The sequence below is a fragment of the Alloprevotella sp. Lung230 genome (assembly GCF_014385435.1).
Lineage (GTDB): Bacteria > Bacteroidota > Bacteroidia > Bacteroidales > Bacteroidaceae > Alloprevotella.
In genome coordinates, this window is record NZ_JACSUD010000001.1 from 230,686 (window position 1) to 288,356 (window position 57,671).

Consider the following 57,671-nt stretch of genomic DNA (forward strand, 5'->3'; position numbering starts at 1 on the left):
TATAATCAGGCACATACTTTCCCTTCCAGACAGAGGTACCATCCTCCTTTTTTATTTCGAAGTCTGTGTCTAGGAATTTTGCAATCTCACTCCCATCAGGCTTAAATTCAATCGCATAATCAGGGATACATTGATTCATTTTCACCAAAGAACGAACGGATAGGTCAAAAGTTTTCCCTGTCAGAGGAATCCTGACGGGGTTATACCTATTATCTGAAATCGAAACCAACCCATTACACTCCAAGATGAATCGTGCTGCATAACTCGTATAGGAATCATCAGCAGGAATATCATTAAAAACGACTTCACCACTCCACCCCACTGGCATAGATTGGCTGGCCAATGTAATTCCATCGGGTGAAATGATTTCTACAGTGCCCGCAAGCCGAAGAGGAAGACCCTGGGCATTAGTGACATTCACTTTTAGTTTTCCTCCCTCTCCCGTGCAGACCCCGGTAGCATAAGCAAGAGCTCCCAAGATGACTCGGGGAGGATATGCATAAGCTTCAAATTCATAACTTCGTTTGGTGCCCCCACAGAAGTCAGCCTCTACAACATACTTTTCTTGAAACTTCAGTGTCAGATTTGAAAAGCGGCATTGGGGTTCCGACTCACTGTACTGCCAAGTTTTTGTTGCCACGACCTCACCAGAAGCAACGTGGATCAGGCGGAAAGTATGAGAATCGTTAGGGTAGGGATTATTAGTTTCACAGGTAATAGTAACCTTCCCACATGGGTTTTGATTTAATGGAGAGGCATCGTATCTTACGCTGAGCTGCAACTCTACATTTTTCACGGAGAAATCTTTCAACATCACGACATTACAGTTGTCAGCAGTGAGACGAAGTGTATAGTCGCCTATCGGTAGGTCCTTAAAACCTATCTTAAAATCCTTGCTGGCATCAGTCGTTGTGGTTTTGAGCACTGTAGTTCCTCCTTTGGGCAAAACCTCAGCAGTCATACTCGTAACTCCGGATAGTCCTGAAAGTTGGCAATTGTAGGAAGAACCACAATTTCCTATGGCCCCGCTGATTTCTTCTTTATTGACTTGAAAAGGAGTAATCTCTACGTCCTTAGTCAGCACTATGACATCGCCATCCCACGTGGCACCCGGAGTAGTCAAAGAGGGGTGCAACGTGACACAAGCAGGTGTAGCCCGCGCTTCAACACGATATTTTCCGGTGGAGAGGTTGCTGAAGGACTCGGGCATATTCGGTGTCGTAGAAGTGAGCGTATTGATTAGTGCAGCACCTTGATAGAGACGCCATTCCACCTTAGAAAACCCAGACATCGTAAGTCCCATCGTGATTTTTCCCTTTGTCCCATCACAACCACTCGCAGGTTCTGTGGTTATGAACATATCTGCATCCGTGATGGATTTCTCTGTGTATGTGTATTGCCCGCCTGGGCTTTCATCCCACGGTTGTTCGAAATTCTTTACAATGTCAACGGTTTCTGTATGTTCTCCTCCTGTACCAAAACCAGTCACTTTAATTGCAATCTGTTGTCCATTGAACCAATCTGCAAGTTCAATATAAGTAGGTACATCTGAGGGAACATCTTGAGTTACGTACCCCTTATTATTAGAATATTTCACTTGCAGTTCGTAGCGCAGAGTTTGAATGCCGGGTACTGCATTACGATAGTTAAGAATTACACCTCCATACGTATTGCAATTTGTATTTCCAGAAACAATCGTCACAGAAAAGTCTCTGGGATTAAGTGCCGGCATCCCCTGCGCCTGCACCAAAATGGGGCAGAGGAGGGCGAAGAGCAGGAAGAGGGCGCTTCGCACGAAGTGGTTTTGTAAGGTTTTCATGATGCTTGTTTGTATTGTTTTCTTTGTTTATTGAGCATTGACGGAATCGGGGCATATACCAAGAAATATACATTCACCGAATTCTACTTTTGGCAAAGCTATAAAGAAAATGCAAATAGACAATATGAAACTTCAAAAATCGAAAGAAAAATTTTACCCCCCCCATTTTTGAAAACTGAAGTTTGCAGAAACGCGCGATAAATGAAACTTTGTTTTCAGAAAGTACAATGCACTCTCCGCCGAGTTTGCATATTTTTCAATCTCTTTGTAAATGCATTTTTTGCAGACACGTTTGTCGTTGAGGAGAGTTCATTGCCTGATGTCGTTTTTAAGTTTCTTTTCACGGCCAGAAGGGGGATTTTTCATACTGATAGCGAGGAATGGAACTCTATGCCTTAGTCGTTGATTTTCTAAATCACTGCCTTACAAGTTCTTCTGTCGCCACGAAAACGCCATGGAGTGGCGACGCGTCGCCAAGGTGTTGGCGTTTCAACGCCAAAGGCGTGGCGATGAAACGCCAACAGCATGGAGTTTTTTGGAAAACGGAGATGCGCGTCACGAGAAGGGACAAAAAGAGGCTGAGTCCCGAGAAAGGAACTCAGCCTATGGAAATGAAGAAGTGCAGATTATCGCAAGATAGCACTCATCTTGAAATGGACAGTGTCAATCTTGAAACAAACAATGCTAATCTCGAAAGAGGCAGCGCTAATCTTGGAACAGGCGGCGGGCGCCGGCAAAGATTTCGTTTTTACGGTCGATAGTTTTCACGCGAAATTTGCGGCCGCCCACTTTGGTGAGTCGTCCGTTGCGCTTCAACGCTTCGCGGTCGGTAATCCAATCTTCGGCAGGGAAGAAAGTTTCTTCACCGTTGCGGTCAAAGGGTTCGTAGGCGTAGCGGATGTTGCGCATCATGATATCGAAAGCCCCCTCTTTGGCCAACACCACCAACTGGTAGCGCACCGTGGCGCGATCCCAAACGAGGGAGTTGCGTTTGAACCAAAAATGCCGAAACTCGCATCTTCCTCTATTTCGATTGGAATCAAGATGGGCTTTTTGAGCAAACCTACGAACTGGCCGGCGCGCGCGACATCACACATGCGCTCCTCATTCCACAGGGTCATCAGGAAGGCTTCTGTCGCTTCCGCCTGCGCATCACCGACAACGACCTCACCATGGCCGACGATGATGTGGAAGGAGAAATCGTAGACGGCACCTTCTCTTACACGCCCACCCCGACGCGCATTCTCCCTCCTCAGACTTCCGCACAAGGGCAGCACATCTATGACCTCCGAGGCATTCGTCACTCTGAGGCTCCTGAGGGCATTTTCATCGTCGATGGCACACTGCGTCTGCACCTCGGTAAGCCCTCGTTTTGAACACCTACTTATTTAATACCTCTCTCCATGAAAAAGCACTTTCTCCTCCCCACCGCGCTGTTGGCACTCGCGGCACAAGCTCAACAGCGCCCTAACATCATCTATATCATGTGCGACGACATGGGCTATGGCGACCTCGGCTGCTATGGTCAAAAGCTCATCTAGTGTCAGCCACCATCAGTTTGCTTTCTATGATCTCCTCCCCACTTTCTGCGAAGTTGCCGGCATCCACGACTTCCCGACAGCCTACCAAAGTAACGAAAACGACCGCTTCGATGGCATCTCCTTCTACCCCACCCTTCGTGGACGCGAAGAAACGCAGACCAAGCACGATTTTCTCTACTGGGAATTTCACGAGACGAACATGATCGGCGTGCGCCAAGGGGATTGGAAAATGGTGGTGGAACGGGGCAAACCTCGTCTTTACAACCTGAGCACCGACCTCCACGAGGACCACGACATCGCGGCACAACATCCCGAAGTGGTGCGCAGTCTCATTGACATCATCTATCAAGAGCATACCGACAGCAAACTCTTCCCCATCACCCTGCCTCAACGTCCATAAAGTCGCATCCCCGCCTTTTGCTCCCTCAGCTCAACACTCTCCGGGAGCGATGGCGCACAATTCATCCTATCCGCAGCACCGCTCACCAGGTGTTGCGGATATTTTTTCGGAAAGGCATAAGCCTACCTTTTCCACAAAAGCCGAAAGAGGCCATGGCAACCACCCGTGTTGATGCCTCTCACACATTTTTTTATTATAATCGCTTCTCACACGATTGCATCAAACGGGGGCGCCATGGCCGAAGAAAAGCAGTGGGTCAGCACCGCTTAGGAGGAGTTTCTGCCCATCTTATCGCCGACGGAAGACGATGTTCATAAACGTCTTGTCCGTCACATCGGGCGAGGCGGGATTGACAAGTTGATAACTCAGTTTTCCATCATTGGTAAGCTGAACCGCAGTGAAGACCGCATTATCAAAGTAGGTAATAAAGTAGTCCAAATCGGTTTTGGCCACGATGGGCAGATTAGTTGTCGCACCAGGACTCTTTGCTGTAGTGGCAGGTGTGGTGACGTTGAATTGATCAAGATACCGCTGATAGAGATCTATCTCGAAGTTCGTTCCATTGTAAGCGGGGTCCGAGGTTTCGGTGGGCAACACAATGCAGGGCATATAGAAGAAGAGCGGCCATGCACCATTCATCGCCCCTACCACACCATTATTGTTGGTCACAAGCACTCGGTCGGGAGCATAGGTAGTGCCCTTCCCAGCGTCATAATTACCAGCGGCATCTGTAGTGATTCCTTCGCCCGTTTTGGGAAGTGTTTGAATGCGCAGGCTGCCTTTTACATCCATCTCTTCAGTTGGGGTGCGGGTATTCACACCCACGCGTTCGGTTTGCGCCAAAGCGGTCAGAGAGAGGAAGCAACCGGCAAAGAGGATAAAGAGTTTGAGTTTCATCTTGAGTATAGGAATTTGGGTGAAACATATTGTTTGAAAACAACATCGTCTGAGCAAGCAGGCCGACGGCCGAAAAAGGCATCGGCACTGCTCCTCATTCGATTGGATTATTCAGATTTAACGCGCGTTCTAATGTGGGGATTAACATAGGCCGTACGCATCTTCTTGAAGTTGACCGTAATGGTCGGCGTAGTGTGTACACAAGTGCCGACGGTCGGAGTGACGGTGCGGCGATAGTAGACTTTCTCCAACTTAAACTTCTGCGTTTCTTTGTAGTTGGCGGTCGTGCCTACTGTTGTCCACGTGCTACCGTCCGTGCTACGTTCCCACTTGTAGGAAGCGATGGTCGTGCCGTTGGTTTGCAACGATCCCCCCGTCAAAGTATATCCGGTAGATCCCTTGCGCACCGTACGCTCCAATTCTGCAGGTGAAAGCGTCTGAATAGGGCCGGGTGTCACCACAACTTTTGCTTCATCGCTGGTGTGTTCACACCCATTGTAAGTCGTCACGCGACGGAAGGTATAAGTGCCGGGGTAGTCAGCTTGGAATGCATAATCGGCTAAGGTTGCTCCTGCAATATCACTGAAGTTCGTACCATTGGAATCTTGCTTCTGCCATTGGTATTTGGGTGTCCCCGGCGTGTTGTCGGTGTAGGACAGTGCTGCACCGGGAGAGAGGGTTGCTGTAGTACCTTGACATACAGTTTGTGCAGACGGCGTCCAAGTAGGAGCACCGATGTCATCCACCACTACAGTAATGGTAGCATTGATGGTACTATTGCAATCTGGGGGAGTAATTGCCACATGGTAACTACCTGCCATAGCTCTAGTGGCGGGCCCAAGATCGAGAATCCGAGTATTGCGGTGGGTGCCATCCGGAAGCGTCCAGTCATAGGCAGATCCAGGGAAAGACTGCGTGGTGAGTTGGAGGTTGTCGCCAGCACAAAGTTTTTGTGTTCTACTCAAATTATATCCCAAATCTATCGTAGAGACGACAGAGGTGATGTAATGAATTCGCAAACTTCCGCAGGCATCGAACACGTGAACACGATATTTTTTACCCACATCGCCATATTTAAATACTACAGATCCACTACTAGTTTTGGTTTCCACCTCTGGAGAGCTTTCACTTTCTCCATTCAATAATACGTACTTATAAGGGGGGACACCATCCTTTGCACCAACATAAATACGCCCCATATTATCATCTGAACAATAATAGGATGCAGATTCAAGTTGGTTAACTTCGTGAGGTTTGTAAATTTGTTTAGGTATACTCACATCAATATCACACATATCATCTCCACGAAGATAGATTGTCATACCGTTGCTTGCCTTAGGCATTGCAAAAGGAACGTTGACGTCTTTCCATTGACTTCTGTTTAGACTATATTCTTTGTAAGTGACAATATGCCGATTATTATCCACACCGACATAAGAAACCTGCCCTCCTGGTACAATATCCCATCCGGTACAAGTCTGTACTTTTGTCATGTTCTCAAGACCGCTATTATAGAACTGAAGCTCTTTTCTTTCTGCCTTGCCGGTAACCGGTACGGACAGTCCGCATTCGGGAACGCTGAGAGTTCCATTGATAGTTTCTCCCCAATCATAGATTGGGCCTAAAGAAGGATAAGTTGTTCCATTCCGTTCAACAACCCAATCCAACTTAGTGTAAAAGGTAGCGGGACTAACACCTATGCTTATGTTGAGATAAAAATTGGCTTTATATTTGACTCCATCTTTAATCACCGTCAACACACCATTATGGCCACCATAGTAAGCGTTGGGAGGAGTCAGAGCGGGAGCCTGACGCCAATATATATATTTCAGACGATAGAACATCTTTCTCACCATCTTGCCATTCTGAGTAAAAGATGTTACAGCAGTATTGGTATAATTACTATTACAGGTATTTCCAAAGAAGAATGTTGCTGGTAGTGAGACGTTAATAAAAGGAGGGGTATGAACCGCTTTACGATCTAAAAGTGTACCATCTGCAGAATAAAGCTCAAACTCATAATTCGTGTTTGGGGAATAGTTCCACGGGAATTCTCTATAATACACATCAGTGTTAAGGTATTGCAAAAGTTCCTCTCTGACAAGAGTACGCGTACCATCAGTTGTATAAGTTTTTAGAACATAAGGCGCATAACAAGGAATCACGTCTTCTGAAAATCGTGCTTCTATTTTAGAGGCCACACAATTTGTAGAAGATGAACTAGAGAGGAACATAGTTACATTGGGAGCACCTATAGGAGTAATCTTTATTTGATAAAAAAGGATATTGTCTGCAGTATAGAGACGCGCCAAGAAAGTCTTTCTGCTGTTTCCTAAAGAGTAAGTGGTATTGGGGTTCTCCTGGCGCAACACTTCAGTTCCTATTGAAGTTCCCACCATCTCGTTGACAACAAGAGTGAACTTCTCTGGTAGATTAATCTTATTAAGCAGAATATTCACATTGATGTTGGGTAACCCACAATAAGTTCTGGTTTCTTCACAGACACTTGCTCCTCCCGTTAATACTTTTGTAGGAATATTCGCACAATTGAACTTAAAGGTGACTTTATCCATAGCCCAAGGGCGGATGGTGAGTTCTCTTTCTTCCCCATCGTAAGGAATATTTTTCATTTCGCTACCCAAGCGATCATGATAATCTATGGTTAAAAGATCATCCCATAGAAACTGTTTAGCGTTATATATTTGAAGCATTTCGAGTGGGTTGTATAATGGAGATGAGGTAAAATAGTACTTACCATTCTTAGTATAAATGTTCAGCCCGAGATGATTAGAATAATAAAGATAGTTGTTATTAAGAGGACAAAAAGATAAAGTAGTCGCATTAATCACCATATTTTGGGGGGCGATATTGCAAGTAAGCATCAGTGTTTTACAGCTATTTTCCACCTTCACTTTATAGGTTCCTGCAGGAAGATTTCGGAAAGGTGTGATAGCCACAAATCCGGGGTAAAGAGTCGCAAAATGAGAAAGTTTAAAAGTCAAAGGAGTTGTTACACCTGCCGGAGCCTCGGTAATGGTGAACTGGTAATCATCGCTGAAAGTTCTACTGATACCCCCATAAGAGTTATTGTCACTTTGGAACCGAAAAGCTAAATATCCAGTCGGGCAGTTATTGTATGCGGGACGAGAAAGACCTGCATCCTGAATGATGTTCATGTCGGGCGATGCCGTCTTCAGAGCAATTGTAGCATTAGCAGGATAGAGTTTCAAACCATCCGAAGTCATTCTTTCCGCAGTGGCCGTGAGTTTATAATTTCCTTCAGGCAAACCATTAAAGATTACCTCCTGCGTTGCATCATTTTTAGAAATCACTTGATCCCTTGGTACGCCCTCTTGGATGTATTCAATCTTATAAGTAATTTTTGAAAAGGCCGTTGCATCATCCAGCACTTTCACCTTTATTTGGCAATCACTGAGACACTTTCCATCAACTCCCGTAGCTTGTATGTGCAATCCGGGAGCTACGATTTGGAAGTTTGCATTATAATTCGTAGCCATTTTTCCACATCCTGCACTTTCTTTGGTGCAGGTTAAACTATATTGTCCGGGAGGTAGATTGTCAAAAACGACGGGAGAAAAGAAGTCGGCCTTTTTTTCAATACTAACAACCCCATCATTGCTTCGACAAGTCCAAGTCAGCTCATCAAGAAGACTTCCGGGTGAAGGAAGTATGGGAGACGAGCTCTCATTAGGGTCGTAGGGATACTGTTTTTTTAACTTCACAGTGACCGATCCCACACCTTGTGCAAAGGTTGCATCAGTCTTTTGCACTTCCATTACAGAACTACCATCTACATAGTTCAGAGCACAATCAAGTGTTGAGTAAACTTCCTTACCATTGGTTTCAATGGTATATTTGTAGGGCATATATAGTTTCTGACCATACCTATTAGTATAAGCAGGTGCGGTACTTCCTGTATATTCCGTGACATCAACCATTGCGGTGAGTTGCCCGGGTGTTCCTGTGACACTATTTGCAATGACGTAGTTCGATGCTGCATCGTCCCATACATAGGCTTTGAAAGTATAGACAGTCGTAGCAAGAGACGGATGGTTGCCAGCTACCCGGAAAGAAACATGAGGCGCGCGTTTCTTACAACGAGGAGAAAGGTGAGCCGACGCACTCCAAGCATCGCTTTGTATGGTCTCAATTTTTACTTCCTGTTCTGGAATACAACTATTGCCGTCAATGGTTGCACTTACCCGATAAGTGCCTGGAGGGAGGTTCTCAAATTTTACATTTTTTCCAAGACCATAGGCTGTCAGCGTTTTGCTAAAACTACTATTGACAGAACGTAGAGTAATGAGGATGGGAAAAGCGCTAGTAGCCACGTTATAGTTCAGTTCATAACGTAGTTTATATACCCCTGCTGTAACACTACCGACACTACTTAAATAAGGAGTATGTGTCACCTTGATTGGAATAATGGCATTATTGTCCTTCTGTGGTTCTGAAGCCAAGAAAAGAGTATTGCCGATATTATTGGGTACCGTAAAGTTATAAGTATAAGCAGGAAACCCTCCCCCACAAAGAAAAGTTTCGGGTTTAAACTCCAAACGATAATTGCCACTTGGGAGATTTGTGCGGAGGTAATATAACCAATCGTTAGAACTATAATCCCCTCTTGTTAAATTCTTTTCCTCAACAAGCGTTTCTGTATCGGAATTGTAGATCTTATAAGAATAATTGATGCGTTGTCCCTTCAATATAGAAACACTAATATAGGTAGTCCCCAATACTTTGGAACCACATGAGCCGTACGTTTCAAATCGAGAAACTTCGAGCCCTGATATCATTTCAAAAGTCCGTTCTATCTTGATGGTTGGATCACACTCTAAGTGGGCTGTAATTTTATAATGCCCCACTGGTAGTCCGGTAACTGGATAGCCAAACTTTCCTGTAAGATAAGGCGCACCATCTTTTTCTATTTCCCAAACTCCGGGATAGGCTGCAGGTGCGATGGAAGAGAGGTCGACTTCTCCAATACCATGGCAGGGATAGGATTTTTTTGAGATTATCACTTCACCTGCATTCTTAAAAGCATCTTCTTTTTTTATCTCTCCAATATCTACCCCTCTACTTTTTGCCACAGATGTACCACAAGAAGGTCGAACCATTACAGCATATTGCCCTGCTGAAGGTAGAGTTACCCGCATGAACCCACCGTTGTCAAAGTCTGGAACATAAACACCTTGCCAAACAATAGTACCATCACTCTTTTGCACTTTAAATGTCGCAGTCAGTATTTTCTCAATTTCTGTACCATCCGGTTTAAAATCGAGTGCATACTTGGCGACACACTGATCCACCCAAGCAATAGGTTTTACTTCAATGGATAAGGACGCCGCATTCATATACATAGAGCCGAAATTGTACTCTGAGGAGGTACCATTACAATCAAGGGTGAAGCGGACTTTATAGTACTCATTGGCACCACCATATAGATAACTCGGACTAGGCGGAATGTCATCAAACACAGCTTCACCATTCCATCCATCAGGCATGGACTGGCTCATGATGGACTCTCCATTTGCATTTATGAGTTCGAGCGTTCCAGCCAATGCCATGGGGCGGGCTTGTGCATCACGAACCATTACCTTGGCCTTGCCACCTTGTCCGGTACAAATTCCAGTGGCATTAGATAGTACACTCCATTGAAGATTAGCACCATATAGATAAACTTTGAATACCTGACTTCTTTTAGTAATCCCACAAAAGTCAGCTTCCACTACATAATCTTCTTGATTTTTTAGTGTAAGATCTGTAATACGACATTCAGGATCTGCTTCCGAATATTGCCAGGTTTTCGTGCCCACAATATCACCAGAGGCAACATGAATGAGTCGATAGGTTTGAGGACGTTCCGGATAAGGTATGTTTGTACTACAAAATACGGTATGCTTTGCACACATATTTTTTAGAACAGCATTAAAATCAAATCTAGCTTGAACATTTGGTTCTGTATTCTTTATAGAAAAGTCTTTTTGCATCACGGCACTACAGTTAGCAGCTGTAAGACGAAGCGTATAGTCACCGATAGGGAGTTCTTCAAAACTAATTTTGAAGTCCTTACTAGCATCAGTCGTCGTGGTTTTCAGTACAGTCGCCCCTCCTTTGGGCAAAACCTCTGCCGTGATGCTCGTCACACCAAATACCCCTGAGAGTTGGGCACGATAAGTGGAGTTACAATTACCTATCACCCCACTTATCTCTTCTTGATTGATTTGAAAAGCACCTATAGAAATATCCCTCGTGAACACGAGTGTATTTCCGTCCCAAGAAGCTCCTGGGGCAGTCAGGGCAGGATGCGAATTCGCACAAATCGGGGTGGCACGTGCTTCAAGACGATAGACCCCCGCAGAAAGATTCTCAAATGAAGCAGGTAGATTGGGGGTAGTAGAATTAATCGTATTGAGCAGTGTCGCACCACGATAGAGTTTCCATTCTACGTTGGTGAATCCCGACATAATAAGCGCCATTGTAATTCGCCCCCTAGTACCATCACATCCGTCCGCAGGATCTGTGGACGTGAAGATGTCTGCATCTGCTATGGTACTTTCGGTATATCGATACTGGCTTTGTGGTCCTTCTTCTGATTCTGAATCAGCTATTTGCTTGGTAATCGTAACTGTATTTGTTTGTTCATTCCCGGCACCAAGTCCTGTCACTCTCGGCCTAATGATATCCATATCCCAATCCGGGAGCGCTTGGTAAATCGCGACATTAGGAGCCACCTCTTGTGTAAACATGGGTTCACCCCCCCAGCCTTTGGGAAACTCGTAACGTAGTTTTTGTATGCCTGCAACAGCATTGCGATAAGTGATAATTACCCCACCGGGAGTATTACAGGTGGTATTTCCAGATACCACAGTCAACGTAAAATCTTTTCGGTTAAGTTTCGGCATACCTTGTCCCCACCCCAAAAGCGGAAAGAGGAGGGCGAAGAGCAGAAAGAGGGCGCTTCGCACGAAGTGGTTTTGTAAGGTTTTCATGATGCTTGTTTGTATTGTTTTCTTTGTTGATTGAGCATTGACGGAATCGGGGCGTATACCAAGAAATATACATTCACCGAATTCTACTTTTGGCAAAGCTATAAAGAAAATGCAAATAGACAATATGAAACTTCAAAAATCGAAAGAAAAATTTTACCCCCCCCCATTTTTGAAAACCCGAGTTTGCAGAAACACACAATAAATGAAACTTTGTTTTCAGAAAGTATAATGCACTCTCCGCCGGGTTTGCATATTTTTCAATCTCTTTGGAAAGGCATTTTTTTTGCAGACACGTTTGTCGTTGAGGAGAGTTCATTGCCTGATGCCGTTTTTAAGTTTCTTTCCACGGCCAAAAGGAGATTTTTCATACTGATGGTGAGGAAAGGAAGTTCTATGCCTTAGTCGTTGATTTTCTAAATCACTGTCTTACAAAGTTCTTCTGTCGCCACGAAAACGCCATGGAGTGGCGACGCGTCGCCATGCTGTTGGCGTTTCAACGCCAAAGGCGTGGCGATGAAACGCCAACAGCATGGAGATTTTTGGAAAACGGAGATGCGCGTCACGAGAAGGGACAAAAAGAGGCTGAGTCCCGAGAAAGGAACTCAGCCTATGGAAATGAAGAAGTGCAGATTATCGCAAGATAGCACTCATCTTGAAATGGACAGTGTCAATCTTGAAACAGACAATGCTAATCTCGAAAGAGGCAGCGCTAATCTTGGAACAGGCGGCGCTAATCTTGGAACAAACGGCGCGCGCCGGCAAAAATTTCGTTTTTACGGTCGATGGTTTTCACGCGAAATTTGCGGCCGCCCACTTTGGTGAGTCGTCCGTTGCGCTTCAAGGCTTCGCGGTCGGTGATCCACTCTTCGGCGGGGAAGAAGGTCTCTTCGCCGTTGCGGTCAAAGGGCTCGTAGGCGTAGCGGATGTTGCGCATCATGATGTCGAAAGCTCCCTCTTTGGCCAACACCACCAACTGGTAGCGCACCGTGGCGCGATCCCAAACGAGGGAGTTGCGTTTGAACCAAAGGTACTCCTCGACCGATGCCGCCACAACACCACTGTCGGGGGACACCTCCGTCAAGCGCGAAGTAGGAAGCTTTTCGGGCACTTCTACAAGGCTGCGCACATATTGTTCCAGCCGCGCCACCAGTTCTGCACGACTCTTGCCGGGGAGGTCGTAATGTTCGGCAAAAACAATCATTCCGTTCTGCTCGGGCACAGCCCCTGCCAGATAGGGCGTTTCGTCAAGCGTTTTTTTCTGTGCGGTAGTGGTGAGCAGCGGAAGGGCGAAGAAGAGGAGGAGCAAAAGGTGTTTCATATACTGAGTTTTTGTGAGGTGAGCAGATGTTGGAGAGAAAACACATTGCAGGTCATACAGAGATGACCCGCAATGTGTCTTTGAGAGGGTCGTTTAGGCTTTGCGGTAGAAGTCGAGGTCTTCCAATTGCAAGTCCATAATATACTGATGGTGCTTGGCCACTTCGGCATCTACAAAGCGGGCGTAAACCTGCGCCGACTTCTCGAAAAGTTCGGGGGCTTTCGAAGCATTGTAGATGAGCAGGTGGAGCATGATGCCATCGGCCGCGATTTCGACCAGATGGCGGGCGCAGAGGTCTTGGAACTCCTGATTGCCCACTTCCTTCACACGCTCAACGGCTGCTTCAAGACGATCGGCGATGGTCTTGGCACGCTCTTGCAGCGGACGCATAGAGGCGCTGACTTCCTGCTGTTCATATTCGCGCATCTGAGCGAGATAGGAACCATTCGTAACGAAGCGAATGGCCGCCACCACTTGAAGTTGCGTCGTGCCTTCGTAGATCGATGTGATGCGGGCATCGCGGGCAATACGCTGGATGGGATAGTCCATCATGAAGCCCGAACCGCCATGAATCTGCAAGGCATCATAAGCATTTTGGTTGCAGTATTCCGAGTTCATACCTTTGGCGAGGGGCGTGAGCGAATCGGCTAATTTGTTGTAGAGTTTCATCTCTGCGCGCTCTTCGGGGGTGAGTTTTCGTTCGCGCGAAATGTCCTCGAGTGCCTTGTAGATGTCCACGCAGCGTGCCGTCTGATAGAGCAAAGCACGACCGGCATCCAATTTGGCCTTCATCGTGGCCAGCATGTCGTAGACCGCGGGGAAGTGAATGATGGCCTTACCGAATTGTTCACGGTCGCGAGCGTAAGCCAAGCCTTCGTTGTAGGCAGCCTGCGAGAGGCCGACCGACTGGGCGGCTATGCCGAGACGAGCACCATTCATCAAGGCCATGACATATTTGATCAGCCCCATGCGCGTGGAACCGCAGAGTTCGGCTTTGGCATTCTTGTAGACGAGTTCACAGGTGGGACTGCCGTGGATACCGAGTTTATGCTCAATACGGCGCACGTTCACGCCGCCATCGCGCTTGTCATAGATAAACATCGACAGACCGCGGCCATCGGTCGTTCCCTCTTCCGAACGTGCCAGCACAAGGTGGATGTCGGCATCGCCGTTGGTGATGAAACGTTTCACGCCGTTCAAGCGCCAGCAGTTATTTTCCTCGTCATAAGAAGCCTTGAGCATCACGCTCTGAAGGTCGGAACCGGCATCGGGTTCTGTGAGGTCCATCGACATGGTTTCACCGTGGGCAATGCGGGGAATGAAGCGAGCGTGCTGGTCTTCGTTTCCAAATTCGTAGAGGGTTTCGATGCAGTCTTGGAGCGACCAAATGTTGCCGAAGCCGGCATCGCTCGCTGCCACGAGTTCGGCACACATGGTGTAGGGCATGATGGGAAAATTCAAGCCTTCGTAGCGGCGAGGCATGGTCATGCCGTTCATGCCGGCGCTGACCATAGCGTCCAAGTTACGCTGTGTGCCGGAAGCATAACGCACGCGGTCGCCTTCGTGGTGCGGCCCTTCGAGGTCTACGCCTTCCGCATTTTCAGCAATCGTGGTACCGGCAATTTCGCCCACGATGTCCAGCACGCGGTCGTAATTGTCCATCGCATCAGCATGGTCAAGAGGGGCGGTGTCGAACTCGTCTTTGTCGCGGAAGTTGCGCTCTTTGAGTTCGACGATACGTTGCATAAGGGGGTGGTTGAGCTCGAAACGAAGTTCGGGGTGCTCAGTATAGTGATTTGCCATTGTAGTAGAATGAAAAGGTTATTTGCTGTTTTGCTTGTAGTACTTGATCATCTTGGGCACCACCTCTTCGACAGAACCCGTGATGACGTAGTCGGCCAGTGCATTGATGGGGGCATTGGGGTCGGTGTTGATGGAAATCACAATGCCGCTTTCCTTCATTCCGGCCACGTGCTGGATGGCGCCCGAGATGCCACAAGCGATGTAGACTTTGGGGCGGATGGTCACGCCCGTCTGCCCGATTTGCAGGTCGTGCTCGCAGAAACCGGCATCGACCGCAGCGCGGCTCGCCCCGACCTCTCCGTGGAGTTCTTCGGCAAGTTTGCGCAGCAAGTCGAAGTTTTCCTTCGAGCCCACACCGTAACCGCCGGCCACCACGATGGGAGCACCCTTGAGGTTGTTCTTGGCCTTTTCCACTTGGCGTTCGATGACCTTGACCACATAATCTTCGGGCGCAACAAAGTCGGCCACGTTTTCATACACGACTTCGCCCTTGTAGTGCTCGTCCACGATTTCCGCCTTCATCACGCCGGAGCGAACGGTGGCCATCTGCGGGCGGTTGTCGGGGTTGATGATGGTGGCGACGATGTTACCGCCAAAGGCAGGGCGAATCTGATAGAGGAGATGGTCGTAGTGCTTACCGGCTTTCTTGTCGTCGTAGTCGCCGATTTCGAGCGCGGTGCAGTCGGCCGTCAATCCGCTGGTGAGAGCGGAGCTGACGCGCGGGCCGAGGTCACGACCGATGACGGTGGCGCCCATCAAGCAGATTTGCGGCTGTTCGCGCCGGAAGAGGCCGATGAGGATGGAGGCGTGGGGGCGCGTGGTGTAAGGCGACAGCCCGGGGGCGTCGAACACGTGGAGCACGTCTACACCGTAGGGCATAATTGCCTTTTCGACCAGCCCTTTGATGCCCTCGCCGGCTACAACAGCTTCGAGTTTCACACCCAGTTCGTTGGCTAGTTTGCGGCCTTTGGTGAGCAGTTCGAAGCTCACTTCTTCAATTTGCGTTCCTTCGATTTCGCAATATACATATACACTATTCATGGCTTATCCGATGGTGTGGCTTTCGAGGAGTTCAACAATCAAATTTTCTACTTCGGCATCCGAACTGCCCAGTCGTTGGCTTTCTTTGGCCTTGAAAACGATGTTTTGCACCGTTTTCACCTTGGTGGGCGAACCGGAGAGGCCGCATTGTGCGAGGTCGGCCTCGATGTCGGCCACGCCCCACTGCGTGAGGTTGAGGTAGGGTTTCTTGTCGTATTCCTCAGCGTGTGGGAGTTCTGCGGGCTTTTCGGCAGGTGCCAGTGCGCGCTTGTATTTCATAAGGAGTTTGGCGTTGCGGGGGCGGCAGGGGGCGGCAGAACCGGTGACGGTGAGCAGCAGGGGCAGAGGCGCTTCGACCTTCTCTACCCCGCCGTCGATGCGACGCGTGGCGGTGAGTGTGTTGTCGCAAAGTCCATTGACCTCCTCAACGTAGGTGATTTGGTTGATGCCCAGTTTTTCGGCCACTTGCGGCCCGACTTGTGCGGTGTCGCCGTCGATGGCTTGACGACCGCAAACGATGACATCGGGCACACCGATTTTGCGAATGGCTTGCGAGAGCACGTAGGACGTGGCGAGGGAATCGGCGCCGCCCATAGCGCGGTCGGTGAGGAGGACGCCGGCATCCGTGCCGCGGTAAAGTCCCTCACGGAGCACTTCGGCCGCCTTGGGCAGGCCCATGGTGAGCATCGTGATGGTCGAGCCGGGATGGGCTTCTTTCAGACGAAGCGCCAGTTCGAGCGCATTGAGGTCGTCGGGATTGACGATGGCAGGCAGTGCTGCGCGATTGACGGTACCTTGCGGCGTCATCGCATCTTTGCCCACATTGCGGGTGTCGGGTACTTGCTTGGCAAGTACAACAATTTTCAGACTCATGTTGTGGTGATAGTCGATTAAGAAAGAGAAAAAGGAAAAGAAAAATCCCCCACTCCCACCTTTGCAGAAAGGGGGAGAGGGGGAGGAATAAGAGACTTAAAGGTCGTTGCGCTTGACGTTGCCGTTTTGCATCACAAACTTGATTTCGATGTCCTTGTCGAACATGATGATGTCGGCATCGTGGCCTTTCTTGATGTAGCCCTTGCGGTCGTCAATCTTCATGATGCGAGCGGGCACTTCGGCAATCATGCGACAGGCGTCTTCCATGGGGATGTCGGCTTCCTTGACGGCGGTGCGCACAAGGCGGTCCATCGTGGAGATGGAGCCGGCCAAAGCACTGCGGTCGGCCAGTTTGCACACGCCGTCTTCGATGATGACGCGGGGATCGAAGTTGTAGGTCGACTTCGAAGCACTGCACGCCAGCGAGTCGGTCACGAAGCACATGTTCTTCACGCCCTTGGCATTGTAGATTTGGCGCATCAGCACGGGAGGCACGTGAATACCGTCGGAAATCACCTCTACCGTGAAGTCGTCGATGGCAAAGACGCTCTCTACCACACCCACTTTCTTGAACTCGCGGGCTTTGGTGAGGCTGCTCATCGCGTTGGTGAAGTGAGTAGCGTGGTTGGCGCCAGCTTTATAGGCCATGAGCACATCGTCCCAGCCGCCGTCGGTGTGGGCCACCGAGGGTTTGCAACCGTGCTCCACGCAGCATTCATAGAACTCCTTCGCACCGGGCAGTTCGGGAGCAGCATCCCAACGCTTCACGCAGTCGGTGCTTTCGAGGATTTCTTTGTATTCCTTGGGGTCGGGGTTGCGGATGATGTCGGGCATCTGTGCACCGGCCTTCTTCAAGTTGAAATAAGGCCCTTCCAAGTGCAAACCCATGATGGGGCTGCCGGGCTCTTTCATCAGGCGTTCGCACGTTTTGATGGCGGCGTCAATCATTTCGCGGGTGCTCGACGAGAGGGTGGGATAAATGGCGGTTGTGCCGTATTGCATGTGGGCGTCTACGGCCGTGCGGAAAGCCTCTTCTGTACCTTCCATAAAGTCGCGGCCACCACCACCGTGGATGTGAAGTTCGATGCCACCGGGCACGATGTCACAGCCTTTGGCATCGATGATTTCAGCGCCTACGATGGGGCGTTCGTTGTTGGCAACTTCGACGATTTTGCCGTCTTCGACAAGCACACTACCGCCTTCGAGCCAACCTTCGGGCGTGAGAATGCGACCATTGGTGAGTTGTTTAAGCATGGATTATGATTGAGTTTTAGTGAAACAAAAAAACCGGCTCGAGCGCTCTTGTTCGGTTGAGGAAAAGGCGCAGAGCTTTATCTTATAGAAAATTCTACACCATTGCACCACCCTGCTTCGGGTGCGCAATAGTGCAGCAAATTTACTACTTATTTTGCTAATTGCACCTTCCACAGACAATAATTTGCAAAAAAAAGAGTTGCTTATGAAGATAGATGTTCAAAATTAAGCAGACTTCTTTCCTTAGGCAATTCTACTTGGCTTCTCATCTTTGCCAATCTTTGCCGGCATCCGACGGCCGGCTATCCTTTGTAAAGCCTGCCCTTTTCCATCATCCCATCGACTGAACGACACGCAACAGCTCCATTTCCGACGACCTTTCGTCAGAAACTCCTCCCTTATCATATGAGACCACAATTACTCCCCCTTACCCTCCTCTTAACGCTTCTCCTCCTACTGACCGCCTGCACCACCGCCGAACGAAGTGCACGCCGTGCCGAACGTGCCATGGCCATCGGCGAATATGCCGAAGCGGCCGCGCTCTATCAGAAAGCCTATCGCCTCACCTCCATCAAAGAGAAGGAGCAACGCGGACGGCTGGCCTTCCTTATGGGCGAAGCCTACCGCCGCTACGGCTACTCCTCGCGTGCCCTCGGCGCCTACCGCACGGCGGAGCGCTACAAATATGTCGACACGCTCACCTATCTGCGCATCGGCCAGATGTCGCTCCTCAAAGGCGACTACAAAGGGGCGGAAAAGGCATTTCGGCAACACATCTTCCACCAACCCGACAACGCGGCAGCGGCCATCGGACTGCAAAGCGCGGAGCACGCGGTCGCCACACGCAATGCCGGTTCGCTCTACACCGTGCGCCTCGCCGGCAACTTCAACAGCAACCGTGCCGACTACTCTCCGGCCCTCCTCGGCACGGACAAGGAACAACAACTCTACTTCACCTCCAATCGCAGCGCAGCGGCCGGCAACACGCTTTCGGGCATTACGGGACAGAAGCCCGGTGACCTCTTCGTGGTGCGCCAAGACGAGAAAGGTCGATGGAAAGCGCCCGAACTCATAGAATCCCTCAGTTCGGACAATGACGAAGGCACACCGGCCTTTTCGCCCGATGGGAAGACGATGTACCTCACCGTCTGCACCACCCATCCCGAATATCCACGCATGGCCGAAATTTGGACTTCGGCACGTACCGACGCTTCGTGGGGCAAACCACAGGCGCTCAAACTCAGTGCCGACACCCTCTCCAACTACGCCCATCCCGCTCCCTCGCCCGATGGACGATGGCTCTACTTCGTCTCCGATATGCCCGGCGGCGAAGGAGGTCTCGACCTCTGGCGCGCTCGCATCGAAGGCAACAATGGCGTATCTGGCATCGAAAACTTAGGTCCGTCCATCAACACGCCCGGCAATGAGGAGTTCCCCACCTTCCGTCTCGACGGCACGCTCTTCTTTTCTTCCGATGGTCGCGAAGGCTTGGGTGGACTCGACCTCTACAGCGCTGTGCTCGACAGTCTTTCGGGCGTTTGGAACGTGGAACATCTGCCTGCGCCGCTCAACTCCAACGGTGACGACTTCGGGATGACCTTCGACGGCACGCATCCGCGCGGTTTCTTCACCTCCACGCGCTCCACCGGTGGCCGAGGCTGGGACAAACTCTATGAATTCTCCCACCCCGAAGTGCTGCTCAGTGTCAAAGGTTGGGTCTACGAGCAAGACGGCTACGAACTCCCGGCCGCGCTCGTTCACATCATCGGCAGCGACGGCACCAACCTGAAAGTACCGGTCAAGAGCGATGGCTCATTTGAGCAACCCATCTCTCCCGGCGTCGACTACCTCTTCCTTGCCACTTGCCCCGGCTATCTCAACCTGCCTCAACACCTGCGCGTCGACACCCTCGCCGCCGAGCAGCGCGTGCTCCAATTCCCGCTGCCCTCGCTGAGTATTCCGGTGCTCGTGCGCAATGTCTTCTACGAGTTCGACAAGGCCGACATCACACCGGCTTCCTCGGAAGCGCTCGACCGACTGACGCGACTGCTCAACGACAACCCACACATCACCATCGAACTGGCCGCACACACCGACACCCGCGGCAGCGAAGCCTACAACCTCGCCCTCTCCCAGCGCCGTGCAGAGAGCGTGGTGCGCTACCTCACCGCCCACGGCATCGCTCCCGACCGCCTCACGCCCAAAGGCTATGGCGAAGCGCAGCCGAAAGTCGTCAACCGCAAACTCCTCGAGACGCACCCCTTCCTCCACGAAGGCGACACGCTCACCGACTCCCTCATTGCCCGCCTCCCCCTCGCGCAGCAGGACTCCTGCCACGCCCTCAACCGTCGCACGGAATTTCGCGTTCTCCGCACCACCTACGGCCTTTTTGACAAACAGGGCAATCTGCGTCCCGATGCACTGAAAACCGCTCCCTCTTCTAAGTCGACCAAGAAGGACGAGGAGGACGAAGAGGTTTGAGAATGACGCTCCATCGGTGGTCTTCCGCTATCCTTGACCACATCACCGCCTTTTACTGCCCGTGATGGCATTACCTTTCAGTCGAAAAAAGAGCAACGAGCGCGATGCTCCGCCTTTCTACAACCTCCACGAACGGTTTCATTACCCCAAAATCAGACAAAATCACGCTCTTCAAAGTGTGGAAATCACCCCTCTTGAAAACTTTCACAACACGATTAGTATACCCATTTTGATATGCCAGAATAGCAAAAGCCGTCAATTTTCTTCAAAAACGTGAGAAAAAGAGATTTTTTCTTGCGGGTTTCTTTTTTTTCTCTCTAACTTTGCATCGTCAAACGGAAGGAAACAACTCCTTCTGTCGACAACACAAGAACTCAAATTACAGTAACACTTTTAATAACACAAAACAATGAAAAAGTTTTTACTCGCTCTCGCCATCGCAGCCGGCTCGTTTGCTGCTGCCGATGCACAAGTATTCTTGGGTGGCCGTCTGGGTCTTTGGCACAACTCTAAGGCTGAAACTACCAATGTCTCATTTGCTCCTGAAGTGGGTTATGCCCTCAACAACAAGTGGACCTTGGCTGCTGAACTCAACTACGATTTGCAAGAAAAGGCCTTGTATGGCAAAGACCTCAACACGTTCTCCTTCAATCCCTATGCTCGTTACACAGCAGCTTCTTGGGGTCCTGTGAACCTCATCTTCGATGGTACTGTGAACCTTGGCTGGGAAAAGGTAAAGGGTGCTGATGCTCAGTTTGCTTGGGGGGTAGGTGTTCGTCCCGGTCTCGCTGTAAACATCTCTCCTCGTGTAAGCTTTGTGACTAGCCTTGGTTTCGTAGGATTCCGTGACAGCGATCTCAGCGGTCAACAATTCGGTTACAATCTTTCTAGCAAAAACGTTAGCTTCGGCGTTTACTATAACTTCTAATTCTTCCGATTAGATTTTTCATAAGGCAAGTCGGCCACCCTCTCTTCGTGAAAGGGTGGCCGACTTCTTGGTTGGGCATCAATCGCATGGAGTGCCTTAGGCGTGCACGTAGGTACCGATGTCTTCGCCCGAAAGCACGCGTTTCAAGTTGCCCACGATGTCCATGTTGAAGACGTAGATGGGCAGATTGTTTTCCTTGCACATGGCGGTGGCGGTGATGTCCATCACGCGCAGGCCGCGTTGCAGCACCTCATCATAGGAGATGTCGGAAAATTTCGTGGCGGTGGGTTCTTTTTCAGGGTCGGCAGTGTAGACGCCGTCCACCCGCGTGCCTTTGAGCATAACGTCGGCTTCGATTTCGATGCCGCGGAGCGACGAACCGGTGTCAGTGGTAAAATAGGGATTGCCGGTACCGGCACTCATGATGACCACTTCGCCGCGCTCCAAAGCTTCGATGGCTTTCCACTTGGAGTAGAACTCACCGATGGGTTCCATGCGGATGGCAGTGAGTACACGGCTCTTCACGCCCACCGCACCGAGTGCCGAAGAGAGGGCAAGACTGTTGATGACCGTGGCGCACATGCCCATCTGGTCGCCTTTGACGCGGTCGAAACCTTTGCCGGCGCCCGAAAGTCCGCGGAAGATGTTGCCACCGCCGATGACGATACCGATTTCGATGCCCATGGCTTGGGCTTCCTTGATTTGCGCGGCATATTCGCTCAGGCGCTTCGTGTCGATGCCGTGCCCTTGCTCGCCCATCAGGCTCTCACCGCTGAGTTTCAAAAGAATACGTTTGAATTTCATAAGGATATGTAGTTGTATGGTTGATTGTCGTCGAAGGGTTGCTCCTGCAAGCCGATGCAAATGTAGCACTTTATCAGAAGAATATAAAACATTTGCGTGTTTTTCCGGACGCGCCGCTCTAAACTCCTCACATAGATTTGGGAGAACAGGCAAAATACTGTATATTTGCCGCTGAAGCCTCGCAAAAAGCAAAACATTATGGACATCGCCTTCAAGAACACGGATAGCAATCCTGTTGGATACTACCGGAACGTATTGTGCTCACTGAGTAAAAATATACGATTGGCCTTGGCGGTGAAACTTACCTACTCTGTATTAAATAACTACAACAACGCCCTGTTCAGATTTATGACTGGGGCGTTGTTTTTCTGATTTTACGCAAAAGTTGAGGCAGGAAGAGAGCAGCAACAAGCCCACGAAGTCCTAAGAAGAGCAGGAAGGCACACCAAAGGGCGTGGTTGCCCAACGAGGGAGAAAGAAAGTGATGAAGAAGAAAGAAGGCTGCCGAGGCGACAAAGACGGTGAGGAGCATGGCGCGGGTGGAGGTGGTGCCGATGAAGAGGCCGTCGAACAAGAAGGCTGAGAAACTCACCAAGGGAATCACGATGGCATAAGGGAGAAAAGGTTGCGCCGCCATGCGCACGGCTTCGACATCGGTGAGGAGGGCGATGAGGGTCGTGCTACTGACGAGGAAGAAGAGGACAAAACCCACCGCAACCCCACCGCCCCAGGCGAAAAGTCGACGCACAAGAGCGCGAAAGGCCGCGACATTCCCCTCACCCAGGAAGCGACCACCGAGGGCTTCGCCGGCGTAGGCAAAGCCATCCATAAAGTAGCTCACGAGGAGAAAGAGTTGCATCAAAAGGGCGTTGACCGCGAGGAGAGTTTCTCCTTGCCGAGTACCAAAAGCGGTGAAGGCAAACATCACCGAAACAAGGCAGAGCGTGCGCAGGAAGATGTCGCGATTGACGGCAAAAAGCTGCATCCACGCCGGCAACGAGCGCACCACAGCACGCATCGTAGTGTGACAGCGTCCACGCTGCAACACGCGCAGGGCAAGCGCAAAAGCCAATGCAGCTCCCGTCCACTGTGCCACGAGCGTCCCCATCGCTACACCGGCGATACCCCAATGCAGCCCCACAACGAGAGTAAGACTGACAAGGATATTGACCACATTCTGCACAATGGCCACTACCATCGGGTAGCGCGCATTCTGCATGCCCAACAACCAGCCGTTAAGGGCGAAGAGGGTCAGCATGGGCGGTGCGCCCCAGATAAGGATATTGAAGTAGATACGAGCAGGAACAGCTGCCGTCGCTCCGGGAGCGAGGAGGCGGAAACCGAGCGTGGCAATGGGTTGCTGAAAGAGCAGAAGCAGCAGCCCAATGACCAACGCGAGCACCAGCGAGCGCCAAAGCAAGGCCGCCGTTTCGTCGTGGTGTCCTGCGCCATAGGCTTGTGCGGTGAGTCCGCCGGTGCCCATGCGTAGGAAGTTGAAGAGCCAGTAGGTGGTCGAAAAGAGGGTGCTGCCCACAGCGATAGCCGCAAGGTAAGCTGCCGCACCGAGGTGTCCCGTGATGGCGGTGTCCACCAAACCAAGGAGCGGCACGGTGATGTTGGACACTATCGAAGGAACAGCAATGCGAAGAATGGAACGAGACATGAGTTTCTTTTTATAACGAACTATGATGGGCATGAAATAAATTTTACCCGCAAGCAGAGTTCAATCAACAATCAATCTGATGAAGAAACAATGCTTCGTTACCGGTCAATCCCAGTAGTGGGGCATCGCATGAATATATTGATTATTCTTTCCAAAGCACTGTCTCCTTCCAATCTGTAGGAAATCCCATAGCTGTCACATCCACAGAAGGATACTTTGTGAGAAGGCATTTCAGTTGTTGGCGAAATGTATTTTTCGGATGTATGGTATCCTCTAAATACTGAAATATGCATAACTGCCAATAGAGTTTCGTAGGACGAACTTCGGTAGCAGTTATCCATTTTCCTGGCAATCTCTTAGGCAGTTGTGGCTTAATTGCAAAACTACGATTCCACACTCTATTGTGATGGCAACCTTAATTCCGCAGCATAAAATCTTTTAAGAAATCCAAGTGCCTGAGAAACAAAGTCCTCAAAAACACTTGGATATGTCAGAAATTTCACCTATCTTGGTGCTGCAAACATAACAAGTAAGCAAAAATCTGACATGGCAAAGGTAGCAATTAAAAGCGAGAATATCACTTCCTTCGGTGGAATTTATCACATTATGGACGTTTTCTCAAAGTTGGGCTTTGAAAAACTTACCGAATCCGTGTTGGGCAAACGTGGAAGTAGCGGCAAGGCATTCAGCCATGGAAGCATCCTGGGCTCTCTCTTCTTCAGCTACCTTTGTGGAGGGGATTGCCTTGGGGACATCAATGCGCTTACAAGACAGTTCAAGCAGAGACCTGATACGCTGTTACCCAGTGCCGACACTGTGGGGCGCGGACTGAAGGAGCTTACCGAGAAAAATATTGTCTATAAGAGCGAAACCTCCGGCAGGTCTTACAGTTTCAACACTGCAGAGAAGCTGAACACCTTACTTTTACGGATGATGGGGCTTATAAAGGCAGGCAGTCATGTTGACTTAGACTTTGATCATCAGTTTATTCCAGCCCACAAGTTCGATGCAAAGTATTCTTACAAGCAGGATTCTGGCTATTTCCCTGGTTGGGCTTCCATTGGGGGAATCATAGTCGGAGGTGAGAATCGTGACGGAAACACCAATGTGAGATTCCATCAAGAAGACACGCTCCGTCGCATTATGGACCGTGTAACCTCAGAACTTGGTGTGGTAATAGAGCGTTTCCGTGCCGACTGCGGGTCGTTCTCAAAGGAAATCATCCAAACCGTAGAGTCGCGCTGCAACACGTTCTATATACGTGCAGCCAACTGCGACAGCCGATGTGAGGACTTCCGCCGGCTGAAAGAATGGAAGAGTGTTGAGGTTGGTTATGAGAGATGCGATGTCACCTCCATCAGCATGGACAACTTAATAGAAGGAAAGTCATACAGGCTTGTCGTACAACGTAGTCCTTTGAAAGACAAGGAGGGCAAGCAACGGACTGATGTATTCGGAGTGATATACACATACCGCTGTATACTTACCAACAACTGGACATCTACCGAGAAAGACATCATTACATTTTATAATGAGCGTGGAGCAAGCGAAAAGAACTTTGATATACAGAACAATGACTTCGGATGGTCGCATCTGCCCTTTTCCTTTATGGCTGAGAACATGGTTTTCATGATGGTTACCGCCATGCTGAAGAACTTCTATCTCTATCTCGTCCGTCATATCAGCGATAAGGTCAAGCCATTGAAAAAGACAAGCAGGCTGAAAGCCTTTATCCTGCATTTTGTCAGCGTGCCAGCAAAATGGGTGCGCACTGGAAGGCGGAACGTTCTGAACCTATATACAAATAAAACCTACTACGCTGAAGTCTTCATTGAATAAACATCATTTCTTTGTGGCTTTTCATACTTCCCCATTGGTTTGGGTGGGGGATTTCATGATTATGCAAGAACCAAGAACCCCAGAAAATCCCCATATCAATGGATAAATCCCCAAAATGTCACTTCAATATATAAAAGTACCTCACAAGAAAAAATGCTGCGGAATTGAGGTTATCTTAAACTCGCATATGTTATTCTAATTTCATTTGTTTCTTTCCCTAAAGTTGTTATATATATAATTCTACCATAATTATCATATTTGTACTGACATCTGTAAATAACGGTCTCGTCAGAAAAATCTGGCATGTATTCATATCGGAACTCTTTAAGTAAGCCTTTTTCTATAACTATTGTGAGCGTTAAAACATAATCGACTCTTGCATTAATATATGTGTAATATTTGTTGATTTTTAATATATTAATTGTTTTACAATCACCTTTTGTTTGAATAAAAGATTGAATTTCCGACTTATCATAATTGGATAATATATCAGAGATAATACAAAGGTCTTCGAAAATAACCTCCGGATATTTTATAATCACCCCCCACGATTCCAAGTATTTTAATTGTTCGAAAAAGATCTTTTGCATATCTTTCTCGACTTTTGTGAGCCTTATAGGTTTCTTTTGCTTGCTTTTATAGACAGCTTCTTTCTTTCCATTTATATATAGACTCTTGGAAATATACCCAGATTCATACGATAAGGTAACATCCACCTGATGATCTTCCGCTACTATACTGTTAAGAGGAAAATATAATAATAAAAGAAGTAAAAACACTTTCATAATTAATATCTTGCCTTAATTCCGCAGCATAAATTCTTGTGAGAACTCCAAGTGTCTGAGAAACAAAGTTCTCAAAACACTTGGATATGTCAGAAATTTCACCTATCTTGGTGCTACCAACAAAAAAACAAATAAAATATCTGACATGACAAAGGTAGCAATTAAAAATGAGAATATCACTTCTTTCGGTGGAATTTATCATATTATGGACGTTTTCTCAAAGTTGAGCTTTGAAAGACAAGGATGGCAGGGATCAGACGGATATGTTCGGAGTGATACACTACTCGTCAGTTGATTGGAGTCTCACTCGCACACCAGCGTGCCGGACAAGCACCAATAACTGATGCTGCTGCCTTCGGGGGCTCCCTGTGGGATTTTGATAGTGAGCATATGGTCGCCGGCGGTGAGCGCCCCCAGCGGGATGCGTTCTGGCGTGGTCACCGTGGCCGGACACCAATTGGAGCGACTCAAATCGCTGGACGAAAGGCCATTGTCGAAGTTGCCGCTGCAAGGGTTCTGATGGCGATAAGTGCCGCAGTCATCACGCCAAGGGATGAAACTGATGACGGGCCGCCCATCAAGCACAATGGTGTTGGGCTTGGGATTGAACTCGTCGCCGCCGCCCCATCCGCCGTGGCCCGTGGTGAGATAGACGAGGGTGGCGGCAGGCGTGTCGTGGTCAAGGTGGAAAGGCACAGTGAGGGAGTCTGTGCGCAGGAAGTCGGGATAGGGTTGCCCGGCCTGCTCAAGATAGTTGACTGTGTTGAAGAGCGGAAGGGTGAGGCGCTCCGCCGTCGGACCGCCGGGATAGTATTTGAGTGCGAGGGAGAGTTTGTGCCCATCCTTGTCCCAGTTGCCCACGTAAGCTCCGACCCACACTTCACCCTTGAGCGCGGCAGCGATGTCGGTGATTTCGGTTTTGTAGAACACGGAGTCGGCCCACGTCTGTCCCGGCACTTCTATGCTGTTGCAGCGGCGCACACCGAAGCCCGTGATGAAGCGCATCAGTTCGAGTGGTGCATCGTAGGTCGGTGTGGAGACGAGCGCGTGAAAATCTTTGCCACCCAGTCGGCGGCTCGGCACGCTCTTCAAGTCGTGGATGGCATCAAGAAAACTCTGCGCCTTGCCGGTGGGCACGACAAAGACGGAGCCGGTGCGGTCGTAGGCATCGCCATCGCTATACTGCGTGAGTTCGACAAACACCTGTCGGTCAACGGCCGTTTCGGGCAGGCGCACTTTCTTCAAAATGATGCTGCCGCCTCCGCAACGATAGACTCTCTCGGACATCAGGCTGTCGGGGCGGGGCAACCTGCTGCCGTCGAAGCACACCCGCTCTTGATCGAACACGCGCACCGTCTCCACCCGGCTTTGTCGAAGGGTGTGGTAGAACACCGGTTCGCGCAGGCTGCGCCCCACACTAAACGTCTGCCGATCCAGCGGACGGACGATCGGGACAAGGACGGTGGCGCGCACCTCGCGGTCGCCGTTGCGCACGATTTTGAGTACCAGGCCATCGGGCACACCAGTCTGATACTGCGGTGTGCCACGAAAGGGAAGACTCCGCGTCACCCACATCTCATAAGTGTTGGAATTGAGCACCATGCGATAAATACTGCACGGCAATCCCAGTAGTTTGCCGCTGCCCACCGGCTGCGCCAGCCCTTCGTTGAGGCGGAAAGGACGTCGGGACGAAATCACCTCGCCGCCTTTCAGCTCGGCCCGCAGCCGCACCAGCAGCGAGTCGAAATCGAGGATGGTTTGCACCTCTCCTTGCCCGAGGAGCAAGGCGCGGGTACTATCGGCCAACAGTTGCAGAGTGGGAGCGGTGGAGCGCCCTTTCTCAAACGTCTGGTAGGTCACTTCAATGGCGGGCGCCTTTTTGAGCCGGCGAAGAGGGGTTTGTGCTGCCGCCCCCAGGGTCGAGGCGAGCAGAAGTAGCGTGAGTAGAAGAGATTTCATAAGTCTAAGGAGGAAAAGAGATTACAATGCAGAGTGCAGGATGTCCACCCCATATTCATGCTTGACGGACTCCATGACAAAAGTCGACTCGATGTGGGCCAGCGTGTCCAGCCGCCCGAGCACTTCGAGCACAAACCTCTGGTAGTACTTCATATTGGGGCAGTGCACTTTGAGCAGATAGTCGAACGCCCCACTGATGTTGTAGCATTCGGTCACTTCGGGGATGTTGCGCACAAACTCGGCAAAGTCGTTGGCAATGGCATTATTGACCCGCTTCAGTTTGACGGAACAAAACACGACAAAGCCCTGATTGAGTTTTTCGGCATTGAGGATGGCGACATAGCGCTCGATGTAGCCACTGCGCTCCAAGCGGCGGATGCGCTCGTAGACGGGGGTGGTGGAAAGATTGACGCGCGCCGCCATCTCTTTGGTGGTCAGGCGGCCGTCCTGCTGGAGGATGCGCAGGATTTCGAGATCTTTGGCATCTAACATAGGAGAAAGGGGAGACAGAATGAAAAGATAAATTTTCCGACAAACGTGCTTCATCTTCGACCAAACAGACGTTCGTCCTAAATAGAGAAGCAAAAATAGCAATATCTTCCGACTTTTGCAAATCCCTTGGCAGATATTTCCATTATTCGTAATTTTGCAGTGAAAAAGGAACAAGTTTCCTTCCAGTTATCTTCAGATATTCACATTCATCATTTTTATAACTCTGCTTTTCTAGTTTGTGTTGCAGCCGGCATCGCTCCTTTCGAGCGAGCCGGCTGTTTTTGTCCATCCTTGCGAAAAACTTCTCTAAGTGAGGGACAATCTATAAACCAAACTTTGAATTACATAAACCAAACCTTGAATTATATAAACCAAGGTTTGGTTTATAGTTTATCTTTGGAGAAATCAAGTTTTTCACTCACCCAACGAAGAATATCAAAAGGAAGAATGAGTTTTGGACAATGGAGGGACGAAAGAAAACGTCCGTAGGTCGAAGCAAAAAGAACTGCTTTTCATTGCTCATATCATTGAGAAATAATAACTTTGCAGAAAAGAAGGGCTGTCGGAGCACAGTTTGCCCCGACAGCCCTTCCTGCTCAACAGAAATCTATGAACATTGCCCTCCTTCTCTCCGGCGGCGTAGACAGCGCCGTGGCCACCCACCTGCTGATGGAGCGCGGACTGCGCCCCGACCTCTTCTACATCAAAATCGGTATGGACAACGATGACGAACTCACGTGCACTGCCGAAGAAGACCTCGAACTCTGCCAGGCCATCGCCCGACGCTACGGGTTGCCGCTCCAGACCATTGACCTTCAAAAGGAGTATTGGGAGCGCGTGGTGAGCTATACGATGGGGCATGTGCAACAAGGACTTACTCCCAACCCCGACGTGATGTGCAACCGCCTCATCAAGTTTGGTGCGTTTGAGGAGCAGGTGGGTCATGCCTACGACCGCATCTGTACCGGTCATTATGCACGCTGCATCCGCGACAATGAGGTGTTTTGCGACTCCATCGGCGACGAAGCCATCGACCTCTCCTCCCATCCTGTTTGGCTCGGCACCGCTCCCGATCCGGTGAAAGATCAAACTGATTTTTTGGCACAGCTCGAACGCCGGCAGGTGGAGAAAATCATGCTTCCTCTCGGGCATCTGCAAAAGGAGGAAGTGCGCCAAATAGCCCTCGACAACCGCCTGGCTCCTGCACGCCGCAAAGATTCGCAAGGCATCTGTTTCTTGGGGAAAATCAATTACAACGATTTTGTGCGCCGCTTCTTAGGGGAGCGCAAAGGCGATGTCATCGAACTCGAGACAGGCAAGAAAGTGGGCGAACACAAAGGTTATTGGTTTCACACCATCGGGCAGCGCAAAGGCTTGGGTTTGGGCGGCGGCCCTTGGTTTGTCGTGAAAAAAGACCTTGCCGACAACATCCTTTACGTCTCCCACGGCTACGACAACCTCCTGCAATATGGTCGATCCTTCAACCTCGCCGGTTTCCACTTCATCACAGGCGACCCTTTCCCTCCATCGGGTACAATGGACATCACGTTCAAAGTGCGCCACACCGACCGTTGGCGCGTCGGTACACTCACCCGCACCACGGACGGCACTTTCCACATAGACGGACGCGACCCGATTCAAGGTATTGCTCCGGGACAATTCGGCGTGGTCTACTCGCCGGATGGTAGAGTGTGCATCGGATCGGGAGAAATCAGCCTCTAAGCCTTCACATTATGCTTCAAAAAATCGAAAATGCCATTCGCTCACTCCCCTTCCCCACCCAACCGGAAGGACTTTATGAGCCGATTGAATATGTACTCTCAATGGGAGGAAAGCGCCTGCGGCCGATGCTTCTGCTCACAGCCTATCGCCTGTTTCGTCCTGATTATGAGCGCGCCATGAGCGCTGCTGTGGGCATCGAAACCTACCACAACCACACCCTCCTGCACGATGACCTTATGGATCGCGCGGAGATGCGGCGCGGACAAGCAACGGTGCATTGCCGCTGGAACGACAACACAGCCGTACTCTCGGGCGACACCATGCTCCTGCTTGCCTACCGCCTCATTGCCTCTACCGCTGTCGGACGCATGGAGGAGGTAATGGCACTCTTCACCCAAAGCGCCATCCAAATCTGTGAGGGGCAGCAGATGGATGTCAATTTTGAAACCCGCGCCGATGTGTCGGAGGCAGAATATATCGAAATGATTCGCCTCAAAACCTCCGTTCTCCTCGGTTGTTCCGCAAAAATGGGTGCCCTCTTGGCCGATGCTCCCACTGCCGACTGCGACACTCTCTATGCCTTTGCCGAAAAGGTGGGTTTGGCTTTCCAACTCCAAGACGACTATCTCGACACTTTCGGCGATCCGGAGGTGTTTGGCAAGAAAATCGGGGGCGACATCCTTTGCGGAAAAAAGACATTTCTCGTTCATGCCACCCTCGCCCGCATGTCGGCCACCGAAGCCACCAACTTCCTCGCGCTCCTCAATCGCACCGACCTGCCGGCCGATGAGAAAATTGCACGCGTCACCGCTGTCTACCGCCACCACGACGTAGCGGCCGTCTGCGAAGCACGCATCGCCGACTTCTTTGAGGAAGCCCGACAGCTGCTCGCGCAACTCAGCGTAGAGGCTGCTCCGCTTTGGGAATATGCCCAAACCCTGATGAAAAGAAATAAATAAGGAGTAGATCGATGTCTCTCACCTTTATCGACACCCACACCCACCTCTATACCGAGGAGTTCGACACCGACCGCGACGAAGTTGTGGCACGCGCAGTGGCAGCAGGCGCCCGACACCTTCTCCTGCCCAACATTGATGCCAACAGCGTTGGCCCGATGCTCGCATTGTGCGACGCCTACCCTGATCTCTGCCGCCCGATGATGGGGCTGCACCCCACCGAACTGCCGCCTGACCCTGCACCGTTGCTCGAACAGATGGAGCGGATGCTGAGCCTTCCCGGTCATCCTTTCGTTGCCGTGGGCGAGGTGGGCGTAGATCTCTATTGGGACGCTTCCCGCAAGACAGAACAGATGGACGTGTTTCGCCGACAAGTGGAATGGAGTCTTCGCTTCGACCTCCCTTTGGTGATACACACGCGCTCCGCCCATGCCGAACTCCTTGAGGTGCTCACTCCTTTCAAAGCCGACCTCAAACGCGGCATTTTCCATTGTTTCGGAGGTAATGCGAAGGAGGCGTCAGAGCTTTTATCGTTCGAGGGTTTTGCTTTGGGTATCGGGGGTGTAGTGACGTTCAAAAAGAGTACGCTGCCCGCTGTACTCGAAACCACCGTGCCCCTCGACCGCATCGTCCTTGAGACCGATGCTCCCTATCTCGCCCCCACGCCCTACCGCGGTAAGCGCAACGAGCCTGCCCACCTCCCGCTCATCATCCACCGTCTGGCCGAAATCTACCAGACCACGCCCGACCACATCGCGCAGGTCACCACGCAAACGGCTGAGCGCATCTTTCAACGATAATTCCCTTCTCCCTACATGTCCTACCTCGACCATTTTAGCCACGAACGCGCCACCAGCATCTACCTCGAAGTGCTCCGTCTTTTGGAAGTGGAGCATTGGAGTCGCGATGCCGAAATGAGCGCACAGCGGTTGGCTGCGCACATCGGCTGCGACCACCGCGCCCTCAGTGCCGCACTGGCCATCTCCACAGGGAGCAACTACCACAACCTCGTGGCAAGTGTGCGCGTCAAAGAAGCCGCACGCTGCTTGAAAGACCCCAAATATCGCGATTGGAACATCGAAGATATCGGCCTACTCTGCGGTTTTGCCACACGCCAATCTTTCTACAACGCTTTCCGAAAATTTATAGGGCAGCCCCCAAAACAATATCAAAAGCAACACCATGTTAACTGAAAACACTCGACAAGACATCCTCGCATTGGTGCGCCGGCAGGTCGTCCCGGCCATCGGTTGCACTGAGCCCATCTGCGTAGCGTTGGCCACAGCTCGCGCCACCGAGCGACTGGGCACACTGCCCACCCGAATTTGTGCCCGCCTCAGTGCCAACATCCTCAAAAATGCAATGGGCGTCGGCATCCCCGGCACAGGAATGGTGGGGCTGCCCATCGCCATTGCCCTCGGGGCGATTGTGGGCAAGTCGGCTTATGGACTGGAAGTGCTCCGCGATGCCACACCCGCCGATGTGGAGCGCGGAAAAAACTACATCGACGAGGGGCGCATCGACATCACGCTGGCCGATGATGTTGAGGAAAAATTGTATGTCGACATCATCGCCACCGATGCCGAAGGGCATACCGCACAAGCCACCATTGCCCACGAGCACACCAGATTTGTAGACTGCGACTCTCACGCCGCCGCACAAGCGCTGGCCGACCAGAGCGACCTCACCACTCACGACAGCGATGCCGGAAGCGGTGGAGGCGATGCTGAGCAAGACCTCCCCCACAACGGCATCGGCCGGCAGCTTAATATGCAGTTGGTCTACGACTTCGCCACAACTGCACCGCTCGAAGAGATTGAGTTCATCAACGAAGCGGGACGTGTCAATATGGAGGCTTCTTCCCTCTCGCTCCGTGGCAACTACGGCCACCGATTGGGCAAAGCCCTCACCCGACCCATGGGACGCGGCATCATGGGCGACAACATCTTCTCCCACATCCTCTCGGCCACCTCTTCGGCTTGCGACGCCCGCATGGCCGGAGCGATGATTCCGGTGATGTCCAATTCCGGTAGCGGCAATCAAGGCATCTGTGCCACCAATCCGGTGATGGTCTTTGCGCGGGAGAACCACAACACGCCCGAAGAACTCACCCGCGCACTCATGCTCTCTCACCTCACCGCCATCTACATCAAGCAACATCTCGGCAGCCTCTCCGCCCTCTGCGGCTGCATCGTCGCTTCGACGGGCAGTGCCTGCGGCATCACCTATCTGATGGGCGGCGACTACGAGCAGATTTGTGCAGCGGTCAAAAACATGATTGCCAACCTCACAGGTATGATTTGTGACGGCGCTAAACCCTCCTGCGCCCTCAAACTCACCTCGGGCGTATCGACCGCCGTTCTCTCGGCCATGCTCGCCATGCAGGGCGAATGCGTCTCATCGGTCGAAGGCATCATCGACGACTGCGTCGACCACAGCATCCGCAACCTCGCCGACATCGGCAAGAATGCCATGAACGAGACCGACAAAAAGGTGCTTGACATCATGACCCACAAAAGCAAATGACGCCGAAGTCGAGAAGAATTGTAGATATTCTCACACGACCGACATTCCTTTTTTCGCCCTTTTCTTGAAGAAATCATCAAAAAGACGAAGAAAAGTTTGGAGGTTTCGGAAAAACTACGTACTTTTGCATCGCCTTTCGGAAGAAAGGTCGATTATGGTGACTGTAGTTCAGCTGGTTAGAGCGTCAGATTGTGGTTCTGAATGTCGTGGGTTCGAATCCCATCAGTCACCCTCTCATCTCCCTGCAAGCTTTGGCTTGTGGGGATTTTTTGTGGACGACAGCGCTTTTTTCGCTTTCGGTTTCCCCTTCTCCATTTTATTCTCTACCTTTGTAGAAGCAAAGCGGCGCTGTGCCCTTTCCCTCATCTTCTACTCCCCCACCCCAATGAATTCTACCCTGCAACAATACTGGTCGGCCCATCCCGACCTGGCCCGGCAGGCAAGTGCCGAAGGGCTCGACCTCTCCAACGGCCGCCTGCCCCTCCGTGCTGTGCTTTTCGACATGGATGGCGTCTTGTTTGACTCCATGCCCGCCCACGCCAAGTCGTGGGCAAAGGTGTGTCACGACCTCGGTCTGCAACTCACCGAGATAGAAGCCTTCATGCACGAAGGTCGCACCGCTTTCTCCACCATCAACTGGATCACCCAGCGGCAGTTTGGCCGCGGCACCACCGAGGAAGAGGTCAATCGCATCTATGCCCTCAAATGCGAGGAGTTCAACCACTATCCCGAAGCGCCCAAGATGCCCGGTGCCGTGGAAGTGCTGCAACAAGTGGCGCAGACCGGACTGGACCGCCTTGTAGTGACCGGCAGCGGACAAGCCAGTCTGCTCGACCGACTCACCACCAACTATCCTGGTTGCTTCGGCCGGGACAAAATCGTGTCGTCCAAGGACACCCTTCGAGGCAAGCCTCATCCCGACCCCTATCTGCTGGGACTGCAGCGCGCCGGCGCGTTGCAGCCATGGCAGGCGCTCGTGGTCGAAAACGCGCCTTTGGGAGTGCAGGCCGCAGTGTCTGCCGGCATCTTCACCATTGCCGTCAACACGGGGCCACTCCCCGAAAGCGCCTTGGCCGAAGCCGGAGCCAACCTCCTCTTCCCCTCTATGACCGCCTTGGCCGAAGCTTGGCCCAAAATCATCGCGCAGCTGATGGCGCCCGCCTCGCAACCACGCTAACCACTCTCCCGCCTGCTGCCCTATGCTACACACCTTGGCCCTCAGTCTTCTGCGCGGCATGACCCAAGCACAGACACTTGAGTTGTTGCGCCATGTGCCCGATGCACGCGCCATCTTCGAACGCCCCGACGATGTCCTCACCGAGGTGCACCCCACTATGCGGCGGCGCATCGAGACGGCGCTGCAATCTCATGGAAGCGAGGCACTGGCGCGCGCTGCGTGCGAACTGGAATTTTGCGAACGCCACAACATCCGTGCGCTCGGCCTGCACCACCCTGACTATCCGCAGCGCTTGGCCGAATGTCCCGATGCTCCGGCCATGGTGTTCTATCGCGGCAACGCCGACCTCAATGCGCAGCACGTGCTGGCGGTGGTGGGCACGAGACGCATCACGCCCTACGGCAAAGACCTCTGCCAAAGCCTCTGTGCCGACCTCCGGCGCCTCCTCCCCGACGTGCTCGTGGTGAGCGGGCTGGCCTATGGTGTGGACATCCACGCTCATCGGGGTTGTTTGAAGGAGGGATTGTCCACGGTGGGGATTTTGGCACACGGGCTCGATCAGATTTATCCCTCCTCACATCGCGAAACGGCCAAAGCCATGCTCCGGCAAGGCGGTTTGCTCACGGAGTACATCTCACAGACGCGCGCCCACGCCGGCAACTTCGTGCGGCGCAACCGCATCGTGGCGGGAATGGCCGATGCCACCCTTGTCGTGGAAAGTGCGCAAAAGGGCGGAGCACTCATCACCGCCCGCCTCAGCATGGACTACGATCGGCTCGTCTGCGCCTTCCCCGGACGCACGGCCGACCCTTACAGCGAGGGGTGCAACAGGCTCATCCGCGACCGACAGGCCGAACTGGTCACCTCGGCCTACGACCTCCTCGATCTCCTCAACTGGAACACACCGACTGCCTCTACGCAAAGAGAACCCGAACTCAACTTTCTCCCCACACTCACCCCGGAACAACAAGCGGTGGTGGAGGCGCTAAAAGGCAAAGACGGGCTGAACCTCACGCAACTGTGCATCAAAACCAACATGGAGCAAAGCACAATGACCGCCCTGTTGTTTGAACTCGAAATGAGCGGTATCGTCCGCCTGATGGCCGGTGGTCTCTATCGGTTGCTGCCTCAATGAGGTCTGTGCGATTTTCTACGAACGCTCCCATTTATAAATAGACATCTCGACTTCATTTTCAGCCACAAGTCCCACACTTTAACACAACTTTAACAAACCGACGTCCTGTTTCATTGTGTTGTCATGAACCGGCCCCTACAAGATTGTTTGAAAACATTTGTTTTCTTCAGAGGGAGTGAAATTTATCTCAGAGGTAGTTTCATTTTTCTCAGAGGTAGAAAAAACTACCTCTGAGGAAGTTCGTACGATGTCCGACTCCCCCTCGCGCGCGTACGCTACACTCTGATTGACGTTTTTTGCCTTCACAGCCTTCACCCTCGTGGGCAAATGGTGCAGCATGAGGCGTTGAGAGGTAGGGCAATCCAAGCCGGCACGCAGCGAGGTGGTGGGTTCCGGCATGGACGCGAAAGTTTCCCTTCGGAAAACATTCACCCACAAACAACTGCCAGTCAGTCGCTTATCGGCATCGGTGAAGGAGTGAAGGCAAAAAACACCACTTATATAGTAGGGTACACGCGCGCGAGGCCTCTCTCCTCACAGCTCCCTTTTGGGGGCCTCACCCCCAATGCTTCTTTGAGAGCGGGCGAAAGGGATGAGAGCGGAAGAGAGCAAATGTGTCGGGAGAAATGCACATTTTATCGACAAAAAGAGGAGAAAAACATGGATTTTTCAACTTCGCAAGCAAGAAAGCAAGTATTTATTTCGGAGATTAGCACAGAAATAGTAAATTTGCACTATTAAGTAGGTATTCAGAATTCATGGATACTATATTTGTTTCATTTTTTCGTCAGGTCGCCTTTGCGAAGAAGGAGTGTAGCGCGGGTTACACGACTGATGGACAAAGGTGAGAGGACAGAAAAGGGAGACAAAGAGAGTATCAAAGTAGAGAACCGCCTACGACTAAGATAACTACGATTAATTTTGAACACCTACTTAAATAGGTTACTATAAATGGAATTTAACGCCCAGCAGATAGCAAGTTATCTTGGCGGCATCGTTGAAGGAAATCCTGAGGCTGCTGTCAAAACCTTTGCCAAAATTGAAGAAGGGCAGGAAGGAGCCATCTCTTTCTTGGCCAATCCGAAATATGCCCACTATCTTTACGAAACCCTCTCTTCGGTGGTGTTGGTGAACCAAGACTTCGTGCCCGAACGTCCCGTGAAAGCCACTTTGGTGCGCGTGCCGAACGCCTACGAAGCCATTGCACGTTTGCTCTCGCTCTACGAATCGATGACGCAAAAGCGCACAGGCATTCATCCGTTAGCCTGTGTGAGCGAAACTGCCACTTTGGGCGAAGGCGTCTATGTCGGCCCCTTTGCCTATGTGGGTGAAGGCGTAAGCATCGGCAACGGCACGCAGATTTATGCCCATGTGGTGCTGGAAGAAAACACCACGGTGGGCGACAACTGCACGATTTACCCCAACGTGAGCGTCTACAAGGAGTGTCGCATCGGCAACGGCGTCATCTTACACAGCGGATGCGTGATTGGGGCCGATGGCTTCGGTTTTGCGCCGGCGGCCGACGGCTATGAGAAAATTCCACAAATCGGTATCGTTACCATCGAAGACAATGTGGAAATTGGTGCTAATGCTTGTGTAGACCGCTCCACTATGGGCAGTACCTACGTGCGCCAAGGGGTGAAAATCGACAACTTGGTGCAGATTGCCCATAACGTAGAAGTAGGTGCCCACACCGTGATGTCGGCCCAAGTGGGCGTGGCCGGCAGCACCAAGATTGGCGAATGGTGCATGTTTGCCGGACAAGTGGGCATGGCCGGCCATTTGAACCTCCCCGACCGCACCACAGCGGGTGCCCAGGCCGGCATCCACACTTCCCGCACGGGCGGCGTCCCCTTGATGGGCACTCCCGCCATCGATGCCCGCACCTTTGCCCGCAGCAGTGCGGTGTTCAAGAATCTTCCCGACCTTCGCGAAGAGGTGCGCAACCTCCGCAAAGAAATCGAACAACTCAAAGCGCAACTGGGACAATAAGTCGACCGCGAGCGACGTTATGCAAGCGTCCCCCACTTGCGATACACATTATCATGCAACAGACTCTCAAAGATAAGTTTTCCCTTTCCAGCAAAGGACTCCACACGGGGCTGCACCTGACCGTGACTTTCTGTCCCGCCCCCGTCCACCACGGCATCAAAATCCAACGCATCGACCTCGAAGGGCAGCCCATCATTGAAGCCCTCGCCGAAAACGTCATCGACACTTCACGCGGCACGGTGGTCGGCACTCCTGAAGTGCGCGTTTCGACCATCGAACACGGCATGGCAGCACTCGTGGCTTTCGGCATCGACAACTGCTTGATTCAGGTGGACGGACCCGAGTTTCCCATCCTCGACGGAAGTTCCATCTACTTCGCCCGAGAGATTGAGCGCGTCGGCGTGGTGGAGCAAGACGCTCCGCGCAACTACATCGAAATCAAAGAACCCATCGAATACTACGATGAAATTTCGGGCTCTTGCCTGCGCCTCGAACCGGCCGGCAAATTGAGCGTAGACTCTACCATCGAGTTTTTCGACAGCCAGTTTATCAAAACCCAACGCGCCGTGCTCCATGATTTGAGCGAGTTTCCCAAGGAATTTGCCTCTGCCCGCACCTTCGTCTTTGTGCGCGAGGTGGAAATGCTCCTCCAGATGGGGCTCATCAAGGGAGGCGACCTCTCCAACGCCTTGGTGATCTACGAGCGACAACTCTCTCAAGAGCGCCTGGACGCCCTGGCCGACATGCTCGGCGTGGAGCACCGCGATGCTTCGCAACTGGGCTATCTGCAACAAAAGCCCATCACGTGGAACAACGAGTGTGCGCGCCACAAACTCTTGGACATCCTCGGCGACATCGCCCTCATCGGCCGTCCTCTCAAAGGACACATTATCGCCATCCGCCCCGGCCACAAAGCCAACAACAAGTTTGCACGCCTCGTACGTCAGCGCTACCAATAAAGCGCTCCGTCATCCTCCTCCACTTTTTCACCCTTTCATCCTTTCCTTATGATTTCTCCTCTTGCCCACATTCATCCCGACGCCGTCATTGGTGACAACTGCGAAATCGGCCCGTTCTGTTTTGTCGACGCCAATGTGGTGATTGGCGACAACAATCATCTGATGAACTCGGTGACGCTGCTGAGCGGCACACGCATGGGGAACGACAACACGCTCTTTCCGGGCGCTGTGATTGGTGCCATCCCGCAGGATTTGAAATTTCGTGGTGAAGAGACCACGGCCGAAATCGGCGACAACAATACCATCCGCGAAAATGTGACGATCAACCGCGGCACGGCTGCCAAAGGTCGCACCGTCGTGGGGAGCAACAACCTGCTGATGGAAGGGATGCACGTGGGGCACGACTGCTTCATCGGCAGCGGCTGCATCATCGGCAACAGCACGAAGATTGCCGGCGAGGTGGTGATCGACGATTTTGCCATCATCAGCGCGAGTGTGCTCATCCACCAGTTTTGTCACATCGGATCGTACGTGATGGTGAGCGGCGGCACTCGCACCGGACAGGACGTTCCACCTTTCTGCATCGCCGCTCGCGAGCCGGTGGCCTACTGCGGGCTCAACCTCGTCGGGCTGAAGCGTCGTAACTTCCCCACCGAGGTCATCAATGCCCTCCACTCGGCCTACCTCATCCTCTATCAAAACTCCAAGCTCTTCAACGAGCGCATCGCCGAAATCCGCGAAAACGTGATGCCTTGCAAGGAAATCGACTATCTCCTCGACTTCCTCGCCAACTCCAAACGCGGTTTCATCGGCAAATAATCCTTCCTTATGCAATACCTCATCCGCATCATCAGTGACGAGAGCGAAGACTTCCGTCGCGACATCCTCATCGACGAAGACGCCACGTTTCTCGACCTGAACAACGTCATCCTCCAATCCTGCGGCTATCCCGACGACCAAATGACCTCGTTCTACATCTGCAACGACGAGTGGGAGCGCGGCGAACAAGTGACCCGCGAGGACGTGCGCGACTCGGCCGAAGACCAAGACATCTTCACGATGGCCGACACCCAACTGACCGAATTTCTCGACAATGGGGTGACGCATCTGGAGTTTTGCTTCGACCCTTTCAGCGACCGCGTCTTTTCGCTCGTGGTGCGCGACGAACGCTCCGGTAGCGGTGATCCCGAGGTGGTGAAATCTGTGGGCGATGCTCCGCAGCAAATCAAAGATTTAGACCTGAGCGATTTAGCCATAGCCACCGGCGGCAACGGCAGCGACTTTGCTGAGGATTTCGGCATCGAGTCGTTCAACTCCGATGAGATTGACCTCGAAGGCTTTGAAATCTCCGACGACACTCAATTCTGACTTTTCCTCTACCACAACCAACACGGGCTGCGTGATCGACCTCACGCAGCCTGCTTTCTTTCTTCACACGTCCCATGTCCAAAACCCTCTACGTCCTGGTCGGCCCAACCGCTGTCGGCAAAACCGAAGTGAGTCTGCAGTTGGCCGAACGCCTCGCCTCCCCCATCTTGAGTGCCGACTCTCGGCAGATGTTTCGCGACCTTCCCATCGGCACAGCGGCCCCCACGGCCGAAGACCAAGCGCGGGTGGAGCACTACTTTGTGGGCACGTTGGCCCTGACAGACTATTACAGTGCAGCCCGGTTTGAAGCGGAAGCCCTTGCGCTGTGCGACCATCTGTTCCAAACCCACGATGCGTTGGTGGTGAGCGGCGGGAGCATGATGTATGTCGATGCCCTCTGTCGCGGCATTGACGACCTCCCCACCATCTCGCCCGAGGTGCGAGCCGATGTGCTGGAACGCTACGAGCGGCAGGGGCTTGATGCGCTTTTGGCCGAACTTCGCCTGCTCGACCCCGACTACTACGCCCTCGTGGACAAGCGCAACCACAAGCGCGTGGTGCATGCGCTCGAAATCATCTACCAGAGCGGGACTACCTTCACCTCCCTGCGCAAGGGGGTGCACAAGGAGCGGCCGTTTCGTATTGTCAAAATCGGGCTGCAACGCCCACGCCCCGAACTCTTCGACCGTATCAACCGCCGCACCACCGCCATGGTCGAAGCCGGATTTCTCGAAGAGGCGCAGCGAGTGCTCCCTTTCCGCGAATGCAACTCCCTCAACACCGTGGGCTACAAAGAAATCTTTCGCTACTTCGACGGCGACTGGCCACTCGACATGGCGCTCGATCGCATCCGAAAGAACACCCGCGTCTATGCCAAAAAGCAGATGACATGGCTCGCCAAAGACCCTGACATCCGATGGTATCATCCCGACGCGCTCCTTGATCACTTGGACGAAGCACGCTAATCCCCAACTCTGGTTTCTTCCCGAGTTGGGGATTTTTTCTTTACTTCATTCTCTCCCGCAAAAACTGAAGCGCCTTTGAGAAAAACTTGCACAGGTGCCGCGCAATCTATAAACCAAACCTTGGTTTATAGATTGCGCAACGAGAAATCAACTTTTTGCGCCTCGCCTTCAACTTTGTCAGCACCGTATTCCACTTTGTGCGTGCCGGCCGTGAAGTCGTGGTAGAAGAAAGGGCGGTGCAATGAACCTCTCGCGGCAGTGTGCACATCGTCTTTCTTCGGAGAAATGCGAGGGGAAAGCACACGTTTTACAGGTATTTTGTTACCTTCACTTGAAAAAATCACACTTTCGCTTGCTCATTTCGAAAACATTTTGCAATTTTGAACCCGAACACACCTCCCAACCTTACACAACCTTTTTCTAATACGAAAACAACACTGCTATGCACTACATCGTCTACCCTTTTGACGACATCCGAAAACTCTCTTTTTACCTTGCTACCGAAGAGTTTTTGGCACGAAACACCGATTTGGACGAATGTTTCTTCATGTGGCAGGTGCACCCTACGGTCATCTTCGGACGCAACCAACTCATCGAAAACGAAGTCAATTTGGACTACTGTCGAGAGCACGGCATCGAGACCTATCGCCGTAAAAGCGGGGGCGGATGCGTATATGCCGATATGAACAACATTATGTTCAGCTACATCAATCATGGTGAAAATGTCACTTTTACCTTCGACCACTACATCAATATGGTGGTCGATGTGCTCCGAAAACTGGGAGTGGAAGCCTACACTTCGGGACGGAACGACATTCTGGTTGATGGGAAGAAAGTGAGCGGAAATGCCTTTTACCACATTCCTCATCGCAACATCGTGCATGGTACGATGCTCTTCGATACCGATTGGCAGAACATGGTGGGCAGTATCACGCCAAGTTCGGAAAAACTCGTATCGAAAGGAGTAGAGAGTGTGCGCCAACACGTCACGGTGCTCAAAGATTATCTCTCCATCGACATCGAAACCTTTAAGCAGTTTGTCCGCACCCACCTTTGTACGGAAGAGTACCGCCTCACACCGGAGGAGGTGGCACAGATTGAAGCCATTGAACGCGAGTATCACGATCCGGCTTACATCTACGGCAACAACCCTCGCTACACCCTCCATCGCCAACGACGGATTGAAGGATGTGGAGAGTTTGAAGTCTATCTCGAATTGAAAAACAACATCATTAAAGACCTTGATTTCAAAGGCGACTTTTTCTTGGTGGGCGACCTCAATGGGCTTCTCACGAAGTTTAAGAACTGCCCCTGCACACCTGAAGCCTTGCGAGAGATAGTTTCCGGCATCGCCCTTGATCAATATATTATGAATCTCCAACCCGACGAACTGATTTCACTCCTTATGGGCGAGTGAAATAGCCTTTTTTCGTCTTCTCTGCTTTCCCTTTGTCAAAACCTTATTCAAATACCATCATGGAACAAGCAACTTTGAAGCGCACCTGCTTGTACGACAAGCACGCAGCACTCGGCGCACAGATAGCTCCTTTTGGAGGCTTTGAGATGCCCATCCAATACAAGGACATCGTTACCGAACATCAAGCCGTTCGCAACGCCTGCGGAATGTTTGATGTTTCACACATGGGCGAAGTGAGCATCACCGGCCCCGATGCCGAACGATTTGTGCAGCACATTTTCACCAACAACGTGGCCGGTGCACCCTACGGCAGCATCTTCTACGGCATGCTCCTCTATCCCGAAGGAGGCGTGGTGGATGATTTGCTCGTCTATGTGAAAAGCGCAACGAACTATTTCCTCGTCATCAACGCGGCCAACATCGACAAAGACATGGCTTGGATAGAGGCGCAGCGGGAGGGATTTGACGTGAACATCGAGAATCTCTCAGAGCAGTTTGGCGAACTGGCGGTGCAAGGCCCCAAAGCCGAGGCAGTCATTGAGCGCGTTTTGGGCATTCCCTGCAAAGATTTGGCCTTCTATACCTTTACGGAATTGGAGCATCGAGGAGAACCCATTCTCATCAGCCGAACAGGCTACACGGGCGAAGATGGTTTTGAACTCTATGGCTCACACGCTTTCATCAATCAGGTGTGGGATGCCCTTTTGGAGAGTGGTGAGGTTGAGCCTTGCGGACTCGGTTGTCGCGACACCCTGCGTTTTGAAGTGGGACTGCCGCTCTACGGCAACGAACTATCACAAGACATTACTCCCCTCGAAGCCGGTTTGGGTATGTTCTGCAAGCTCGATAAGGAAGAGTTTATCGGAAAAGAAGCCCTCGCACAAATGAAGGCCGAAGGGTTGAAGCGAAAGATTGTGGGCATCGAACTGAGCAGCCGCGCTATCCCGCGCCACGGCTACGATGTAGAGGTGGATGGGGTCGTGATAGGCACCGTTACCACCGGCTACAATTCCATTTCAACCGGAAAGAGTGTCTGTATGGCACTCATCGACAAGCGCTATGCCGAATTGGGCAACAACGTTCAAGTGCGCATACACAAGCGTTTGCAAGATGGCGTTGTGACCAAAAAACGCTTTTACGAAAAGAACTACAAGAAATAAACACCCCCCTATTAAAACTCAAACATTATGGCTAAAATTATCGAAGGTTTGCTCTACTCAGAATCGCATGAATTTGTAAAAGTAGAAGGCAATACGGCATACATCGGCATTACAGACTTTGCTCAAAGCCAGCTTGGCAACGTCGTTTATGTGGAACTCCCCGAAGAAGGTGACGAAGTGGAAGCCGAAGAAACCTTCGGCGCAGTGGAAAGTGTGAAAGCAGCCAGCGACTTGATTGCACCGGTATCGGGCACCGTGCTCGAAGTAAACGAAGCCCTCAACGACGAACCGGAGTTGGTCAATAAGGATGCTTTTGAAAATTGGATTATGAAGGTGGAACTCTCCGACACCGAGCAGCTGAAAGGGCTGATGAGTGCTGCCGACTACGAAAAGTTTGTGGCGCAATAGCCTCCTTTTCTGAAAAGAAATGGCCACTGCGTCTTGACACTAAGACCATGTGCCATTTCTTTTCATTTTTTGCAGTAGGTATCAATATCGAGAACACTTACTGCAACCGACCTCTAATTTTCAATACCTACCGATTACACACCTTAAATCTTAGCTGATTATGGCCTATAAATATCTTCCTCACACCGAAGCAGACATTGCCGAGATGCTCAAAGTCGTGGGCGTCGACAGCCTTGCCCACCTCTATGATGAGGTGCCCGAAGCACTCAAACTCAAGCGCCCCTACCAACTTCCCGATGCTAAATCGGAACTTGAAGTGCGCAATATCTTCAAAGCCTTAGGTGCGCAAAACGAACAACTCGTTTGTTTTGCCGGAGCAGGAGTCTACGACCACTATACCCCCAGTGTCATTCCAGCTCTCCTCTCGCGCAGCGAATTTCTCACCTCCTACACCCCCTATCAAGCCGAAGTGTCGCAAGGCACGTTACAATACATCTTTGAGTACCAAACGATGTTGGCCGACCTTACCGGAATGGACTACTCCAACTCCTCGATGTATGATGGCACCACCGCAACGACCGAAGCGATGTTTATGGCGCTGGCAGCGGGTAAGAAAAAGAAACGCATCTTGATTGCCGAAACCCTCCATCCGCAAACGGTGCGAGTGATGCAAACTTATGCCGGCTTCCAAGGGATTGAGGTGGAATTTGTGGCACAGAAAGATGGCCGTACCGACTTAGACGACCTCAAAGCGCGCATCACCGACGATGTCGCTGCCCTCTTCGTGCAAGCCGTGAACTACTTCGGGATAATCGAAGATTACGATGGTTTTGCCGAGGTATGCCACGCCCATAAAGCCCTGTTTGTCGTCAATTGTATGCCCTCCACCTTGGCCGTACTCAAATCGCCGGGCGAGTGGGGAGCCGATATCGCCGTGGGCGATGCGCAATCGCTGGGTGTACCCCTCTCCTACGGTGGCCCTTATATCGGTTTTCTCTGCGCAGAAAAGTCACTCATCCGCAAAATGCCTGGGCGCATCGTCGGTGCCACCACCGATGCCGACGGACAGCGCGCTTTTGTGCTGACGATGCAGGCGCGCGAACAACACATACGCCGCGAGAAAGCGACCTCCAACATCTGCACCAATCAAGGGCTGATGTCGCTCTTTGTCACCTTGTACCTCTCGCTCATGGGCAAACAGGGGTTGAAGGAGGTCAACGAACAATCCTATGCCGGTGCTCACTATCTGCACGATGCCTTGATAGCCACCGGAGAGTTTGAAGATGTCTTTACCGCCCCCTTTCTCAACGAGTTTTGCGTGCGCACCCGGCGCGATGTGTCCGCTTTGCAGGACTACTTCCGCGAAAATGGCATTCACTGCGGGGTGCGTCCGGAAGTCGAGGGAATGGACGACTGCCTCTTGATTGCCGTCACCGAAAAGCGCACTCCCGAAGAAATCGAAAACTTTGTGTCACTTCTTAAAGCCTACCTGCGATGAACAACACCTATTACGGAAAACTCATTTTCGAACTCTCACAACCCGGTCAAGTAGGTTATTCTCTGCCGAAGTCTTCCTATCCTCAATACTCCCTTGACCAACTGCCCTCCGCCCTGCGCCGTCACTCCGAAACCCTCCTTCCCGAAGTCGATGAACTGACGGCCGTGCGCCACTACACCAACATGAGCAACAATAATTTTGGCGTAGACACCGGTTTTTACCCATTGGGCAGTTGTACCATGAAGTACAATCCGAAAATCAACGATGAGATGGCCGCTCATGCCGATTTTGCCACGCTTCACCCCACTCAGGACACGCGTGGCACTCAGGGCGCACTGAGGCTTTACGACGAGGTGCAGCGCAGCCTCTCTGAAATTTCGGGACTTCATCGCTTCACGCTCAATCCCTATGCCGGCGCTCAAGGTGAAATGACGGGACTGATGATCATTCGCACCTACCATTTGCGGCGGGGCGATGCCCATCGCACAAAAATCATCGTTCCCAATTCCTCCCACGGCACCAATCCGGCTTCGGCCGCCGTTTGCGGTTTGGAAATCGTGGAGGTGAAAAGTACGCCCAACGGCACTGTCGATGTGAACGATTTGATTCCCTTGCTGGGCGACGACTTGGCAGGTGTGATGATGACCAATCCCAATACTTTGGGCATCTTTGAAACCCAAATTCCCGAAATCGCGAAACTCGTGCATGAGGCCGGTGGATTGATGTACTATGATGGTGCCAACCTCAACCCCATGCTCGGCGTCTGCCGCCCCGGCGATATGGGGTTTGACGTGATGCACATCAATCTGCACAAAACCTTCTCCACCCCCCACGGTGGTGGCGGACCTGGTGCCGGCCCTGTCGGTGTGCGTGAAGATTTGGCCGAACTCCTTCCCAACCCACAAGTGATCAAAAAGGAGGACGGTACCTACGATCTCTACCACAATCCCGACTCCATCGGCTACATTTCAGGTTTCTTGGGCAATTACGCGGTATTGATGCGCGCTTATGCCTATCTGCTCACGATGGGCGGTGACCAACTGAGCAAAGTCGGGCCGCTCTCGGTGCTCAATGCCAACTACATCAAAGAACGACTCAAAGACGCTTACGAACTGCCCATCGAGGGGCTTTGCAAGCATGAGTTTGTCTATGATGGACTGAAGGACAAGAGCACCGAAGTGACCACGCTCGATGTGGCCAAACGCTTGTTGGACTATGGCTACCATGCGCCCACCATCTACTTCCCCTTGCTGTTCCATCAGTCGCTCATGATTGAACCGACCGAAACGGAAAGTAAGTCCACCCTCGATGCCTTTATTGAGGTGATGCACAAGATTGCCGATGAGGCAAAATCGCATCCGGAGGTGGTCAAAACCGCACCCCATAACACCCCTATTCGTCGCTTGGACGACGTCAAAGCGGTGCGCGAACCCAAGCTGACTTTCAAAGATCTCTAATCAGCTTTCCTGCACACAGGGTCGACAACGTGGCGAAGTTCGCTCCGCACGCTGTGGACGCTGTGTGCAGGTTGTTTATCATAAAGTAGGTCTTCAAAACTAATCGTAACTATCTTCTGCGTAGAGTGTTCTTTACTTTGACACCTACTTAATGCGGAGAGTGTCAAAACTCCATCCCAATCAAACCCTGTTTTCAACTTCAACCTCAAAAAACCATATGAAACACACCGATCTCATCATCATCGGCACCGGCCCCGGAGGCTACGGAACTGCCGTCAGTGCAGCACAACAAGGGCTTAACACCGTCATCATCGAAGCCGCGGCACTTGGCGGCACTTGTCTCAACCAAGGGTGTATCCCCACCAAGTGCTTGTGCCGCAATGCGCAGGTACTCAACGACCTGAAAGAGGGCGACCTGTGGGGACTCACCCATCTCACCTACCACTTCGACATTCACAAGGCGATGGAACGCAAAAACGAGGTGGTTTCCACCCTTCAAGGCGGCATTCAAACCCTCCTTTCTGCTCCCAATATCACTTTGGTGAAAGGAACGGCTCGGTTTGTCGATGCCCACACCCTCGAAGTTGAAAATCCCCATGATGCAACCGGCGAGGTCATAGAAGACCCATTCTTTTCAGCGCCCAACATCATCATTGCAACGGGCTCTACCACCAAGTTCCTCCCCATTCCCGGAGCACACCTGCCCAACGTACTCACCTCTACCGAAATGTTGGACATCGACCACATCCCACAGCGTCTGGTCATCATCGGTGGCGGGGTCATCGGGATGGAGTTTGCTTCCATTTTCTCCGCTTTTGGCAGTGAAGTCACCGTACTTGAATTCTGCAAAGAAATGTTGCCCAACTTTGATGCCGACTTGGTGAAGCGCATGCGTCCTGCGTTCAAAAAAGCAGGAATACAACTCGTCAATCAAGCTGCTGTCACGGCCATCGAATCTCAAGAACAGCAACTCTTCGTTCACTACGACTGCAAGGGCAACTCCTCCACCATAGAAGCCGACATTGTGTTGATGGCTGTGGGGCGCGCGGCGCGTACCGAAGGGTTGGAGTTGGAAAAGGCCGGCATCCACTATGACGCAAAAGGTATTGCTGTCGACAACAATCTGCAAACCAACGTGCCGGGTGTTTATGCCGTGGGCGATGTCAACGGCCTCTGCCAGTTGGCTCATGCGGCCTCCTTCCAAGGGCAACGCGCCCTCAACCACATCACCCAAACGCCCGATCAGATTCGTTTCGACCTCATTCCTTCGGCCATATTCACCCAACCCGAAGCCGCGAGTGTGGGACTCACCGAAGCTGCCTGCAAAGAGCGGGGATGGAACGTCAAAACGTGTAAAGGCTTTTTCCGCACCAATGGAAAAGCACTCGCCATGGGCGAACCTGACGGCATGGTCAAACTCATCTTCGATGAAGAGGAACGCTTGATTGCGGGGCACATTTATGGTGCGCACGCTGCGGACCTCATTCAAGAGCTGGTGCCGATGATTGCCGCGGGCTACACCCTGCAACAACTCCGCGAAACCATCCATGCTCATCCTACCCTCGGTGAAGTCATTCTCAAAGCTGCCCATTAAGATGTCTCGCCTCGCGCGCGCGTTACCCTACAATAGATTTATGTTTTTTCCTTCACACCTTCACCCACCGCTGCAATCTACTGATAATCAACATCTTTTCAGGTGAAAGTTTTCCTCAGAAAACCTTTCACCTTCCTCCTTCTCTCCAGCCTCTAAGTCAAAAATCTGCCTTCACCGCAGCCGTCTGAAAATGAGCACTTTGACCCTTTGGTGAAGGCAGTGAAGGAAAAATACACACCTATATTGTAGTGTTATATACGCGCGCGAGGACTAAAAATGCCGAAAGAGCCCTATCTCTTCCGGCATCAAAGTCGCTTGCATCTACCTCTGAGATAAATGAAACTACCTCTGAGGCAAATCAAACTACCTTTGAGATAAATCAGATGATCTCCCTGCAAGTTCAAAAAACACTTGCCCGATAGGATTGTTTGAAGTAGCCCCCGCTTTGACTCTACCATTCATTTTTTGCGGATTTTTCTTACTGAAAAGTTTGTCTTATCGCTGATTATTCGTACCTTCGTATCACGAGAACCCGCCAAGCCTCTCAACGAAGTTCAAATGTGCGGGTCGTTTTTTGTTTATAGCCTCAATTCCGCAGCATTATTCCTTGTGAGGTACTTTTATATATTGAAGTGACATTTTTGGGGTTTATCCAATGATTTGGGGATTTTCTGGGGTTCTTGGTTCTTGCATAGCCATGAAATCCCCCACCCAAACCAATGGGGAAGTATGATAACCACAAAGAAATACTGTTTATTCAATGAAGACCTCAGAGTAGTAGGTTTTATTTGTATATAGGTTCAGAACGTTCAGCCTTCCCGTTCTCACCCATTTTGCCGACACGCTGACAAAATGTAGGATAAAGGCTTTCAGCCTGCTTGTCTTTTTCAATGGCTTGACCTTCTCGCTGATATGACGGACGAGATAGAGATAGAAGTTCTTCAACATGGCAGTAACCATCATGAAAATCATGTTCTCAGCCATAAAGGAAAAGGGCAGATGCGACCATCCGAAGTCATTGTTCTGTATATCGAAGTTCTTTTCGCTTGCTCCACGCTCATTATAAAATGTAATGATGTCCTTCTCGGTAGATGTCCGGTTATTGGTAAGGATACAGCGGTATGTGTATATTACTCCGAAGATATCCGTCTGTTGCTTGCCATCCTTGTCTTTCAAAGGACTACGCTGTACGACAAGCCTATATGACTTTCCTTCTATTAAGTTGTCCATGCTGATGAATGTGACATCGCATTTCTCATAACCAACTTCAACACTCTTCCATTCTTTCAGCCGGCGGAAGTCCTCGTGTCGGCTGCCGCAGTTGGCTGCACGTATATAGAACGTGTTGCAGCGCGACTCTACGGTTTGGATGATTTCCTTTGAGAACGACCCGCAATCAGCACGGAAACGCTCTATTACCACACCAAGTTCTGAGGTTACACGGTCCATAATGCGACGGAGCGTGTCTTCTTGATGGAATCTCACATTGGTGTTTCCGTCACGATTCTCACCTCCGACTATGATTCCCCCAATGGAAGCCCAACCAGGGAAATAGCCAAAATCCTGCTTGTAAGAATACTTTGCATCGAACTTGTGGGCTGGAATAAACTGATGATCAAAGTCTAAGTCAACATGACTGCCCGCCTTTATAAGCCCCATTCTCCGTATCATCCGTAAAAGTAAGGTGTTCAGCTTCTCTGCAGTGTTGAAACTATAAGACTTGCCTAATGTCTCGCTCTTGTAGATAATGTTCTCTTCGGCAAGCTTTTTTAGTCCGCGCCCCACAGTGTCGGCGCCGGGTAACAGCGTACCAGGTCTCTGCTTGAACTGCCCAATAAGCGCATTGATGTCCTCAAGGCATTCTCCACCACAAAGGTAACTGAAGAAGAGAGAGCCGAAAATGCTTCCATGGCTGAATGCTCTGCCGCTACTTCCACGTTTACCCAATACAGATTCGGTAAGTTTTTCAAAGCCCAACTTTGAGAAAACGTCCATGATGTGATAAATTCCACCGTAAGAAGTGATATTCTCGTTTTTTAATTGCTACCTTTGCCATGTCAGTTTTTTGCTTACTTGTTATGTTTGCAGCACCAAGATAGGTGAAATTTCTGACATATCCAAGTGTTTTGAGAACTTTGTTTCTCAGACACTTGGAGTTCTCACAAGAATCTATGCTGCGGAATTAAGGTTATCCTGCAAGAGTTCAATGAAAAATGGTTCAAAGGCTGAGACACTACACCCGAGGAGCAGAAAGTAAAGCTCACGGCCATTGTCAATGCTGTTAAGCAGGACAACGACTACATTACACTCATCGTAGGCAATCCGGATAAGCAGGCTGCAGAAGAGGCACTTGATAAGATTATCGATCGCATTGTGCGCAGACAACGCCAAAAGGATATGTCGCTCTACAAGGAATATATGAACGAAGAGTGCAAAATCAATTTCTGGTCGCTGGTGACTAGGATGATTGAGACCCCTTCATTAGTAACAATAAAATAAAGCATTATAACATGGGATTACTTGATATTTTGTTCGGGAAAAAGGCTGAAAAAAAACGCCTTAGAAAGGAACACGAGGCTGAGCAAGAACGACTTCGTCTCGCTCAGGAAAAGCGTATTGCAGATGAGCGAGAGGCACGTCTTGCTACAAACAAAAAGAAAGAAGAAGAACGACTGGCTCGATTGAAGTCTCAGCAGGAAGCTGACAATTCAACTACTGAATCGGTAAGAACTTCTTTTAAGATTGGTGGACGAGAAATTGTGGTTGATGCTGCAGACCTTAAGGTTGATCAAGAAGCTTTGAATGCTTATGAGGCTCACGATTATCCCACTGCAATTGCAAAGTATTCCTTCTTGATTGAAAAGAACAGAAGCGCTTTTCAATACTATAAGTTTAGAGGAACCGTTTATGAGGATATGGGTGATGATAACTCAGCCTTTAATGATTTTGCAAAGGCCGTAGATTTATGTCCTACGGACGCAGTAGCTTTGTATCGTTTGGCTATGGTTTATCACAGAAGAAAAGATCTTAGAACAGCCATAAAGTATCTTGAAGAAGCATATAAATATTCTCCCACCTATGATAATCTGATGGGGAATTCTTATAACAATATCCTATTTGTACATAAGAGGGTTATTGCTTGTAACTTAGCAAACTTCCTCACTCAATCTAATCGTGTAGAAGAAGGCTTAAAATTACTGGATGAGGTAATATCGAATTGCCCCAATTACTCATTCCCATATTTTGTAAAAGCTATTACATTAGCTAATAAAGGCGATTATAAGAGTGCTGCATCAAGTGCAGAAAAGGCTTCTGTCTTAGGATACCCACAAGCCAATGCTTTGCTGGGTCAGATAAGAGCAAAAATGACTGTGTCTAATTCAAATGATCGTTTTTCTGAAATGGTAGATAAAGCATCCTTTAATCCATTCAATATTACTACAGATAAGGCTTTGCAGAATACTACCCCTCTTCCAGATTATAGAAATGTCTTTGCGAGAGAATTGGCTAATCTATTCTCTACGTTGAATGGTCACATGTCAGAGGATGCGGTTGTTACATCATACATCTTTAAATTGGCTGAATCATATTATAATAATGCAGGCTATATTCCTAAGAATTCCTTGGATGATATAATAGAGTCAGTTTATTCAGCATATCAAAACACAAGCTACTACAATCCTTCAATAACTCTCAATGATGTTAAATATAAGGTTTATTTTAGCTTGCTAAATAGATAATCATTATGGCCATATAACTAAGAACGTACATTCGATGACAGGTTGTTGAGATTCTACGACATTTTTCTAAATCAGTATATTCCTCAATTCCGCAGCATTATTCCTTGTGAGGTACTTTTATATATTGAAGTGACATTTTTGGGATTTATCCATTGATATGGGGATTTTCTAGGATTCTTGGTTCTTGCATAGACATGAAATCCCCCATCCAAACCAATGGGGAAGTATGAAAAGCCACAAAGAAATGATGTTTATTCAATGAAGACCTCAGCGTAGTAGGTTTTATTTGTATACAGGTTTAGAACGTTCTGCCTTCCTGTTCGCACCCATTTTGCCGGCACGTTGACAAAATGCAGGATAAAGGCTTTCAGCCTGTTTGTCTTTTTCAATGGCTTGACCTTTTCGCTGACATGACGGATGAGATAGAGATAGAAGTTCTTCAGCATGGCGGTAACCATCATGAAAACCATGTTCTCAGCCATAAAGGAAAAGGGCAGATGCGACCATCCGAAGTCATTGTTCTGTATGTCAAAGTTCTTTTCGCTTGCTCCACGCTCATTGTAGAATGTAATGATGTCCTTCTCGGTAGATGTCCGGTTATTGGTAAGGATACAGCGGTATGTGTATATCACTCCGAACATATCCGTCTGTTCCCTGCCGTGCTTGTCTTTCAAGGGACTACGCTGTACGACAAGCCTGTATGACTTTCCTTCTATTAAGTTGTCTATGCTGACGGAGGTGACATCGTATCTCTCATAACCAACCTCAACACTCTTCCATTCTTTCAGCTGACGGAAGTCCTCACATCGGCTGTCGCAGTTGGCTGCACGTATATAGAACGTGTTGCAGCGCTGCTCTACGGTTTGGATGATTTCCTTTGAGAACGACCCGCAGTCAGCACGGAAACGCTCTGTTACCACACCAAGTTCTGAGGTTAAACGGTCCATAATGCGACGGAGCGTGTCTTCTTGATGGAATCTCACATTAGTGTTTCCGTCACGATTCTCACCTCCGACTATGATTCCCCCAATGGAAGCCCAACCGGGGAAATAGCCAGAATCCTGCTTGTAAGAATACTTTGCATCGAACTTGTGGGCTGGAATAAACTGGTGGTCAAAGTCTAAGTCAACATGACTGCCTACCTTTATAAGCCCCATCCTCCGTATCATCCGTAAAAGTAAGGTATTCAACTTTTCTGCTGTGTTGAAACGATACGACTTGTCGGAGGTCTCGCTCTTATAGACAATATTCTTTTCGGCAAGCTCCTTCAGTCCGCGTCCCACAGTGTCGGCACTGGGTAATAGCGTGTCAGGTCTCTGCTTGAACTGCCCTATAAGCACATTGATGTCCTCAAGGCATTCTCCACCACAAAGGTAACTGAAGAATAGAGAGCCGAAAATACTTCCATGGCTGAATGCTTTGCCGCTACTTCCACGTTTGCCCAATACAGATTCGGTAAGTTTTTCAAAGCCCAACTTTGAGAAAACGTCCATGACATGATAAATTCCACCGTAAGAAGTGATATTCTCGTTTTTAATTGCTACCTTTGTCATGTCAGTTTTTTGCTTACTTGTTATGTTTGCAGCACCAAGATAGGTGAAATTTCTGACATATCCAAGTGTTTTGAGAACTTTGTTTCTCAGGCACTTGGAGTTCTCACAAGAATTTATGCTGCGGAATTAAGGTCTTCATTGAATAAACATCATTTTTTTGTGGCTTTTCATACTTCCTCATTGGTTTGGGCGGGGGATTTCATGACTATGCAAGAACCAAGAACCCCAGAAAATCCCCATATCAATGGATAAATCCCCAAAATGTCACTTCAATATATAAAAGTACCTCACAAGGAATAATGCTGCGGAATTGAGGATTCTCATAAATATTTATCAGAGTAGAAAATAACCCTACTTTGATTAACTTCCAACATCACCCATCCTATCATCTATAGATAACGTTACAAGCCGATAATATTCAAAAAGATAATGCAAAAGTAAGAAAAAAAAACGAATCAAATACTTGTCACAATACTAAAGATATATTGCCACATAGAAAAATACGTTCAAAAATAAGGCACATAGAACTACATATACCTCATTTTAGGTATTGCACGCTCTATAGAATATTAGTACTTTTGCAGACATCAATTAACACTCATAGAATTGTATTTATATGAAAAAAGAAACAATTTATCTATCTCTCGCAATGCTTGCAATGGCAACCACACCTTGTAATGCACAATCAGAAGAGATTAAAGACTCCACACAACATCTCGAAGAAGTAATAATCAGTACTACACGTATACCTGAAATAAAGCAGAATGCGGCTGCTACAGTTACGATTCTTGACCAAAAGCAAATAGCAGAAATGAGCAAGGCGGCTCCCGATATCACTCACCTCTTAGGCATGCTCACGCCTGGTATGGCTCTATCAAGTAATACTACAAGCTCTCGGTCACAATCACTTCGTGGAAGAAGCGCACTTATCTTGATTGATGGTATTCCTCAATCAACTCCTTTACGTTCAACAGACCGTGACATCCGAACCATCGACATCGCTGCTATCGACCATATAGAAGTAGTAAAAGGCTCTACTGCTCTCTATGGTAATGGTGCTATCGGAGGATTGATAAACATCATAACTAAGAAGAATACCACCAACAAGGCTGTAGCTGGAGAGACGACTCTCTCGGGTTCAACTTATAACCTCTTCCGTCACGGAAAAGGGCAAGGTTATCGCATCAACCAGCAAGTTTATGGTCGTGTGGGGCAATTTGATTATCTCGTAAATGGGGCTTTTGGACGTACAGGTAGTGCTATTGATGGTGATGGGAAATTTATCTCTCCACGCTACGGACTCGGTGATACTTATACAACAAACATACTTGTTAATCTCGGTTATTCCCTATCTCCTAAGAACAGAATAGAATTGATGTATAATTTCTATCGTAGTTTGCAAGACACAAAATTGATTCCTTTCGGCGGAAAGTACCTCCAAAGTCCTTCTATTGGTATAATTGGTAACAAGGACCCACAGGCAGTTGACGAGGGAACAAGATACAATCACAATGCTTACCTCAAGTTTACTTCAAAGGATATATTCAAACATACCGACTTAGAAGCATCTGTTTATGGTTCGGGAATATATACTATCTTCGACTTCCGTAAGGCTAACCCTGCGCAGCCAAGATGGGAAGAAACAAGTGGACAGTCGGCTGTTAAGGATCGTAAGTTTGGTTTCCGCACCCAGTTTAATACTCGACTTATATTCTCAGAGAATGCTTTTGCACACTTAGCTTATGGTTATGACTACCTTTATAATAAGACATCACAACCTTTGGTAGATGGTAGATACTGGATGCCATGGGTGACAAGTAACAACCATGCGCCCTTTGTTCAAATGAAGACCACACTATGGCAACATCTAAGCCTCAAATTAGGAGGACGTTACGACTTCATTAATATAAACGTACCAGACTATGATGTATTGCGCAATAAGCTCTCCGACCCACAGGTTCATGTCAAAGGTGGAAAGCTAAAGTATAATAATATGTCTTTTAATGTGGGTGTTTCTTATAACAAATATCCTGCTTTTCAACCCTTCGTAGCCTACTCTCAAGGTTTCTCTATCTTTGATTTAGGTCGTACATTACGTGCTGCTAAGGCCGATGTGCTCTCTAAGATATCAACAGAACCAGTAAAGACAAACAACTACGAGATGGGTGTTTACTCTGATATTAACCATTGGTTGCAGTTGAATGGATCTGTTTTCTACACCTATTCTAAGCTTGGAAGTGACCTCAAGATAGAGAATGGTTTCTGGGTAGTAAACCGTACTCCACAGAAGGTGTATGGCGTTGAATTGAGTGCAGATGCACAATTTCTCCGTAACTTAAAGGTTGGTGCTAACTTCTCATGGTTCGAAGGTAAGCTCAAATCAGCTACTGGTGATTGGGACACATATATGTCAAACATTTCCATCCCAGCCGCAAAGTTGGCAATGTATGTCAACTATGCTCCTGTCAAGAACACCTATCTCCAACTGCAATACATGCACACCGGTAAGCGTGACAGATTTACTCCTAATGCTTCAGGAGTATATAACGAGGGTGAAGGTATCGTAAATCGTATCAACTTACTAAACCTTACTGCAGGCGTAAAGATGAAGGCTTGCGACTTAAGTTTGGCTGTATCCAACTTATTGAACTACACTTATTACACACCAGCATCTATGATGATGGCACGTAATGCAGAGTATGCACATGCTGATGGACGCAAGATAACACTCACTGCAGTGTTCAAATATTAATCCTCAAACACTCGATAGACTTATTCTCAAGTGCTGGAAGGACATTAAAATACCAAGTAAAGGTGGATAAAGTTCACCTTTTGTGAGTACGCAAGGTTCCCTTCTAAATACAGAAGCAGCCTATAGTGTATCATAAACTATAAGCAGGGAAGACGAAATACAACAAGTATCGTTTCCCTGCTTTTCTTTTACTTCTTAAAAGCCCTAATTATATCTTTACACCTCATATAATACCAATATATAGACTGTCCATTATTACTATATAAGGAACATGCTACCATCTCTTTATACGTCAGAAGCCAATAGTTGCAACTCTACGAAAAGGCCACTTACGCAGAAAGCAACTATTAAAAAACGATTAAACTTTTGATGGATACATATA

41 protein-coding genes, 1 tRNA gene and 3 pseudogenes (1 of these 45 running past the window's edge) are annotated in these 57,671 nt (G+C 50.0%); 28 read left to right on the forward strand and 17 right to left on the reverse strand.

The features are described 5' to 3' along the window. Nucleotides 1-1,819, reverse strand: the 5' portion of a protein-coding gene (locus tag H8527_RS00860; RefSeq protein WP_187544820.1) for a hypothetical protein. The gene continues 5,057 nt to the left of window position 1, outside the view; the window shows 1,819 of its 6,876 coding nt (coding positions 1-1,819); the start codon lies at nt 1,817-1,819; its stop codon lies off the left edge, out of view. A 705-nt stretch (nt 1,820-2,524) separates the two neighbouring features. Then, nucleotides 2,525-2,809: pseudogene (locus H8527_RS09795) on the reverse strand (hypothetical protein); the annotation flags it as partial. A 26-nt stretch (nt 2,810-2,835) separates the two neighbouring features. On the opposite strand from H8527_RS09795, the gene H8527_RS09980 reads away from it, so the two are divergent. Genes H8527_RS09980 through H8527_RS00880 form a run of 3 tightly spaced genes read left to right on the forward strand, consistent with a single transcriptional unit; the run spans nt 2,836 to nt 3,760 of the window. After that, nucleotides 2,836-3,195 carry a hypothetical protein gene (locus H8527_RS09980; RefSeq protein WP_370539214.1) on the forward strand — a complete coding sequence of 120 codons (360 nt, stop codon included), beginning with the start codon at nt 2,836-2,838 and terminating at the stop codon, nt 3,193-3,195. A gap of 27 nt (nt 3,196-3,222) precedes the next feature. Then, complete coding sequence (locus tag H8527_RS00875; RefSeq protein WP_187544824.1) at nt 3,223-3,360, forward strand: hypothetical protein; 138 nt, start codon at nt 3,223-3,225, stop codon at nt 3,358-3,360. Beyond that, nucleotides 3,341-3,760, forward strand: coding sequence for a hypothetical protein (locus H8527_RS00880; protein WP_187544826.1), 420 nt, complete (start codon nt 3,341-3,343; stop codon nt 3,758-3,760). Before H8527_RS00875 ends, H8527_RS00880 begins: the two co-directional genes overlap by 20 nt. Nucleotides 3,761-4,048: 288 nt before the next feature. Here H8527_RS00880 and H8527_RS00885 read toward each other — a convergent pair whose 3' ends face one another. The 7 genes from H8527_RS00885 to nagA form a co-directional block, all read right to left on the reverse strand. After that, nucleotides 4,049-4,657, reverse strand: coding sequence for a hypothetical protein (locus H8527_RS00885; RefSeq protein WP_187544828.1), 609 nt, complete (start codon nt 4,655-4,657; stop codon nt 4,049-4,051). A gap of 107 nt (nt 4,658-4,764) precedes the next feature. Next, nucleotides 4,765-11,670, reverse strand: a complete 6,906-nt coding sequence (locus H8527_RS00890; RefSeq protein WP_187544829.1) for a hypothetical protein — start codon at nt 11,668-11,670, stop codon at nt 4,765-4,767. A gap of 730 nt (nt 11,671-12,400) precedes the next feature. Continuing rightward, nucleotides 12,401-12,988, reverse strand: coding sequence for a DUF4468 domain-containing protein (locus H8527_RS00895; RefSeq protein WP_187544831.1), 588 nt, complete (start codon nt 12,986-12,988; stop codon nt 12,401-12,403). A gap of 93 nt (nt 12,989-13,081) precedes the next feature. Continuing rightward, nucleotides 13,082-14,791 (reverse strand): acyl-CoA dehydrogenase family protein, encoded by a 1,710-nt coding sequence (locus H8527_RS00900; protein ID WP_187544833.1) that lies wholly within the window; start codon nt 14,789-14,791, stop codon nt 13,082-13,084. An 18-nt stretch (nt 14,792-14,809) separates the two neighbouring features. After that, entirely contained in the window at nt 14,810-15,832 is a 1,023-nt protein-coding gene (locus H8527_RS00905) for an electron transfer flavoprotein subunit alpha/FixB family protein (protein ID WP_187544834.1), read from the reverse strand. 3 nt (nt 15,833-15,835) lie between these two features. After that, nucleotides 15,836-16,705 (reverse strand): electron transfer flavoprotein subunit beta/FixA family protein, encoded by an 870-nt coding sequence (locus tag H8527_RS00910; RefSeq protein WP_187544836.1) that lies wholly within the window; start codon nt 16,703-16,705, stop codon nt 15,836-15,838. A 96-nt stretch (nt 16,706-16,801) separates the two neighbouring features. Continuing rightward, entirely contained in the window at nt 16,802-17,959 is a 1,158-nt protein-coding gene (gene nagA / locus H8527_RS00915) for an N-acetylglucosamine-6-phosphate deacetylase (RefSeq protein WP_187544838.1), read from the reverse strand. A 405-nt stretch (nt 17,960-18,364) separates the two neighbouring features. On the opposite strand from nagA, the gene H8527_RS00920 reads away from it, so the two are divergent. Next, complete coding sequence (locus H8527_RS00920) at nt 18,365-20,440, forward strand: OmpA family protein (protein ID WP_187544840.1); 2,076 nt, start codon at nt 18,365-18,367, stop codon at nt 20,438-20,440. 409 nt (nt 20,441-20,849) lie between these two features. After that, nucleotides 20,850-21,368, forward strand: coding sequence for an outer membrane beta-barrel protein (locus tag H8527_RS00925; protein ID WP_187544842.1), 519 nt, complete (start codon nt 20,850-20,852; stop codon nt 21,366-21,368). 96 nt (nt 21,369-21,464) lie between these two features. Here H8527_RS00925 and pyrH read toward each other — a convergent pair whose 3' ends face one another. Next, the gene (gene pyrH / locus H8527_RS00930) at nt 21,465-22,172 is read right to left on the reverse strand and encodes a UMP kinase (protein WP_187544844.1); all 708 of its coding nucleotides are present in this window, start codon (nt 22,170-22,172) and stop codon (nt 21,465-21,467) included. Between the two features lie 346 nt (nt 22,173-22,518). Next, on the reverse strand, nt 22,519-23,835 hold the full coding sequence (locus tag H8527_RS00935; protein ID WP_187544846.1) for an MATE family efflux transporter: 1,317 nt from the start codon (nt 23,833-23,835) through the stop codon (nt 22,519-22,521). A gap of 546 nt (nt 23,836-24,381) precedes the next feature. Between H8527_RS00935 and H8527_RS00940 the strand changes: the two genes are divergently transcribed. Next, on the forward strand, nt 24,382-25,674 hold the full coding sequence (locus H8527_RS00940; RefSeq protein ID WP_187544848.1) for an IS1380 family transposase: 1,293 nt from the start codon (nt 24,382-24,384) through the stop codon (nt 25,672-25,674). 170 nt (nt 25,675-25,844) lie between these two features. On the opposite strand, the gene H8527_RS00945 is transcribed toward H8527_RS00940, so the two are convergent. The 3 genes from H8527_RS00945 to H8527_RS00955 form a co-directional block, all read right to left on the reverse strand. Continuing rightward, complete coding sequence (locus H8527_RS00945) at nt 25,845-26,459, reverse strand: hypothetical protein (protein ID WP_187544850.1); 615 nt, start codon at nt 26,457-26,459, stop codon at nt 25,845-25,847. Between the two features lie 303 nt (nt 26,460-26,762). Next, nucleotides 26,763-28,418 (reverse strand): PNGase F N-terminal domain-containing protein, encoded by a 1,656-nt coding sequence (locus H8527_RS00950; RefSeq protein WP_187544852.1) that lies wholly within the window; start codon nt 28,416-28,418, stop codon nt 26,763-26,765. A 21-nt stretch (nt 28,419-28,439) separates the two neighbouring features. Further along, on the reverse strand, nt 28,440-28,910 hold the full coding sequence (locus H8527_RS00955; RefSeq protein WP_187544854.1) for an Lrp/AsnC family transcriptional regulator: 471 nt from the start codon (nt 28,908-28,910) through the stop codon (nt 28,440-28,442). A 126-nt stretch (nt 28,911-29,036) separates the two neighbouring features. On the opposite strand from H8527_RS00955, the gene H8527_RS00960 reads away from it, so the two are divergent. The 14 genes and pseudogenes from H8527_RS00960 to miaA all read left to right on the forward strand — a co-directional run bounded on the left by H8527_RS00960 (nt 29,037) and on the right by miaA (nt 41,710). Next, nucleotides 29,037-29,399 carry a hypothetical protein gene (locus H8527_RS00960; protein WP_187544856.1) on the forward strand — a complete coding sequence of 121 codons (363 nt, stop codon included), beginning with the start codon at nt 29,037-29,039 and terminating at the stop codon, nt 29,397-29,399. A gap of 120 nt (nt 29,400-29,519) precedes the next feature. Continuing rightward, nucleotides 29,520-30,632 (forward strand): tRNA 2-thiouridine(34) synthase MnmA, encoded by a 1,113-nt coding sequence (gene mnmA, locus H8527_RS00965; RefSeq protein ID WP_187545166.1) that lies wholly within the window; start codon nt 29,520-29,522, stop codon nt 30,630-30,632. Nucleotides 30,633-30,643: 11 nt separating this feature from the next. Further along, the gene (locus H8527_RS00970) at nt 30,644-31,591 is read left to right on the forward strand and encodes a polyprenyl synthetase family protein (protein ID WP_187544858.1); all 948 of its coding nucleotides are present in this window, start codon (nt 30,644-30,646) and stop codon (nt 31,589-31,591) included. A gap of 11 nt (nt 31,592-31,602) precedes the next feature. After that, nucleotides 31,603-32,388 (forward strand): TatD family hydrolase, encoded by a 786-nt coding sequence (locus tag H8527_RS00975; protein WP_187544860.1) that lies wholly within the window; start codon nt 31,603-31,605, stop codon nt 32,386-32,388. Nucleotides 32,389-32,403: 15 nt separating this feature from the next. Then, the gene (locus tag H8527_RS00980; RefSeq protein WP_187544862.1) at nt 32,404-32,781 is read left to right on the forward strand and encodes an AraC family transcriptional regulator; all 378 of its coding nucleotides are present in this window, start codon (nt 32,404-32,406) and stop codon (nt 32,779-32,781) included. Further along, a complete protein-coding gene (locus tag H8527_RS00985) occupies nt 32,771-34,114 on the forward strand; it encodes a serine dehydratase subunit alpha family protein (RefSeq protein ID WP_187544864.1) in 1,344 nt (447 codons plus the stop codon). Before H8527_RS00980 ends, H8527_RS00985 begins: the two co-directional genes overlap by 11 nt. Nucleotides 34,115-34,271: 157 nt before the next feature. After that, a tRNA-His gene (locus tag H8527_RS00990) sits at nt 34,272-34,345 on the forward strand. A gap of 154 nt (nt 34,346-34,499) precedes the next feature. Beyond that, nucleotides 34,500-35,291 carry an HAD family phosphatase gene (locus H8527_RS00995; RefSeq protein WP_187544866.1) on the forward strand — a complete coding sequence of 264 codons (792 nt, stop codon included), beginning with the start codon at nt 34,500-34,502 and terminating at the stop codon, nt 35,289-35,291. Between the two features lie 22 nt (nt 35,292-35,313). Further along, nucleotides 35,314-36,426, forward strand: coding sequence for a DNA-processing protein DprA (dprA, locus tag H8527_RS01000; RefSeq protein WP_187544868.1), 1,113 nt, complete (start codon nt 35,314-35,316; stop codon nt 36,424-36,426). A 951-nt stretch (nt 36,427-37,377) separates the two neighbouring features. After that, nucleotides 37,378-38,418: a UDP-3-O-(3-hydroxymyristoyl)glucosamine N-acyltransferase gene (gene lpxD, locus H8527_RS01005; RefSeq protein WP_187544870.1), complete on the forward strand. Its 1,041-nt coding sequence runs from the start codon at nt 37,378-37,380 to the stop codon at nt 38,416-38,418. Nucleotides 38,419-38,465: 47 nt separating this feature from the next. Then, nucleotides 38,466-39,365, forward strand: a pseudogene (locus tag H8527_RS01010) (UDP-3-O-acyl-N-acetylglucosamine deacetylase); the annotation flags it as partial. 60 nt (nt 39,366-39,425) lie between these two features. Beyond that, nucleotides 39,426-40,196 (forward strand): acyl-ACP--UDP-N-acetylglucosamine O-acyltransferase, encoded by a 771-nt coding sequence (lpxA, locus tag H8527_RS01015; protein WP_187544873.1) that lies wholly within the window; start codon nt 39,426-39,428, stop codon nt 40,194-40,196. 9 nt (nt 40,197-40,205) lie between these two features. Continuing rightward, on the forward strand, nt 40,206-40,745 hold the full coding sequence (locus tag H8527_RS01020; protein WP_187544875.1) for a hypothetical protein: 540 nt from the start codon (nt 40,206-40,208) through the stop codon (nt 40,743-40,745). A gap of 74 nt (nt 40,746-40,819) precedes the next feature. Then, on the forward strand, nt 40,820-41,710 hold the full coding sequence (gene miaA, locus H8527_RS01025) for a tRNA (adenosine(37)-N6)-dimethylallyltransferase MiaA (protein ID WP_187544877.1): 891 nt from the start codon (nt 40,820-40,822) through the stop codon (nt 41,708-41,710). A 125-nt stretch (nt 41,711-41,835) separates the two neighbouring features. On the opposite strand, the gene H8527_RS01030 is transcribed toward miaA, so the two are convergent. Next, the gene (locus H8527_RS01030) at nt 41,836-42,012 is read right to left on the reverse strand and encodes a hypothetical protein (RefSeq protein ID WP_187544879.1); all 177 of its coding nucleotides are present in this window, start codon (nt 42,010-42,012) and stop codon (nt 41,836-41,838) included. 140 nt (nt 42,013-42,152) lie between these two features. On the opposite strand from H8527_RS01030, the gene H8527_RS01035 reads away from it, so the two are divergent. The 6 genes from H8527_RS01035 (at nt 42,153) to lpdA (ending at nt 49,244) form a co-directional block, all read left to right on the forward strand. Continuing rightward, the gene (locus tag H8527_RS01035; RefSeq protein WP_187544881.1) at nt 42,153-43,127 is read left to right on the forward strand and encodes a lipoate--protein ligase; all 975 of its coding nucleotides are present in this window, start codon (nt 42,153-42,155) and stop codon (nt 43,125-43,127) included. 59 nt (nt 43,128-43,186) lie between these two features. Beyond that, nucleotides 43,187-44,287, forward strand: coding sequence for a glycine cleavage system aminomethyltransferase GcvT (gene gcvT / locus H8527_RS01040; RefSeq protein WP_187544883.1), 1,101 nt, complete (start codon nt 43,187-43,189; stop codon nt 44,285-44,287). Nucleotides 44,288-44,314: 27 nt separating this feature from the next. Further along, nucleotides 44,315-44,695 carry a glycine cleavage system protein GcvH gene (gcvH, locus tag H8527_RS01045; protein ID WP_187544885.1) on the forward strand — a complete coding sequence of 127 codons (381 nt, stop codon included), beginning with the start codon at nt 44,315-44,317 and terminating at the stop codon, nt 44,693-44,695. A gap of 160 nt (nt 44,696-44,855) precedes the next feature. Next, on the forward strand, nt 44,856-46,193 hold the full coding sequence (gene gcvPA, locus H8527_RS01050; protein ID WP_187544887.1) for an aminomethyl-transferring glycine dehydrogenase subunit GcvPA: 1,338 nt from the start codon (nt 44,856-44,858) through the stop codon (nt 46,191-46,193). Next, nucleotides 46,190-47,650, forward strand: a complete 1,461-nt coding sequence (gene gcvPB / locus H8527_RS01055; RefSeq protein WP_187544889.1) for an aminomethyl-transferring glycine dehydrogenase subunit GcvPB — start codon at nt 46,190-46,192, stop codon at nt 47,648-47,650. The genes gcvPA and gcvPB overlap by 4 nt, the downstream gene beginning before the upstream one ends. A 217-nt stretch (nt 47,651-47,867) precedes the next feature. After that, on the forward strand, nt 47,868-49,244 hold the full coding sequence (gene lpdA / locus H8527_RS01060; protein ID WP_187544891.1) for a dihydrolipoyl dehydrogenase: 1,377 nt from the start codon (nt 47,868-47,870) through the stop codon (nt 49,242-49,244). Nucleotides 49,245-49,997: 753 nt separating this feature from the next. On the opposite strand, the pseudogene H8527_RS01065 reads toward lpdA, so the two are convergent. Further along, nucleotides 49,998-51,300 (reverse strand): annotated as a pseudogene (locus H8527_RS01065) (IS1380 family transposase). Between the two features lie 454 nt (nt 51,301-51,754). On the opposite strand from H8527_RS01065, the gene H8527_RS01070 reads away from it, so the two are divergent. Next, nucleotides 51,755-52,984 carry a tetratricopeptide repeat protein gene (locus tag H8527_RS01070; RefSeq protein WP_187544895.1) on the forward strand — a complete coding sequence of 410 codons (1,230 nt, stop codon included), beginning with the start codon at nt 51,755-51,757 and terminating at the stop codon, nt 52,982-52,984. A 251-nt stretch (nt 52,985-53,235) separates the two neighbouring features. Here H8527_RS01070 and H8527_RS01075 read toward each other — a convergent pair whose 3' ends face one another. Beyond that, on the reverse strand, nt 53,236-54,537 hold the full coding sequence (locus H8527_RS01075) for an IS1380 family transposase (RefSeq protein ID WP_187544897.1): 1,302 nt from the start codon (nt 54,535-54,537) through the stop codon (nt 53,236-53,238). A 616-nt stretch (nt 54,538-55,153) separates the two neighbouring features. Between H8527_RS01075 and H8527_RS01080 the strand changes: the two genes are divergently transcribed. After that, nucleotides 55,154-57,289 (forward strand): TonB-dependent receptor, encoded by a 2,136-nt coding sequence (locus H8527_RS01080; protein ID WP_187544899.1) that lies wholly within the window; start codon nt 55,154-55,156, stop codon nt 57,287-57,289. The last annotated feature ends 382 nt before the right edge of the window (nt 57,290-57,671 follow it).

What these genes read in the sequence shown, in the direction of transcription:
- H8527_RS00890 (WP_187544829.1), bottom strand. Translation starts at nt 11,670, where the DNA reads ATGAAAACCTTACAAAACCACTTCGTGCGAAGCGCCCTCTTTCTGCTC.
- H8527_RS00955 (WP_187544854.1), bottom strand. Translation starts at nt 28,910, where the DNA reads ATGTTAGATGCCAAAGATCTCGAAATCCTGCGCATCCTCCAGCAGGAC.
- H8527_RS00945 (WP_187544850.1), bottom strand. Translation starts at nt 26,459, where the DNA reads ATGAAAGTGTTTTTACTTCTTTTATTATTATATTTTCCTCTTAACAGT.
- lpdA (WP_187544891.1), top strand. Translation starts at nt 47,868, where the DNA reads ATGAAACACACCGATCTCATCATCATCGGCACCGGCCCCGGAGGCTAC.
- H8527_RS00985 (WP_187544864.1), top strand. Translation starts at nt 32,771, where the DNA reads ATGTTAACTGAAAACACTCGACAAGACATCCTCGCATTGGTGCGCCGG.
- H8527_RS00920 (WP_187544840.1), top strand. Translation starts at nt 18,365, where the DNA reads ATGAGACCACAATTACTCCCCCTTACCCTCCTCTTAACGCTTCTCCTC.
- gcvPA (WP_187544887.1), top strand. Translation starts at nt 44,856, where the DNA reads ATGGCCTATAAATATCTTCCTCACACCGAAGCAGACATTGCCGAGATG.
- dprA (WP_187544868.1), top strand. Translation starts at nt 35,314, where the DNA reads ATGCTACACACCTTGGCCCTCAGTCTTCTGCGCGGCATGACCCAAGCA.
- lpxA (WP_187544873.1), top strand. Translation starts at nt 39,426, where the DNA reads ATGATTTCTCCTCTTGCCCACATTCATCCCGACGCCGTCATTGGTGAC.
- H8527_RS01080 (WP_187544899.1), top strand. Translation starts at nt 55,154, where the DNA reads ATGAAAAAAGAAACAATTTATCTATCTCTCGCAATGCTTGCAATGGCA.
- H8527_RS00940 (WP_187544848.1), top strand. Translation starts at nt 24,382, where the DNA reads ATGGCAAAGGTAGCAATTAAAAGCGAGAATATCACTTCCTTCGGTGGA.
- H8527_RS00880 (WP_187544826.1), top strand. Translation starts at nt 3,341, where the DNA reads ATGGTCAAAAGCTCATCTAGTGTCAGCCACCATCAGTTTGCTTTCTAT.
- H8527_RS00910 (WP_187544836.1), bottom strand. Translation starts at nt 16,705, where the DNA reads ATGAGTCTGAAAATTGTTGTACTTGCCAAGCAAGTACCCGACACCCGC.
- H8527_RS01070 (WP_187544895.1), top strand. Translation starts at nt 51,755, where the DNA reads ATGGGATTACTTGATATTTTGTTCGGGAAAAAGGCTGAAAAAAAACGC.
- H8527_RS00980 (WP_187544862.1), top strand. Translation starts at nt 32,404, where the DNA reads ATGTCCTACCTCGACCATTTTAGCCACGAACGCGCCACCAGCATCTAC.
- H8527_RS00970 (WP_187544858.1), top strand. Translation starts at nt 30,644, where the DNA reads ATGCTTCAAAAAATCGAAAATGCCATTCGCTCACTCCCCTTCCCCACC.
- miaA (WP_187544877.1), top strand. Translation starts at nt 40,820, where the DNA reads ATGTCCAAAACCCTCTACGTCCTGGTCGGCCCAACCGCTGTCGGCAAA.
- H8527_RS00935 (WP_187544846.1), bottom strand. Translation starts at nt 23,835, where the DNA reads ATGTCTCGTTCCATTCTTCGCATTGCTGTTCCTTCGATAGTGTCCAAC.
- H8527_RS00875 (WP_187544824.1), top strand. Translation starts at nt 3,223, where the DNA reads ATGAAAAAGCACTTTCTCCTCCCCACCGCGCTGTTGGCACTCGCGGCA.
- mnmA (WP_187545166.1), top strand. Translation starts at nt 29,520, where the DNA reads ATGAACATTGCCCTCCTTCTCTCCGGCGGCGTAGACAGCGCCGTGGCC.
- gcvT (WP_187544883.1), top strand. Translation starts at nt 43,187, where the DNA reads ATGGAACAAGCAACTTTGAAGCGCACCTGCTTGTACGACAAGCACGCA.
- gcvPB (WP_187544889.1), top strand. Translation starts at nt 46,190, where the DNA reads ATGAACAACACCTATTACGGAAAACTCATTTTCGAACTCTCACAACCC.
- H8527_RS01075 (WP_187544897.1), bottom strand. Translation starts at nt 54,537, where the DNA reads ATGACAAAGGTAGCAATTAAAAACGAGAATATCACTTCTTACGGTGGA.
- H8527_RS00925 (WP_187544842.1), top strand. Translation starts at nt 20,850, where the DNA reads ATGAAAAAGTTTTTACTCGCTCTCGCCATCGCAGCCGGCTCGTTTGCT.
- lpxD (WP_187544870.1), top strand. Translation starts at nt 37,378, where the DNA reads ATGGAATTTAACGCCCAGCAGATAGCAAGTTATCTTGGCGGCATCGTT.
- gcvH (WP_187544885.1), top strand. Translation starts at nt 44,315, where the DNA reads ATGGCTAAAATTATCGAAGGTTTGCTCTACTCAGAATCGCATGAATTT.
- H8527_RS00995 (WP_187544866.1), top strand. Translation starts at nt 34,500, where the DNA reads ATGAATTCTACCCTGCAACAATACTGGTCGGCCCATCCCGACCTGGCC.
- H8527_RS00885 (WP_187544828.1), bottom strand. Translation starts at nt 4,657, where the DNA reads ATGAAACTCAAACTCTTTATCCTCTTTGCCGGTTGCTTCCTCTCTCTG.
- H8527_RS01035 (WP_187544881.1), top strand. Translation starts at nt 42,153, where the DNA reads ATGCACTACATCGTCTACCCTTTTGACGACATCCGAAAACTCTCTTTT.
- H8527_RS00895 (WP_187544831.1), bottom strand. Translation starts at nt 12,988, where the DNA reads ATGAAACACCTTTTGCTCCTCCTCTTCTTCGCCCTTCCGCTGCTCACC.
- H8527_RS01020 (WP_187544875.1), top strand. Translation starts at nt 40,206, where the DNA reads ATGCAATACCTCATCCGCATCATCAGTGACGAGAGCGAAGACTTCCGT.
- H8527_RS00975 (WP_187544860.1), top strand. Translation starts at nt 31,603, where the DNA reads ATGTCTCTCACCTTTATCGACACCCACACCCACCTCTATACCGAGGAG.
- H8527_RS00905 (WP_187544834.1), bottom strand. Translation starts at nt 15,832, where the DNA reads ATGAATAGTGTATATGTATATTGCGAAATCGAAGGAACGCAAATTGAA.
- H8527_RS00900 (WP_187544833.1), bottom strand. Translation starts at nt 14,791, where the DNA reads ATGGCAAATCACTATACTGAGCACCCCGAACTTCGTTTCGAGCTCAAC.
- nagA (WP_187544838.1), bottom strand. Translation starts at nt 17,959, where the DNA reads ATGCTTAAACAACTCACCAATGGTCGCATTCTCACGCCCGAAGGTTGG.
- pyrH (WP_187544844.1), bottom strand. Translation starts at nt 22,172, where the DNA reads ATGAAATTCAAACGTATTCTTTTGAAACTCAGCGGTGAGAGCCTGATG.
- H8527_RS00950 (WP_187544852.1), bottom strand. Translation starts at nt 28,418, where the DNA reads ATGAAATCTCTTCTACTCACGCTACTTCTGCTCGCCTCGACCCTGGGG.